This window comes from Pseudomonas sp. NPDC096917 (assembly GCF_044762555.1).
In the GTDB taxonomy this organism is placed as follows: Bacteria; Pseudomonadota; Gammaproteobacteria; order Pseudomonadales; family Pseudomonadaceae; genus Aquipseudomonas.
In genome coordinates this window covers 58,031-115,701 of the sequence record NZ_JBIWEO010000005.1, presented here as the reverse complement: position 1 = coordinate 115,701, position 57,671 = coordinate 58,031, and the positions used below count along the sequence as shown (strand labels likewise).

Here is a 57,671-nt window from a genome sequence, read left to right as displayed (position 1 = left end):
GTTTTGTTCGGCGACGGTGACAAAGCCGCGAATAAATTTGGCTTCGTTGACCCGGCTCGGCAGGGCAGTTTCGCGCTGACGGCCTTCGCTTGGCCAGCCGGTTTCACCAATCAGAATGTCTTTGGGGGCGAATTTATTGCCAAACACTTGGCGAATTTCAGCCACATGGTTGATGGCTTGCTCGATACCTGCAGGGTCATCCTCCCAATAAGGCAGCAGGTGAATGGTCAGGAAGTCCACTGCCGGGGCAATTTGCGGGTGCTCTAACCAGAATTCCCACACATCGGCGTAGGTGACGGGCTGTTTGACCTGGCTTTTAACCTGCTCGATCAGCGTGACCAATTGCGCAGCGGTAATTTCTTGGCGCAGCAAGGTTTCGTTACCGACGATTACGGCGCTGATGACGTCCGGGTTGGCGTTGGCGGATGCGATCAGGGCGCTGATTTCTTTTTGGGTGTCGGTCTCATTTCCGTTAACCCAGATGCCGCTCATGATTTTCAGGCCATGTTTACGTGCGAGCTCAGGCAAGGCTTCGAGGCCAGTTTGCGAATACGTGCGAATGCACTGGAAGCGTGTCGCCAGCAGTGCCAGATCTGCATCCATGCGTTCAATGCGCGGCACGAAAGGCTGGTCGAACGGGGACTGGTCCTTGTCGAACGGTGTGTAGGACGCGCATTGCAGTTTATGCGTGGGTGTCGCGGCATCGGGCAGCGTCACGGGCTGACCCAAGGCGTACCAAAAACCGGCAATGGCGAACACACCCAACAAACAGGCGAAGAGATAAGGCAGCACGGGGGATCGGGCAGTCGCGGACATGGTCAGACCGTATAAGAACAAAGCCGCGCATCTTACCTGTAATCAGCGAGGGGTAGCGGCTCCGTATAATTTTGACATGCAAAGTTCGAGCGGTTGTGTGAGCTGCGTGTGTGCAGTTGCTGGTGATGTCGCTCGTGGTTGCCTGAGCGTCGTCGTCAGAGCAGGACGGTAGACCCGCGAGGTTGATGATCAGGGTGCATGTTATGTCGGGGTGTCGATTAAACCCTGAACACCTGATGGGGTCCGGCACTCGTCGGGCCCGGCACTGTGGGGAATCATAGATGAAGATGCGACGACTCTTGAGCGCGGGCGCTGCCTTGGTGCTGGCGATGAGTGCAGGTTTTGCAAGTGCCCAGAGCAAGCCGACCCTCAACATAGGTTATGTGGATGGCTGGTCTGACAGTGTGGCCACCACTTTTGTGGCAGCAGAGGTTATTAAGCAGAAGTTGGGTTATGAGGTGAAACTGATGCCAGTCGCCACCGGGATCATGTGGCAGGGCGTTGCTACCGGCAAGCTCGATGCAATGTTGTCGGCCTGGCTGCCAGTGACTCACGGTGAATACTGGGCCAAGAACAAAGACAAGGTGGTTGATTACGGGCCCAACTTTAAAGACGCAAAAATTGGGTTGATCGTGCCGGAGTATGTGGAGGCAAAGTCGATTGCCGATTTGAAAGGCGATAAAGGCTTTAAAAATAAAATAGTCGGGATTGATGCGGGTTCAGGCGTGATGTTGAAAGCTGACGAGGCTATTAAGGACTATGGCCTGGATTACAAGTTGCAGGCGAGTTCCGGGGCAGCAATGACCTCTGAGCTTGGGCGTGCTTATGCTAAAAACGAGCCTGTTGTTGTCACCGGGTGGGTGCCGCACTGGATGTTTGCCAAGTGGAAGTTGCGCTTTCTGGATGACCCCAAAGGGGTATTTGGTGCCGCAGAAACGGTTAATAGCATCGCCAGTGAAGGGTTGAATAAGAAAGCACCTGAAGTGGCGGCTTTCTTGAAACATTTTTCCTGGAACTCAAAAGACGAAATTGGTGAAGTCATGCTGGCCATTCAAGAGGGCGCTAAGCCCGACGCTGCCGCCAAGGACTGGGTTGCCAAACACCCTGAGCGTGTCGCCGAGTGGACCGCTAACTAATCGCGACGTGTCTAGCTCGCAGCACACAGAACCGCCTGGTTTTTTTAACAGGCGGTTTTTCTGTCCGTGACACTAGCGTAATGATGTCATCGTCCACGCAGACTAGAGAATACAAGGGCTGCAGAGGGTTTGGGGTTCTACTACTAAAGTCGTCTGGCTTAGATTTTCAAGCCCCCTAATAGTGAAACCGTTCCATCTCATCTGTGCTGCGAGGACAAAAATAATGAACGACAGCATCTACCTCTCGATTCAAAACAGCCCGCGTTTTAAGGAGCTGGTCAAAAAAAGAGAACGATTTGCCTGGATTCTCTCGGCAATCATGCTCGGGTTATATGCCGCCTTTATTCTGTTAATTGCTTATGGGTCGCACATCATGGGGGCTAAGTTGAGCCCGACTTCGTCTATTACCTGGGGGATTCCGATTGGTGTGGGGCTGATTCTTTCGGCCTTTATCCTGACCGGTATCTATGTCCGTCGGGCCAATGGCGAATTTGATGAGCTGAACAATGCGATTCTCAAGGAGGCGGGGCAATGATCGGGCGTCTATTGGCAACACTGGGCATTGCTGCCTTTGCACCGGCGGTTTGGGCGGCGGATGCCCTGACCGGTGACGTGCAAAAACAACCGCTTAACGTCTCGGCCATCATCATGTTCGTCGTGTTTGTTGGTGCGACCCTCTGCATCACCTACTGGGCATCAAAGCGTAATAAGTCGGCCGCGGACTACTATGCAGCGGGCGGCAAGATCACCGGTTTTCAGAATGGCCTGGCAATTGCCGGCGACTATATGTCTGCCGCGTCCTTCTTGGGTATTTCCGCGCTGGTTTACACCTCTGGCTACGATGGCCTGATCTATTCGATCGGCTTTCTGGTCGGCTGGCCGATCATCTTGTTCCTGATCGCAGAGCGTTTGCGTAATTTGGGCAAGTACACCTTTGCTGACGTTGCTTCGTACCGATTGGGTCAAACCCAGATCCGCTCGCTGTCTGCCTGCGGTTCGCTGGTGGTAGTGGCGTTTTACCTGATCGCGCAAATGGTCGGCGCGGGCAAACTCATTCAATTGCTGTTCGGCCTGGATTATCACGTTGCGGTGATTCTGGTGGGCATCCTGATGTGCCTGTATGTGTTGTTCGGCGGCATGCTGGCAACCACGTGGGTGCAGATCATCAAGGCGGTGTTGTTATTGTCCGGTGCGACGTTCATGGCTGTGATGGTCATGAAACACGTCAACTTTGACTTCAACTCGCTGTTTGCCGAAGCGGTAAAAATTCATCCTAAAGGTGAAGCGATCATGAGCCCTGGCGGTTTGGTGAAGGATCCGATTTCGGCATTCTCCCTCGGCTTGGCGCTGATGTTTGGTACTGCTGGCCTGCCGCACATTCTGATGCGCTTCTTCACCGTGAGTGATGCGAAAGAAGCCCGTAAGAGCGTGTTCTATGCCACCGGCTTTATTGGCTACTTCTACATCCTGACGTTCATCATCGGTTTCGGCGCGATCATTCTGGTGAGCACCAACCCGGACTTCAAAGACGCTGCAGGCGCTTTGCTGGGTGGTAATAACATGGCGGCCGTGCATTTGGCGGACGCGGTGGGCGGCAGTATCTTCCTGGGCTTTATCTCGGCGGTCGCCTTCGCCACGATTCTGGCGGTGGTTGCGGGTCTGACACTGGCCGGTGCATCGGCTGTATCCCACGACCTGTATGCCAGCGTGATCAAGAAGGGCAAGGCCAACGACAAAGATGAAATTCGCGTCTCCAAAATCACCACCATTGCGCTTGGGGTGCTGGCGATTGGCTTGGGCATTCTGTTTGAAAGCCAAAACATCGCGTTTATGGTGGGCCTGGCGTTCTCCATTGCGGCGAGCTGTAACTTCCCGGTACTGCTGCTTTCCATGTACTGGAAAAACCTGACCACACGCGGCGCCATGATTGGTGGCTGGTTGGGTCTGATCAGCGCTGTTGGCTTGATGATCCTGGGTCCAACCATCTGGGTGCAGATCCTGCATCATGAAAAGGCGATCTTCCCTTACGAATACCCAGCACTGTTCTCGATGATCATTGCGTTTGTGGGCATCTGGTTCTTCTCTATCACTGACAAATCCAAGTCAGCCGAGAAAGAGCGTGCGCTGTTCTTCCCGCAGTTTGTGCGTTCGCAGACAGGTCTTGGGGCGAGCGGGGCGGTGGATCATTAAGGCAGCGGTAAGTTTTTAGCTGCAAGCTACAAGTTAGAAGCGGTCTGTGTGATCAAATCCCCCTGTCGTGAGGCAGGGGGATTTTTTTTTGGGGGCGTGACTTGTAGCCGCTGTCGAGGCGCGAAGGCTGCGATGGGGTCCGAAGGCCCTGGGGTCGTTATCGCAGCTATCATGCCTCGGTAGCCGCTACGGTTTTCATAGGCGCAAAAAAATACGGCCTCTATCAAATAGAGGCCGTATTCGGTGCAGCTAAGACGCTATCGTGGAATGACTGGTCTTACTTGCGGTCTTCAAGCTTGGTGATGTCACGCGACTCGTAGCCGGTGTACAGCTGGCGCGGGCGGCCGATCTTGTACGGGCTGGAGAGCATTTCTTTCCAGTGCGAGATCCAGCCGACAGTCCGCGCCAGGGCGAAGATTACGGTGAACATGCTGGTTGGAATGCCGATCGCCTTGAGGATGATCCCCGAGTAGAAGTCGACGTTCGGGTAGAGCGAGCGCTCGATGAAGTACGGATCGGTCAGAGCGATCTCTTCCAGGCGCATGGCCAGTTCGAGTTGCGGGTCGTTTTTGATCCCCAGCTCTTTAAGCACTTCGTCGCAGGTCTTCTTCATCACTGTGGCGCGTGGGTCGCGGTTTTTATAAACGCGGTGACCAAAGCCCATCAGTTTGAATGGATCGTTCTTGTCCTTGGCCTTGGCGATGAACGTGTCGATGTTTGATACATCGCCAATTTCGTCGAGCATGGTCAGAACAGCTTCGTTGGCGCCGCCGTGAGCGGGGCCCCACAGTGCAGCGATGCCTGCAGCGATACAGGCGAACGGGTTGGCACCCGAAGAGCCTGCCAGACGTACGGTGGACGTGGAAGCGTTCTGTTCGTGGTCGGCGTGCAGGATAAAGATCTTATCCATGGCCTTGGCCAGCACCGGGCTGATCGGTTTGATCTCGCACGGTGTGTTGAACATCATGTGCAGGAAGTTTTCGGCGTAGCTCAGGTCGTTACGCGGGTACATCATGGGTTGACCCATGGAGTACTTGTAAACCATTGCCGCCAGGGTTGGCATCTTGGCAACCAGACGGATCGCGGAAATTTCACGATGCTGCGGGTTATTGATGTCCAGGGAGTCGTGGTAGAAAGCCGAGAGTGCGCCAACTACGCCGCACATGACCGCCATCGGGTGGGCGTCACGACGGAAGCCGTTGAAGAAGGTCTTCAACTGCTCGTGAACCATGGTGTGGTTCTTCACGGTGCTGACAAACTGAGCCTTCTGCTCTACGGTCGGCAGTTCGCCGTTCAGTAGCAGGTAGGCAGTTTCAAGGTAGTCAGAGTGTTCAGCCAGTTGTTCGATCGGGTAGCCGCGGTGCAGCAGGATACCGTTGTCACCATCAATATAGGTGATCTTCGACTCGCAGGACGCGGTCGACATGAAACCAGGGTCAAATGTGAACCGGCCCGTGGCCGTCAGGCCTCGCACATCGATTACATCGGGACCAACGGTGCCAGTTAAAATGGGCAGCTCGACGGGGGCTGCGCCCTCGATGATCAACTGCGCTTTTTTGTCAGCCATGTGGCCTCCTATTTATGCTTGAAATCATCAGACAGACCCCCCACGCAGGGCCCGCACCACTATAGTGAGATAAATTTGAATGTCAATTTGCCTAAAGTCTTGCTGTACAAGGCTTTGGGGAGTCATTTTTCGCGATTATCCCTGCCGTTTACGCCTTTTATAGCGCAAGCGCAATGAGCGATTAGGGGGGAGGTGATTGCGTTGTCATTAGCGACCTAACTGTCTATACTCGGCAGCCGACCGCCAGAGGCTTTTGGGCCTGTTTAGATGGGCGTCGTCACTCCCGGGTGGTGGGTACCTGACCAGTGCGCATCCCAACAAACTTGCCCTGATTGTTAGGGGCTCTTCAGTGTGAAAAAAGCCGTGAATAGCCAACGACCTGTAAACCTAGACCTAAGGACCATCAAACTCCCCATCACCGGCGTTACGTCGTTTCTGCACCGCGTATCGGGCATCATTCTTTTTCTCGGCCTGGGCTTCATGCTTTATGCATTGAGCAAATCCCTGGGTTCAGAAGAAGGTTTTGCTGAGGTGAAGGCATGCTTGACCAGCCCGCTGGCCAAATTCATTGCATGGGGCCTGCTATCTGCCTTGCTGTATCACTTGGTTGCCGGTGTGCGCCACTTGATCATGGACATGGGCATCGGTGAGACGCTGGAAGGCGGCAAGCTGGGCTCGAAAATCGTAATCGTCATTTCTGTGGTGATGATTGTTTTGGCGGGAGTTTGGATATGGTAACCAGCGTTACGAACCTGTCGCGTTCAGGCCTCTATGACTGGATGGCACAACGTGTGTCTGCGGTCGTTCTAGCGGCTTACTTCATTTTCCTGATCGGATACCTCGTTGCGAACCCTGGCATTGGCTACGCCCAATGGCACGACCTGTTCGCAAGCAACTGGATGCGTATCTTCAGTCTGCTGGCCCTGGTTGCTCTGGGCGCTCACGCCTGGGTAGGCATGTGGACCATCGCGACTGACTACCTGACGCCAATGGCGCTGGGCAAGTCCGCGACAGCAGTACGTTTCCTGTTCCAGGCAGTCTGCGGCGTTGCAATGTTCGCTTACTTTGTCTGGGGTGTGCAGATTCTTTGGGGTATCTGATTCATGGCTAACACAGTTAATACACTTTCGTTCGACGCCATCATCATTGGTGGCGGCGGTGCTGGCATGCGCGCTGCTCTGCAGCTGGCTCAGGGCGGTCACAAGACTGCCGTAATCACCAAGGTTTTCCCGACTCGTTCCCACACCGTATCGGCTCAGGGTGGTATCACCTGCGCGATCGCGTCTGCGGATCCAAACGATGACTGGCGCTGGCACATGTACGATACCGTCAAGGGTTCCGATTACATCGGTGACCAGGACGCTATCGAATACATGTGTTCCGTGGGTCCGGAGGCTGTGTTTGAGCTGGAGCACATGGGTCTGCCGTTCTCCCGTACCGAGCAAGGCCGCATCTATCAGCGTCCTTTCGGCGGTCAGTCCAAGGACTTTGGTAAAGGTGGCCAGGCTGCGCGTACTTGCGCTGCTGCCGACCGTACCGGTCACGCACTGCTGCACACCCTGTACCAAGCCAACCTCAAGGCCGGCACTGTATTCCTCAACGAATACTACGGTGTCGATCTGGTGAAGAACGAAGCTGGCGATTTTGTCGGCATGATCGTTATCTGCATCGAAACTGGCGAAACTTCTTACGTTCGCGCTAACGCCACCGTATTGGCCACTGGCGGTGCAGGTCGTATCTACTCCTCGACGACCAACGCCCTGATCAACACCGGTGACGGCATTGGCATGGCCCTGCGTGCAGGCGTGCCGGTACAAGACATCGAAATGTGGCAGTTCCACCCAACCGGTATTGCCGGCGCCGGTGTACTGGTGACAGAAGGTTGCCGTGGTGAAGGTGGATACCTGATCAACAAGCACGGCGAGCGTTTCATGGAGCGTTATGCGCCGAACGCCAAAGACCTTGCTGGTCGTGACGTGGTTGCGCGCTCGATGGTTAAAGAAATCATCGCGGGCAACGGTTGCGGTCCAGATGGCGACCACGTAATGCTGAAACTTGATCACCTGGGTGAAGAAGTTCTGCACAGCCGTCTGCCAGGCATCATGGAGCTGTCCAAGACTTTCGCTCACGTCGATCCAGCCTTGGCACCCATCCCGGTTGTTCCGACTTGCCACTACATGATGGGCGGCGTTGCCACCAACATTCATGGCCAGGCAATCACTCAGGACGCCGACGGCAACGACCAGATCATCCCTGGTCTGTTCGCAGTGGGTGAAGTGGCATGCGTATCGGTTCACGGTGCTAACCGTCTGGGCGGCAACTCGTTGCTCGACCTGGTGGTATTCGGTCGTGCAGCCGGGCTGTTCCTTGAGCAAACCCTCAAAGAAGGTGTTGATTACGCTCGTCCACGTCAATCCGACATCGACGCTGCCCTGGCACGTCTGGATGGCCTGAACTCGCGTACTGATGGCGAAGACGTAGCGACCCTGCGTAAAGAGCTGCAAAGCTGCATGCAGAACTACTTCGGTGTATTCCGTACGGGCGAATACATGCAGAAGGGCATTGCTCAGCTGGCTGATCTGCGCAAGCGTATCGCCAACGTGAAAATCAACGATAAGAGCCAGGCGTTCAACACGGCACGTATCGAAGCCCTTGAGCTGCAAAACCTGCTCGAAGTGGCTGAAGCGACTGCAATCGCTGCTGAAGTTCGTAAAGAATCGCGCGGTGCTCACGCCCGTGAAGACTTCGAAGATCGTGACGACGTCAACTGGCTGTGCCACACCCTATACTTCCCGGGTGAAAAGCGCGTAGCCAAGCGTGCGGTGAACTTCTCGCCGAAAACCGTTCCGACCTTTGAACCTATGGTTCGGACTTACTAAGGGTGGTCGATATGTTGAAAGTCAGTGTTTATCGCTATAACCCGGATCAAGACGCCGCACCGTTCATGCAAGAGTTTCAGGTCAATACCAACGGTAAAGACCTGATGGTGCTGGATGTGCTGGCCCTGATCAAAGAGCAGGACGAAGGCTTCTCCTATCGTCGCTCTTGCCGTGAGGGCGTTTGCGGCTCTGACGGCATGAACATCAGCGGTAAAAACGGCCTGGCGTGCGTAACGCCGCTGTCCTCCGTTGTTAAAGGTAACAAGCTGGTCATTCGTCCTCTGCCAGGTTTGCCGGTTATCCGTGACTTGGTCGTCGATATGAGCATCTTCTACAAGCAATACGAGAAGGTGAAGCCGTTCCTGCAGAACGACACTCCGGCCCCGGCCATTGAGCGTCTGCAATCGCCAGAAGAGCGTGAAAAGCTCGACGGTCTGTACGAGTGCATCCTGTGCGCTTGCTGCTCGACTTCGTGCCCATCCTTCTGGTGGAACCCGGACAAGTTCCTGGGCCCTGCTGCACTGCTGCAAGCCTACCGCTTCCTGGCTGACAGCCGTGACACCAAGACCAGCGAGCGTCTGGCTTCACTGGATGACCCGTTCAGCGTATTCCGCTGCCGCGGGATCATGAACTGCGTCAACGTGTGTCCGAAGGGCCTGAACCCGACTAAGGCCATCGGTCACGTGCGTAGCATGCTGCTGCAAAGCGGCGTGTGATCCAAAGCTGTAACGCAACACCGCTATACCCGTAGATGCTACGGCGCAGGCTTCAACCGGCGCCGTAGTTATAACCTGAGCAGCAGCTCACAAAGTTGCGGCTCTTATTTTGAAGAAATGAGACCAGCAGGGGCATCCGGGCTGGTACCCGGACTATCAGCGTGATCCTAAGTGGCTTGTTTTAGTCGCTGTATTCGGACTTTCTCAAGTGTGCTGTGGTGTTTTCGCCGATGGTGTCCCCTAACCGAGGGTGACCAAGCATGCAAGAAAGCGTGATGCAGCGCATGTGGAACAGCGGCTATCTTTCAGGTGGTAACGCTGCCTATGTGGAAGAGCTCTATGAGCTCTACCTGCACGACCCTAACGCTGTGCCAGAAGAATGGCGCACCAAATTTCAGACGTTGCCTACTGACGGCAACTCTGCCAACGATGTTTCGCACTCCACAATCCGCGACCATTTCGTGCTGCTGGCAAAGAACCAGCGCCGCGCTCAACCGGTATCTGCCGGGAGCGTGAGCAGTGAGCATGAGAAGAAGCAGGTTGAAGTGCTGCGATTGATCCAGGCCTATCGGATGCGCGGCCACCAGGCAGCCCAGCTTGATCCGCTGGGGCTGTGGCAGCGTCCTGCACCTGCAGACCTGTCGATCAATCATTACGGCTTGACCAATGCCGATCTTGATACGACCTTCCGTGCCGGCGACCTGTATATCGGCAAAGAGGAAGCGAGCCTACGCGAAATTCTCGAAGCGTTGCAGCAGACATATTGCCGCACCATTGGCGCCGAGTTCACGCACATCGTCGATTCCGAGCAACGCCACTGGTTTGAACAGCGTCTCGAAAGCGTACGCGGCCGTCCGACCTACTCAGCTGAAATCAAAAGCCATCTGCTTGAGCGCGTTACTGCGGCTGAAGGTCTGGAAAAGTACCTGGGCACCAAGTACCCGGGCACCAAGCGTTTCGGCCTGGAAGGGGGCGAGAGCCTGATTCCTTTGCTCGACGAGCTGATCCAGCGTTCGGGCAACTACGGCACCAAAGAAATCGTTATCGGCATGGCCCACCGTGGTCGTCTGAACGTACTGGTCAACACCTTCGGTAAAAACCCGCGCGACCTGTTCGACGAGTTCGAAGGCAAGAAGAAGATCGAGCTGGGTTCCGGTGACGTTAAATACCACCAGGGCTTCTCCTCCAACGTCATGACCTCGGGTGGCGAAGTTCACCTGGCGATGGCGTTTAACCCTTCCCACCTGGAAATCGTTTCTCCAGTGGTTGAAGGTTCGGTACGTGCACGCCAGGACCGTCGTAACGACACTACTGGCGATAAAGTACTGCCTATTTCCATCCACGGTGACGCTGCATTCGCAGGTCAGGGCGTGGTCATGGAAACCTTCCAGATGTCGCAAACACGCGGCTTCAAGACTGGCGGTACGGTTCACCTGGTGATCAACAACCAGGTTGGCTTCACCATCAGCAACCCGGAAGATTCCCGTTCTACCGAGTACTGCACCGACGTCGCGAAAATGATCCAGGCGCCGATCCTCCATGTAAATGGTGATGATCCGGAAGCTGTGTTGTTCGTGACCCAGTTGGCCATCGACTACCGCATGCAGTTCAAGCGTGATGTCGTAATCGACATGTTCTGCTACCGCCGTCGCGGTCACAACGAGGCCGACGAGCCAAACGGTACTCAGCCGTTGATGTATCAGCAAATCGCCAAACAGCGCACCACCCGTGAGCTGTATGCCGAGCGTCTGACACAAGAAAACGTGGTTGACGCAGATCGCGTTCAGGCCAAGATCGACGAATACCGCAACGCGCTGGACAACGGTCTGCATGTGGTGAAAAGTCTGGTCAAAGAGCCGAACAAAGAACTGTTCGTTGACTGGCGTCCGTACCTGGGCCACGCCTGGACTGCGCGCCACGACACGCGTTTCGATCTGAAAACCCTGCAAGAACTGTCAGCCAAGCTACTGGAAATCCCAGAAGGCTTCGTCATGCAGCGCCAGGTGTCGAAGATCTACGAAGACCGTCAAAAAATGCAAGCCGGCGGCCTGCCGATCAACTGGGGTTATGCCGAAACCATGGCATACGCGACCCTGGCGTTCGAAGGTCACCCGATTCGCATGACCGGTCAAGACATCGGCCGCGGTACGTTCTCGCACCGTCACGCCGTGTTGCACAACCAGAAAGATGCCAGCACCTACATTCCGCTGCAGCACCTGTACGAAGGCCAGCCTCGCTTTGACCTGTACGACTCGCTGCTGTCCGAAGAAGCGGTATTGGCGTTCGAATACGGCTACTCGACAACCACGCCAAACGCGCTGGTTATCTGGGAAGCCCAGTTCGGCGACTTCGCCAACGGTGCTCAGGTTGTTATCGACCAGTTCATCACCAGCGGTGAGCACAAGTGGGGCCGTCTGTGCGGTCTGACCATGCTGTTGCCACACGGCTACGAAGGTCAGGGCCCGGAGCACTCCTCTGCACGTCTTGAGCGTTACCTGCAACTGTGTGCCGAGCACAACATCCAGGTGTGCGTACCAACCACTCCAGCGCAGATCTACCACCTGCTGCGCCGTCAGGTCATCCGCCCGCTGCGCAAGCCGCTGGTAGTCCTGACACCGAAGTCGTTGCTGCGTCACAAATTGGCAGTCTCGACACTGGAAGATCTGGCCGAAGGTTCGTTCCAGACCGTTATTCCAGAAATCGATGCACAAGATCCGGCCAACGTCGGTCGTATCGTGCTGTGTAGCGGCAAGGTCTACTACGACCTGTTGGAAAAACGCCGTGCCGAAGGTCGTGATGACATCGCCATCGTGCGTCTTGAGCAGCTGTACCCATTCCCTGAGGACGACTTGATTGAAGTCCTGGCTCCGTACAAAAACGCCAAACACATTGTCTGGTGTCAGGAAGAGCCGATGAACCAGGGTGCCTGGTACTGCAGCCAGCATCACATGCGCCGCATCATTGGCGGTCACGATAAATCTCTCGTACTCGAGTACGCGGGCCGTGATGCTTCTGCTGCACCTGCTTGTGGTTACGCATCGATGCACGCTGAGCAACAGGCCAAACTGTTGCAAGACGCGTTCACTGTTTAACGCCTTCGCGCACTGAAACCGAATTTAAGGAACCAAAGAACATGGCTATCGAGATCAAAGCCCCAACATTTCCGGAGTCGGTTGCCGATGGCACCGTTGCCACCTGGCACAAGCAACCAGGCGACGCCGTAAAGCGTGACGACCTGATCGTTGACATCGAAACCGACAAAGTAGTGCTGGAAGTTCTGGCAACTGCTGACGGCGTACTCGGCGCTATCGTCAAGAACGAAGGCGACACCGTTCTGTCCGACGAAGTCCTGGGTTCCATCGTTGAAGGCGGCGCTGCTGCCGCTCCGGCTGCCGCTGCTGCACCGGCTGCTCCTGCTGCTCAATCGGCCGCTCCTGCTGCTGACGGCGAAGACGATCCAGTGGCGGCGCCTGCTGCTCGCAAGATCGCTGAAGAAAACGGCATCAACATCGCTTCCGTTGCCGGCACTGGCAAAGGCGGTCGTGTGACCAAAGAAGACGTGGTAGCGGCTGTTGCTGCCAAGAAAGCCGCTCCGGCTGCTGCACCTGCCAAGCCTGCCGCTCCTGCCGCAGCTGCACCGGTGTTCGCTGCTGGCGACCGTGTTGAAAAACGCGTTCCGATGACCCGCGTTCGCGCTACCGTGGCCAAGCGCCTGGTAGAAGCTCAGTCGAACATGGCGATGCTGACCACCTTCAACGAAGTCGACATGACAGAAATCATGGCACTGCGTTCGAAGTACAAGGATCAGTTCGAGAAGTCCCACAACGGCGTACGCCTGGGCTTCATGTCGTTCTTCGTCAAAGCCGCTACCGAATCGCTGAAGCGCTTCCCGGCTGTGAACGCGTCGATCGACGGCACCGACATCGTTTACCACGGTTACGCCGACATTGGTGTTGCAGTGTCCAGCGACCGTGGTCTGGTGGTTCCAGTGCTGCGTAACGCAGAACTGATGAGCCTGGCTGAAATCGAAGGCGGCATTGCTGCCTACGGCAAGAAAGCCCGTGACGGCAAACTGTCCATCGACGAAATGACCGGCGGCACTTTCACCATCACCAACGGTGGTACTTTCGGTTCGATGATGTCGACCCCGATCGTTAACCCGCCGCAAGCCGCGATCCTGGGCATGCACAACATCCTTCAGCGTCCAATGGCAGTCAACGGTCAGGTAGTCATTCGTCCGATGATGTATTTGGCTCTGTCTTACGATCACCGCTTGATCGACGGCAAAGAAGCTGTAAGTTTCCTGGTAGCCATCAAAAACCTGCTGGAAGACCCAGCACGCTTGCTTCTGGATATCTAAGAGAAGCAGCTGCGAGTTTCAAGCCACACGCTGCAGTTTAGAGTGGCTTGGCTTGAGACTCACTTCATAGGAAACAGCGGCAAGCTGTGAGTTGAAGACTGCCATTGATATGGTTTTGCTTTTAACTTGCAGCTTGCAGCTCAAAGCTTGTAGCTAAAGAGGATTCTTTCCCCATGTCTCAGAAATTTGACGTTGTAGTGATTGGTGCCGGCCCTGGCGGCTACGTTGCCGCCATCAAGGCCGCGCAACTGGGTCTTTCCACTGCTTGCATCGAAAAATACACCGACAAGGAAGGCAAACTGGCACTGGGCGGTACTTGCCTGAACGTTGGTTGCATTCCATCCAAGGCGCTGCTGGACAGCTCCTGGAAGTATCACGAAGCGAAGGATGCATTCGCTATCCACGGCATCACCACCGGTGAAGTGAACATGGACGTGCCAGCGATGGTTGGCCGTAAAGCCAACATCGTCAAAGGCCTGACCTCCGGCGTTGCTACCCTGTTCAAGGCCAACGGCGTTACTTCCCTGCAAGGCCACGGCAAACTGCTGGCCGGCAAGCGTGTTGAACTGACCAAGCCAGACGGCAGCGTTGAAATCATCGAAGCCGAGAACGTGATCCTGGCTTCCGGTTCGCGTCCAATCGACATTCCGCCGGCACCCGTTGATAACAACGTGATCGTTGATTCGACCGGCGCACTGGAATTCCAATCCGTACCTAAGCGTCTGGGCGTTATCGGCGCTGGCGTTATTGGTCTGGAACTGGGTTCTGTATGGTCCCGTCTGGGCGCTCAGGTAACGGTTCTGGAAGCGCTGGACACGTTCCTGATGGCTGCTGACGCTGCTGTGTCCAAGGAAGCCTACAAAACCCTGACCAAACAAGGTCTGGACATCAAGCTGGGCGCTCGTGTTACCGGTTCCAAGGTTAATGGCGAAGAAGTCGTTGTGACCTACACCGACTCCAACGGCGAACAGACCATTACTTTCGACAAGCTGATCGTTGCGGTCGGTCGTCGTCCAGTGACCACCGAACTGCTGGCAGCTGACAGCGGCGTGACCATCGACGAGCGCGGTTTCGTGTTTGTAGACGATCATTGCGCTACCAGCGTACCGGGCGTTTACGCGATCGGTGACGTGGTACGTGGCATGATGCTGGCACACAAAGCTTCCGAAGAAGGCATCATGGTTGTTGAACGCATCAAAGGTCACAAGACCGAGATGAACTACGACCTGATTCCATCGGTTATTTACACTCACCCGGAGATCGCGTGGGTCGGTAAAACCGAACAGGCCTTGAAAGCTGAAGGCGTTGAAGTTAACGTCGGCACCTTCCCGTTCGCAGCCAGTGGCCGTGCCATGGCAGCAAACGACACCGGTGGCTTTGTAAAAGTCATTGCTGATGCCAAAACTGACCGCGTACTGGGCGTCCACGTGATTGGCCCGAGCGCAGCAGAGCTGGTGCAGCAAGGCGCAATTGGTATGGAATTCGGCACCAGTGCCGAGGATCTGGGCATGATGGTTTTCTCCCATCCAACCCTGTCCGAAGCGTTGCACGAAGCAGCGCTGGCAGTGAATGGCGGCGCCATTCACATCGCCAACCGTAAGAAACGTTAAGACCAGACAATAAGAAACCACGGCGGTTTGCCCGTCGTGAGCCTTGCTAGCAAGCCTCACCGCGGAACTTCCGCCGGACGCAGTCTTGTCTTGTTTGAACCATGCCCGATTCACGCTGTGCGCGAATCGGGTTTGTTAAAGCAGCACAAGCAGCAGTCACAGGTGGTGCGGCACTAATAAAAGTGCAGCGCCGAATGCGCAGTACCTAACGAAGACGGTAAAAAGCATGAATCTTCACGAGTATCAGGGTAAGCAGCTGTTCGCTGAGTACGGCCTGCCAGTTTCCAAGGGTTATGCAGTCGATACCCCGGAAGCGGCGGCAGAAGCTTGCGACAAAATCGGCGGGACCGAATGGGTTGTAAAAGCCCAGGTTCACGCAGGCGGTCGCGGTAAAGCGGGCGGCGTTAAGCTGGTTCGCAGCAAAGAAGACGCTAAAGCATTTGCACAACAGTGGTTGGGCAAGCGTCTGGTGACTTACCAGACTGATGCCAATGGTCAGCCGGTCACCAAGATCCTGGTTGAATCGTGCACTGATATCGCTAAAGAGCTGTACCTGGGCGCTGTCGTTGACCGTTCCAGCCGTCGTATCGTGTTCATGGCTTCCACCGAAGGTGGCGTGGACATCGAGAAGATCGCACACGACACGCCAGAAAAAATTCTGAAAGCAACGATCGATCCACTGGTTGGCGCTCAGCCATTCCAGGGTCGCGAGTTGGCTTTCCAGTTGGGTCTGGAAGGCAAGCAAGTTTCCCAGTTCGCCAAGATCTTCGTAGGTCTGGCCAAACTGTTCCAGGACCACGATTTGGCCCTGCTGGAAGTAAACCCGCTGGTTATCAAGACTGACGGCGATCTGCACTGCCTCGATGCGAAAATCAACATCGACGCAAACGCCATGTACCGTCAGCCTAAGCTGAAAACTTTCCACGATCCGTCGCAAGACGATCCGCGCGAAGCGCACGCTGCAAGTTCGAACTGAACTACGTAGCCCTGGAAGGTAACATCGGCTGCATGGTGAACGGCGCTGGTCTGGCCATGGGCACCATGGACATCGTTAACCTGCATGGCGGCAAGCCAGCCAACTTCCTCGACGTTGGCGGCGGTGCTACCAAAGAACGCGTTACCGAAGCGTTCAAGATCATCCTGTCCGACAGCAATGTCGCTGCAGTATTGGTCAACATCTTCGGCGGCATCGTTCGTTGCGACATGATTGCCGAAGGCATCATCGGTGCAGTGAAAGAAGTCGGCGTTAAAATCCCGGTGGTTGTGCGCCTTGAAGGCAACAACGCTGAACTGGGCGCTAAAGTACTGGCAGAAAGCGGCTTGAACATCATCGCTGCTACCAGCTTGACCGACGCTGCTCAACAAGTAGTTAAAGCTGCGGAGGGCAAGTAATGAGCGTCCTGATCAATAAAGACACCAAAGTTATCTGCCAAGGCATCACTGGATCGCAGGGCAGCTTCCACACCCAGCAAGCCATTGAATACGGCACCAAGATGGTCGGTGGCGTTACTCCGGGCAAAGGCGGCACCACTCACTTGGACCTGCCTGTTTTCAACACCGTGAAAGAAGCCGTAGCTGCCACTGGCGCAACTGCCAGCGTTATCTACGTACCGGCTCCTTTCTGCAAGGACTCCATCCTTGAAGCAGCGTTCGGCGGCATCAAGCTGATCGTCTGCATCACTGAAGGCATTCCGACCCTGGACATGCTGGACGCTAAAGTTAAATGCGACGAGCTGGGTGTTACCCTGATCGGTCCTAACTGCCCAGGCGTTATCACTCCAGGCGAATGCAAGATCGGCATCATGCCAGGTCACATTCACTTGCCAGGCAAAGTAGGCATCGTGTCGCGTTCCGGCACCCTGACTTACGAAGCTGTTAAGCAGACTACTGACGCTGGTTTCGGTCAGTCGACTTGCGTAGGCATCGGTGGTGACCCGATTCCGGGTTCTAACTTCATCGACATCCTGAAGTTGTTCCAGGAAGATCCGAAGACCGAAGCGATCGTAATGATCGGTGAGATCGGCGGTTCGGCTGAAGAAGAAGCGGCTGCCTACATCAAGGCAAACGTGACTAAGCCAGTTGTTTCCTACATCGCTGGTGTGACTGCCCCTGCTGGCAAGCGCATGGGCCATGCTGGCGCAATCATCTCTGGCGGCAAGGGCACTGCAGACGAGAAGTTTGCTGCTCTGGAAGACGCAGGCGTTAAAACCGTGCGTTCGCTGGCAGACATCGGCAAGGCTCTGTCCGAGCTGACTGGCTGGGCAATCAAATAAGCCTCGCGCTTAACTGATCGCTACACCAGGCAAAGGCCACCTTAGGGTGGCCTTTGTGCATTCTGCGATACATAAAGCCGACTGGAGGGGTGAGCTCGCGATCTTTTGATCTTTAAAGTCAAACGCTCGTAGCCTGCGGCCGCTCCCCCGGGGTCTATTTCTTGTAGGAAATTACGAACTACAAGCTAGGAAAATCACACCAAGCCGATTTTCGATGTCATCCATGCGACAACTGCGTTCGTTCATCGGACAGGCCGCCCTGTAACAGTGCGTTGTAGGTAAAAAATCGGTACTCTGGCGGCCAATTCTGCGTAGGCATCCCACAAGGAAGCCACGCGCTAGACGGGTCGGACTTATACAGACCGACAGCATTTCCCACATCCGCACGGGAAATTCCCCCTCTAAATTCCGATTCAGTAGTGTGGTATTTCCGTAATGAAAGTATTGAAAGGCCAGGACATCCTGGCACTTGGGTTTATGACTTTTGCCCTGTTTGTTGGGGCTGGCAACATCATTTTCCCGCCAATCGTTGGCTTGCAGTCTGGACCGAACGTCTGGATAGCCGCATTGGGCTTCTTGATCACTGCTGTAGGTCTACCGGTTGTCACTGTTGTTGCTCTGGCGAAAGTCGGCGGCGGTATGGATGCACTGAGCAGTCCGATTGGTAAAGTCGCAGGTGGCTTGTTGGCGGCTGTGGCTTACCTGGCTGTTGGCCCTCTGTTCGCCACCCCGCGTACAGCGACCGTGTCGTTTGAAGTGGGCCTGGCCCCGCTGACCGGAGAAAGCCCACTGGCGCTGTTCTTGTACAGCTCGGTGTACTTTCTGATCGTGTTCTTTGTTTCGCTGTACCCGGGCCGTTTGCTGGACACAGTCGGACGTTTCCTGGCACCGCTGAAGATCATCGCACTGGCGATTCTGGGTATCGCTGCATTCGCCTTGCCTGCCGGTGATATCGGCGTAGCAACCCCTGAATACGTGACATCGCCGTTCTCGCACGGGTTTATCAATGGTTACCTGACCATGGACACCTTGGGCGCGCTGGTGTTTGGCATCGTGATCGTGAACGCGATCCGCTCCCGTGGCGTCGAGTCACCGAAGCTGATCACCCGTTACGCGATCATTGCCGGCCTGATCGCCGGTGTGGGCCTGGCACTGGTGTATGTCAGCCTGTTCCGCCTGGGTTCGGGCAGCCATGAAGTGGCCGCCGGTGCAACCAACGGCGCGGCCGTGTTGCACGCCTATGTTCAGCACACCTTTGGCGCGCTCGGCAGTGGTTTTCTGGCCGTGCTGATTGCCTTGGCTTGCCTGGTAACGGCTGTCGGCCTGACCTGTGCGTGCGCCGAATACTTCAGCAAAGTTTTGCCGCTGTCCTACAAGACGCTGGTGATTATCCTTGCCGTGTTCTCGCTGGTGGTGTCGAACCTTGGCTTGACCAAGCTGATCGCATTCTCCATTCCGCTGCTGACCGCCATCTATCCGCCGTGCATCGTGCTGGTGGCATTGAGCTTCTGCAAAGGCTGGTGGAATGAACAGGCGCGTATTGTAGGCCCGGTGATGCTGGTGTCGTTGGTCTTCGGTACGGTGGATGCCCTTAAAGGTGCGGGCCTTGCCGACAGCCTGCCGAACTGGCTGACTCACATGCCGTTCAGCGAGCAAGGCCTGGCCTGGTTGGTGCCGTCGCTTGTTGTACTGGTCGCTGCTTTCCTCTGCGACCTCATGCTGGGTAAGCGTCAAGAAGCAATCGCATAAAGACAGTGCTCGCCAAAAGCGTGCATTAAGTCCATAAAAAATGCCCTGGCTCGATGAGAGACAGGGCATTTTTTATGGGCGAATGTTTTGCATGGCGCCCTCTAGAGCCCTGTCGGAGCAGGCGTACCTCGCGATCATTTGATGTGTACAGGATCACGCCGCACGCTGTTCGCCCCAGAAACAACAAAGCCCGCATTTAGCGGGCTTTGTGTCACACCACAGAACTGTAAATTACTTGTTCTCAGGCGTTGGCTCAGTGGCTGCAGGGGCAGCTTGACCGGCTTCTTTGGCAGCCGCTTCATTCGATTCAGCCTGAGCTTTGGCCGCTTCGGCGTTCTCTTTGGCTGCATCGTTTACTTTGTCTTGAGCTTCAGACATTTTTTGTTGAGATTGCTCAGCGTGCTCATTGGCTTCTTGAGCTTTGTCTTCGGATTTTTTATCGCAAGCAGCAAGGCCCAGAGTGGCGGCAAGCATCAAGGCAACAGCAAAAGTATTACGCATCGGGTATTTCTCCTTATGAGTGTATCTACGGGGCGTTTGAGCATGCCCTCGGTGCTTAAGTTCCTTGGCAATGCATATATATAAGTACCGTTACGGACAAAGAATCTGTTGCTAAAAAGTGGACGCAGAATCGTCAGGCCTTGAAATCTCAAGTTGAGGCCCCACTTTCATCACATCCCGCCGCCAACCCTCTTGGGCGTGGCTCATGCCATCTAATCGGAGTTTGATAACAATGAGCGTGGAAACTCAAAAGGAAACCCTGGGCTTCCAGACCGAGGTCAAGCAACTGCTGCACCTCATGATCCACTCGCTGTACTCCAACAAGGAAATCTTCCTTCGTGAGTTGATCTCGAACGCCTCTGATGCTGTCGATAAATTACGTTTTGAGGCGCTGTCCAAACCAGAACTTCTGGAAGGCGGCGACGAACTTAAAATCCGTGTCAGCTTTGATAAGGACGCCAAGACCGTCACCCTCGAAGACAACGGTATCGGCATGAACCGTGACGACGTGATCACCCACCTGGGGACGATTGCCAAATCCGGCACTGCCGACTTCATGAAAAACCTATCGGGCGATCAGAAGAAAGATTCGAACCTGATCGGCCAGTTCGGCGTGGGCTTCTACTCGGCCTTCATCGTGGCAGACAAAGTTGACGTCTACAGCCGTCGTGCCGGTACGCCAGCGAGCGAAGGCGTGCACTGGTCTTCCAAAGGCGAAGGCGAATTTGAAGTTGAGAACGTCGAAAAAGCCACTCGCGGTACCAAAATTGTTCTGCACCTCAAGTCTGGCGATGAAGAGTTCGCTGACGGCTGGCGCCTGCGCAACATCATCAAAAAGTACTCCGACCACATCGCTTTGCCGATCGAGTTGCCTAAAGAACAGGCCGTTGCCGAGGGCGAAGAAGCACCTGCGCAGGAATGGGAAACCGTTAACCGCGCCAGCGCCCTGTGGACCCGCCCTCGCACTGAAATAAAGGACGAGGAATACCAGGAGTTCTACAAGCACATCGCCCACGACTATGAAAACCCGCTGGCCTGGAGCCACAACAAGGTTGAAGGCAAGCTCGAATACAGCTCGCTGCTCTATGTTCCGGCACGTGCACCGTTCGACTTGTACCAGCGTGAAGCGCCAAAAGGCCTGAAACTGTACGTACAGCGCGTGTTTGTGATGGATCAGGCTGAGTCGTTCCTGCCGTTGTACCTGCGCTTCATCAAAGGTGTGGTCGACTCCAACGACCTGTCGCTGAACGTGTCGCGTGAAATTCTGCAAAAAGATCCGATCATCGATTCCATGAAGTCGGCGCTGACCAAGCGCGTACTCGACATGCTGGAAAAACTGGCGAAGAACGAGCCTGAGAAATACCAGGGCTTCTGGAAAAACTTCGGTCAGGTGATGAAAGAAGGCCCGGCTGAAGATTTCGCCAACAAAGAAAAAATCGCCGGTCTGCTGCGTTTTGCATCGACCCACGGCACTGACGGCGAGCAAAACGTTTCGCTGACCGAGTACCTGGCTCGTGCGAAGGAAGGTCAGGACAAGATCTACTACCTGACCGGTGAAACTTACGCACAGGTCAAAAACAGCCCGCACCTGGAAGTCTTCCGCAAGAAAGGCATCGAAGTGCTGCTGCTGACCGACCGCATCGACGAGTGGCTGATGAGCTACCTCAGCGACTTCGACGGCAAGAGCTTTGTTGACGTGGCGCGCGGTGACCTCGATCTGGGCAATCTGGACTCCGAAGAGGACAAGAAAGCCGCAGAAGAAGTGGCCAAGGCCAAAGAAGGTCTGGTTGAGCGCATCAAAGCCGCTTTGGGCGAAAGCGTCAGTGAAGTGCGCGTGTCGCACCGCCTGACCGACTCGCCGGCCATTTTGGCCATCGGTGAACAAGACCTGGGTCTGCAGATGCGTCAGATCCTGGAAGCCAGCGGCCAGAAAGTACCGGATTCCAAGCCAATCTTCGAGTTCAACCCGGCACACCCGCTGATCGAAAAGCTGGATGCGGAGCAGAGCGAAGAGCGTTTTGGCGACCTGTCGCACATCCTCTTCGACCAAGCAGCCCTGGCAGCCGGTGACAGCTTGAAAGACCCGGCGGCGTATGTCCGTCGGCTAAATAAGTTGTTAGTTGAGTTGTCTGTGTAACACGTCTATAAAAACCCGCTTCGGCGGGTTTTTTTTGTTTTGAATTCAGGAGTTTTTGATGAAATCAATTACGGTCAGTTCTGTGGCTTATCAAATCGATGGCCAAACTTACGAAGGCCGCCTTGCCTACGACCCGAGCCGCGAAGATCCGCTGCCGGGTTTGTTGATGGCACCGAACTGGATGGGCATCAGCGCAGGTGCCGAAGAAATCGCCAAATCCGTGGCCGAGCAGGGCTATGTGGTGCTGATCGCGGATTTGTACGGCCAAGGCGTTCGCCCAACCAATGGTGATGAAGCCGCAGCGGCCATGATGCCGATCAAAAATGACCGTGCCTTGCTGCGCAAGCGTATGTGGGCAGGGTATGACACGCTGCGCAACCAGAGCCTGGCCGTGGTCGACAGCCATAAGCTGGCAACCTTTGGTTTCTGCTTTGGCGGTTGCTGCTCGCTCGAACTGGCCCGCAGCGGTGCGCCGTTGAAGGCGACCGTGTCTTTTCATGGCTCGCTTGACACGCCTAACCCTGTCGATGCGCAAAGCATCAAGGGGTCAGTACTGGTGCTGCATGGCGCTTCTGACCCATTGGTCGACAAAGAGCAACTGCCAGCGTTTGAAGATGAAATGAATGCAGCGGGCGTTGACTGGCAACTGACCAGCTACGGCGGCGCAGTGCATTCTTTCACCGACCCGCACGCCAACGTGCCGGGCAAAATGATGTACGACGCCAAGACTGCGCACCGTGCCTTTACCGCCATGCACAACCTGCTGGATGAAGTGTTTCGCGATTGATTGGCCGCTGAACGGTAGCTGCTGACGAGGTATGAGGCTGCGATGGGTTGCGTAGCGAGCCTGTTTGAAGACCCTACGGTGCTTATCGCAGCCTGCGGCAGCGGCTACAGGCGCTCAAGGGTTTCGCTGACCGTCAAATCACGCATCAGCAGCGCATAGCTCAAATCCACCTGTTCGGGTATCGGCAGGTACACCGTGTGCCCATCACCCGGCGCCACTTGAATCGGCAACCCGGTGCTGTTGTGCAGTTGGTCCAGATCAAAGTGGTAGTTGCCACGCGGGGTCATCAATTCCAGATGATCGCCCAGCGCAAAACGGTTTTTGACTTTCACCTCGGCCAGCCCCTTGCGCCGCTCCCCGGTCAGTTCTCCGACAAACTGTTGGCGATGCGATAACGAGCTGCCATGCAAGTAGTTCTGATACTCGTCATGCACATGCCGACGCAGAAAGCCTTCGGTGTAACCTCTTTGCGCCAGGGATTCCAGATCGGTCATCAAGCTGCGGTCGAACTCACGACCGGCCACGGCGTCATCAATTGCCTTTCGATACACCTGCGTCGCCCGCGCGCAGTAAAAGTGCGACTTGGTCCGGCCTTCGATTTTCAGCGAGTGCACGCCCATTTCAGTCAGCCGTGCCACATGCTGAACGGCGCGCAGGTCTTTGGAGTTCATGATGTAGGTGCCGTGCTCGTCCTCGAACGCCGACATCGGTTCGTCCGGACGGTTGGCTTCGTGCAGTACGAACACCTCGTTGGTCGGCGCGCCCAGGCCGAGCGTGGGCTCAACCCCCTTCACCACATTGCCGAGTTCGTTCTCGGTGCCAGGTTTGGCTTCATACTTCCAGCGACACGCATTGGTGCAACTGCCTTGGTTGGCATCGCGCTTGTTCATATAGCCGGATAACAGGCAACGACCGGAGTAGGCCATGCACAGCGCGCCATGCACGAAAATTTCCAGTTCCATGTTCGGTACTTGCTGACGGATTTCTTCGATCTCTTCCAGCGACAGCTCTCGAGACAAGATGATCCGACTCAAGCCTTGTTGACGCCAGAACTCGACACTGGCCCAGTTCACGGTATTGGCTTGAACCGACAAGTGAATCGGCATCTGCGCGAAGTGCTGGCGAACAAGCATGATCAACCCCGGATCGGACATGATCAGCGCATCCGGGCCCATGGCAATCACCGGTGCCAGGTCTTTGAGAAAGGTGCGCAGCTTGGCGTTGTGCGGGGCAATGTTGACCACCACATAAAAGCGTTTGCCCTGGGCCTGAGCCTCAGCGATGCCGATGGCCAGGTTGTCGTGGTCAAACTCGTTGTTGCGTACCCGCAGGCTGTAGCGCGGTTGTCCTGCGTAGACGGCATCCGCGCCATAGGCAAAGGCGTAGCGCATGTTTTTCAGGGTGCCGGCAGGGGCGAGGAGTTCGGGGGGGACGAGGGGCATGGTCGGGTCATTCGCAAAAGGGCGCATGGTAGTGGAGCCCATCTGCACACTTATTGATCTGGATCTACAAACTCGCGTTTGTTACAGAGGCCGATACTGCATGTGCAAGCCCAGTCTCGCAGACTGCCCCTTGTGTAAGAGCTGCAAGCCCGGGTGCCCAGGCAGGTGATGCGCATTGACCGGGTGGCTCACGGGTTCGAAGCAGAAAAAATCTTCATCGGGTGGGCAATACACCAGGCAGTATGGGCTGTTGCTAGCCCGACATTCCAATGCATAACCCAAGTCCGGCTGGCTGATCAGTGCACGGCCGTCCCAGTCGGTGAAGCAGTTGTCGAGCCGTCTGTGGGGCAAGGCAATGAGTTGATTAAAGTCCCAGTCAACCGGCAGCCGTACACGTTCCGTGGGTAAACCCAGCCCATCGCAAAGCCACACGTGTGAGGTCTTGGCCTGCAAATGTGTGTGGGCGGTGCGCGGCAAATAGGGATGCAACCCCAAGCCGTGCCAGGCGGCGTGCTCGTCCTGATGCGTCACGCACAGCTCAATACTTAACTGGCCACCCTGCAAGGTGTAACGCAGTTGGGCGTGGTAGGCGAAGGGCAGACGGCTGTCGAGTTGCAGGCAGGCGTATTGCGCTGTGTGTTCAACCACATCCCAGGCTTGCTGCCAGGCACTGCCATGGATTGGCAGGGCCACGGCGGGGTTGTTGGGCTCCAGTGCAAACCAGTGGTCTGGGCCGTCAAAGCCGCCCCCGCCAATCCGGTTCGACCATGGCACCAGCGGGTAGCAGGCCAGTTGATTGGCCAAACCGCTGCTCAGTGCCTGAGCAGTGCTGGCCCGAAGCAAGGGTTGGTCACTGGCAATCACCTGCCAACTGGCGATGCTGCCCCCGATGTGCGGAGCGAGGGTCAGGCGGGTCAGGCCGTCTTCGAGGGTCAGCAGGTTTACCGACATCTATGTCTACCCCAGGTCAATGAACCATCAGTCCGCAGCACGGCGCCACGTCAGCATCACAATACCTGCCACCACTATCAGCCCTCCGATGACCTGCCCGCGGCTGAGCACTTGATCGAGGATCAGCCAGCCGAACAGCAGGCTCGCCACCGGCTCAACGTTCATCACTGGCGCGTTTTTGGCCATGTTCAAGCGCGTCATGCAGATGAACAGCAGGCAGAATCCTAGTCCATAAAGCACCACTAGGCAGGCCAAGGCGGTCCAGCCGGTGGATGAACTGGGCAGCGACACGCCGCCGGGCAATACGCCACTGACCCCGGCCAACGTGGCAGCGCTGAACACAATCAGCATCGTCAGCATGCTGCGCACGGTGCCACGCAGGCTCGACAATTTGTGATCGGTGATCCACAGCGCACAGGCAAACACTGAGGCGGCGGCAAAACCGAACACAATGCCCTCCAGCCATTGCGCTTCGGTTGCGTGCTGATTAGACAGGCGTTCAGGCACGTCCAGGGCAAACACCAGGCCGCACATGATCAGGCCCATCAGCATGGCTGCGCGTCGGGAAGGTGGCGATCCGCCCAATGCCCAGGTCAGCAACACCAACAGAATCGGTGCCACGTTACCGATCAGCAGTGCCAGCGCCACGGGGATGCGTGCCACGGCTGAATAAATAAAGAAACTCTGCGCGGCGATCAACAGCCCCAGCAGCAATTGCCAGCGCCAGTTAGCCGGAGTTAGCCGAGGGCGTTCGCGTTGCCACAGCACCAGAGCGGTCAGCACCAGCAGCGTCACCCCGGCGCGGCACAAAATGGCCAGCAACAGGCCGGTGTCGTGATCGAAGGCAATGCGCGCGGCGATATGATTACCGGCGAAGGCACAGGCCAGCAATACCAGAATCAATACTGCGATATGGCGGGGAAATAGAGCGGGAGCAGACATAAGCAACCAGCCTCCTTGGCTGGATAAACCAACTCTAGTCGCTGCCCCAGGCTGCGAAGGGGGGGCGTAGCACCCGGTTTCTCAAGGACTACGCCAGTTTCTTTCGCAGCCTTCGGCAGCGGCTACAGGTTTCGGGTGGGGGGTTACAACACCATGCTTGGCAGCCACAGCGAGATGGCAGGCACGTAGGTCACCAGCAACAAGACCGCGAATAGCGCCAGGTAGAACGGCAGCAAGGCTTTAACGGTGTTTTCGATCGTGACTTTACCCACCGCAGCGCCCACGAACAGCACCGCCCCCACCGGAGGCGTTATAAGCCCGATCCCCAGGTTCACCAGCATGATCATGCCGAAGTGCACCGGGTCGACGCCGATGCCAATAATCACTGGCAGCAGAATCGGGGTCAGGATCAAGATCAGCGGTGCCATGTCCATCACTGTGCCCAACAGCAGCAACATCACATTGATGCACATCAGGATCACGTAGCGGTTATCTGACAGTGTCAGAAACGCGGTAGTGATTTTCATCGGGATTTCCATCAGCGTCAGGATGTAACCGAAGCTGGCGGCAAAACCGATCAGGATCATCACGATGGAAATAGTGCGCACCGCCCGGTGCATCAGCTTGGGCAAATCGCGCCATTTGTAGTCGCGGTAGATAAACATGGTGACGAAGAACGCCCACAGCACAGCAATCGCGGCCGATTCGGTGGCGGTGAAAATACCCGTCAGAATACCGCCGAGGATGATGACCATGGCCATCATGCCCCAGAGCGCTTCACCGGCGATTTTTAGTGCTTTTTTCAGCGGGATCACTTCGCCCTTGGGGTAGTTGCGTTTGCGCGCGAAGATCATGCAAAGGCCCATCATAACGGCGCTGAGCAACAGCCCCGGCATGATCCCGGCCATAAACAGCGAGGCGATCGACACTGTGCCGCCTGCGGCCAGTGAGTACAGCACCGAGTTGTGGCTTGGCGGGGTGAGCAGCGCTTGTACCGAGCCGCTGACAGTCACGGCCGTGGAGAATTCGCGAGGGTAGCCAGCACGTTCCATCTCGGGAATCAGTACCGAACCCACCGATGCCGTATCTGCTACGGATGAGCCGGAGATCGCGCCGAAGAAGGTCGAGGCCACGATGTTGACGAGCGACAGGCCGCCGCGCACGAAGCCCACCAGTACCCCGGCAAACGCCACCAGCCTGCGCGACATGCCGCCCTCGGCCATGATTGCACCCGCGAGGACGAAGAAGGGGATCGCCAGCAAGGAGAACTTGTTCACGCCCCCGGCTACTTGAATCATCAGGGCGTCAAACGGAATATCAATCCACCAGGCGCCGATCAAGGCCGATAGTCCGAGCGCGTAGGCGACCGGCATGCCAATGAGGATCAGGGCAATAAAGCTGCCCAGCAATACGAAAGCATCCATTTATACGGCCTCCTCGCTGGCTTCTACGATGTCGAACCGCACGGCTCGGCGGTGGCTTTGGTCACCCAGAAAGAGTTTTTCCAGGACGAAGATCAGGGTGATGAGGCCGCCGACAGGGATCGGCAAATACGAGATGCCGACCCGCATCCCAGGTATTTCGCCAAGAAATTGATTCCACGTGGTTGCGCAGAGCTTGAAACCCTTGACCGTCATAAACAGACAGACAATGACCATCAGGATTTGCACCAGTATCGCGGCCTGTTTGCGCACTATCGCCGGCATGCGTTCAACCGCCATCGCCACAGCCATGTGCGCGCCGGCCCGATAACTGGCGGCAGCGCCGAAAAAGGTAAAGACCACCATCAGCAAAATAGAGGTGGGTTCTGGCCAACTGGAGCCCGAGCCCAAGACGTAACGGGCAAAGATGCCCCAGGGAATGATCAGGCTCATGGTCAGCACCGACAACCCGGCGATCCCGATACAGACCCTGTACAGCAAGTCGTTGAAACGCAGTACGGTATTTTTCATGGGGCTCACCACTGCGGCGGCAAACGGGCTCGCACCCGCCACCGCGGCGTTATCGGACAGGCTTATTGAACGGCTTCGATACGCGAGATCAGCTCTTTGTAGTCCGCGCCGTATTTGTCACGCACTGGCTGAGTGGCCTCGTAGAACGCTTTTTTCTGTTCCGGGGTGAGGGTGATGAACTCAACCCCATCTTTCGTGAGCTTGGCGACGCTTTCGTCCGATTTTTTGTCCCAGATCACGCGCTCTTCCATCTGCGCTTCACGCGCCAGTTTTTGCACCAGTGCCTGTTGCTCCGGGCTGAGCTTGTTCCAGGTGGTTTTGGCGATCACGATCGGTTCCGGCAGGATCAGGTGATCGGTCCAGGTGAAGTATTTGGCGTTCTGGTAGTGGTTATGTTCAAGGAAGGTCGGCGGGTTGTTTTCGGCGCCGTCAATCACACCGGTTTGCAGGGCACTGAAAATCTCGCCCGTGGCCATGGCAATCCCGTTGCCACCCATGTCATTGATGGTGTCGATAAACACCGGGTTGCCTTGTACGCGGATTTTCATGCCTTTGAGGTCGGCAAGCTGGCGCACTGGTTTTTTGGTATAGAGGTTGCGGGTGCCGCCATCCATCCAGGCCAGGGCGACCATGTTGAAGTCGGAGTTGGTGATCTTGTCGAGCATCTCCTGGCCGATTTCGCCGTCGATGATTTTGCGCATGTGCGCCTGATCGCGGAACACGAATGGCAGATTAAACGCGTTGGTTTCCGGCACCACAGGGCCGAGGATGCCGAGGCTGACGCGGGTCATCTGCACGGCGCCCGACTGCAACTGCTCGACCACTTCTTTCTCGGAACCCAACACGCCACCGGCAAACATCTTGAAGGAAATATCACCGTTGCTTTGAGCCTGGAGCTTTTTGCCCATCTCTTGTTCAGCCACCACAGGCGGATAACCAGCGGGGTGAACTTCGGCGAATTTGATTTTGATTTCTGCCTGGGCGACGCCTGAGAGGCAAAAAGCCAGCGGCAATGCGGCGATGAGTAAGGTGCGTTTGAAATCCATGGGTCACTCCACATATTGTTTTTTTTATTTAAAGGTCTTGGATCAGCAGGGGTAAAACGCTCAGCTTTTCAACGTGGGCTCCGTCAGCCCTTTAACGCCGGGGTTCAGGGCAAACACGCCGCCCGCCAAAGGTTGGTCGCTGATGTCGCCCGCTGGGCGAATCGAGGTCACAAACAGCGTGTCCAGATCTGGCCCGCCAAAGGCGCACATCGCCGGTTTTTTGACCGGCACGGCCAGCGAGCGGTCGAGTTTGCCATCGGGGGTAAACCGATGGATCTGGCCTGCATCGTTGCCGCAAATCCAGTAGCAACCCTCTGCGTCGACGGCGGCGCCATCCGGCCGGCCGGGGTGTTGCGTCATGTCGACAAACAGACGACGGTTGTGCGGGGTGGCTGTATCGATGTCGTAATCGAAAGCCCAGATTTTTTGCACGTCGGGGTGCGAGTCCGACAGGTACATCGTCCGCCCGTCCGGGCTGAACGCCAGGCCGTTAGGCACGATAAATCCGTTGATCTGCGGGTTGAGGGTGGCATCCTGGCTGGCGCTGTAGCGGTACATCGCGCCCACCGGCGCACCTGCCGACATGTCCAGAAGCATGGTCCCGGCCCAGAAACGACCCTGACGATCACAGCGGCCATCATTGAAACGCATACCGGGTTGTGCGTGCGCCACGCTGCTCAGCAGCCTAGTGGTCAAGCGGCCATCGGCTTGGGGGGTGAGGGCGAACACGCCGCTTTCCATGCCGCCAATCCAGTTGCCATCGCTGCTGCGAGCAATGCACGCGAGCATCTGCGGGGCTTCCCAGCTTTGGCTGTGGCCATCAGCCAAATTCCAGCGATGCAGGCGCTTTGCCGGGATATCAACCCAGTACAGCGCTTGCTCTGCGGCACTCCAGACCGGGCTCTCGCCGGTGGCATTGCGTGCATCGAGAATCAGTTCGGCAGTCATGCGGCTTGATCTCTGTGGCGGTTGTTCTTATTGGATGCACAGCCCGTTTATTCGTCGTCAAACGGACCCGCTGCTACAAACGCACCGCCTTGGTAAACCATTGCTGGATCATTGGCGGCGGGTCTGGGCTGGGCTTCAATCTTGTCGCGGAACACTTCGGAGGTGTCTTTGGGGGCGAAACCTAAATGGGCTGCAAAGCGGTTGTCCCACCACACGTTCAAATTGTTTGAAGCACCGTAGACCACCGTATGGCCCACATTCGGCGTGTACAGCGAGCGCTCGAGCAATTGTGTGAGGTCGGCGAAGCTCAGCCAGGTGCTCATCATTCGGCGGTTTTGCGGTTCCGGGAATGAAGAACCGATGCGGATGCTGACGGTTTCGATGCCATAACGGTCGAAGTAGAAGGTCGCCATGTCTTCGCCGTAAGACTTCGACAGCCCGTAGTAGCCATCAGGGCGGCGCAGGGAGTGGGCATCAAGCTTCTGATCTTGTTTATAAAAGCCGATCACATGATTGGAGCTGGCGAAAATGACGCGCTTCACGCCATGGCGGCGTGCGGCTTCGTAGATGTGGAATATGCCGCTGATGTTCGGGCCGAGGATTTCTTCAAAGGGACGCTCTACCGAAACACCGCCTAAATGCACAATGGCGTCTACGCCTTCGACCAGTTGGTGCACGGCGTGTTTGTCGGCGAGGTCGCATGTCTGGACTTCTTCGCTGCTGTCGACAGCAGGCGCCATTGGCGCGATATCAGAGAGGCGCAGAACCTTGGCATAAGGCTTGAGGCTTTCGCGCAGCACCTTCCCCAAACCACCCGCGGCCCCGGTAAGAAGAAGGCGATTGAAGGGGGTTTGGACAGTAGGAGTGTGTGTCATCAAGAGTCCCTGCATTTCTTATTTATGTCATCTGTTGTCGTATGACTTGGTTCGGATTATTCACAGGCATGCTCAGTGTTGTCAATGCACGATTCGGCAAACTTTAGCGATGTGCCATCATTTCTTTAAGTGAGCACTGAGTCGATTGTGGGAGCTGGCTTGCCTGCGATGGTATCTGCGCGGTCTGCGAGCAAGACCGCATGGTTTGCATCGCTGGCAAGCCAGCTCCCTCAGGGGTGGTCGGTGTTACAACAACGACAGCGGGTAGGTGATGAAAATACGGTTTTCGTCAAACTCGTTGGCACTGTAGTCGCGGCGAATGGACGCGTTGCGCCAGCGCACAGTCAGATCCTTGAGCGTGCCGCTTTGCACGGTGTAGGCCAGTTCAGATTCGCGGCCCCATTCCTTGCCGTTGTTGACGGTGGCGGTATGGATGTTATCGCCGCTGATGTAGCGGTTCATCATGGTCAGGCCGGGCACGCCAAGTACCGCGAAATCCAGGTCGTGACGCAGTTGCCAGGAGCGTTCTTTGGCCAGGTCATAGCTGGAGTTGTAGCTGTCGTTGGCCAGGGTCCCGCCACTGGTGCCGTTGACGCGGAACCAGCCATCGTCGCCGCTGACTTTTTGCAGGCCAACATATAAGGTGTTGCCTTTGTACTTGGCGGAGAACAGTGCAGAAGCGGTTTTGTTGTCCAGATCGCCGGCTCGTTTACTGCCGTCTTCCTTGCCCCAGAAATAACCCAGGTTCGCACCCAGCGTGACATCGCCTATCGGCTGGCTGTGAATCACGTTAACGAATTGTTGCTGGTAGATATTTTCCAGCTCTGCGTACCACAGGCCCACTTGGGTGCGTTTTTCATTGAAGGTGTAATCACCACCGGCAAAGTTGAAACGGTCAGAGGTAAACGCGCCTTTACCGTTGAGCGACATGTCTTCCATGCTCGCATCGTTACGCGGGCTGTTGGCGCGGAACTGGCCGCCGTAAAGATTAAGGCCCGCGATTTCCTTGGAGGTGATCTGGGCGCCACGGAAAGTTTGTGGCAGGGAGCGGCCATCGTCCGACCGTAAGATCGGCAGCACAGGCATCCATTCGCCCACTTTTAATTCAGTGTTAGAAAATTTGGCTTTGGCTGCGACGCCCAGGCGCCCGAAGTTGTCAGCCGGTTCACCGTCGCTGTGGGTGGGCAGCAGTTGAGTGCCTGCGGTGCCTTTGCCGCCATCAAGCTTTTGTGAGTACATGCCCAGCACATCGACGCCGAAACCGACGGTGCCTTGGGTAAAACCGGATTTGACGTCGAGAATGAAGTTCTGCGTCCATTCCTCAGCCTTGCTTTGGGGGGCACGGCTGTTGGGGTAGTCCGGGTTGGTAAAATTGCGATTGATGTAAGCGTTGCGCAGCATGAGGGTGGCTTTGGTGTCATCGATAAACCCTTCAGCCATGCCCGTCAACGGCAGCGACAGACTCATGCTGCCAAGGCCCATAAGAATCAATGAACGGGTGTTTTGAGATCTCATTATTGTTGTGCTCCCATTTTTGACAAATCCGTCCTCCCATGACCGACATAAGCGGCCAGCAAATGGAAGGCGGTGTGTGGTGCCCTGATGTCAGGGCGCAGGCTCAAGCCGCTGAGGCGAGTGAGCCATTTGCTGCGTAAAGTGGTTCAGCAAATGAGGCAGGCGATCGACCCTTGGGGGATCGGGCTCGACAGGCGTGTTCGGGGGGCGTGACAGAAGAGGAGGCGCAGATGAATGCGGTCATACGGAAGCTCCCTGGTTATTATTGTTTTGTTATCCGTTGTCGTACAACTTTGGCGGATTATTTACACCTTCCCAAGGCTTTGTCAATCCAGGGCCAAGCAAACAATTCAGGGTTTCGTCAGGGGGAAGGGAGGATGATCGCAGGGTCGATTAGTGATCGTACAACCAGCATGAGCTATCATGCGGGGATTAGCAGTCCGCGCCCTTGAACCTGAGATCAATGTTTACCATGGAAAAACCGACCGACGTTCCCCGCCTTCCTCGCAAACGCCGTAGCCTCGCGCAGGAGTTGGTGACGGTGTTGTCCGAGCAGATTCGCGACGGTTTGCTCAAGCGCGGCGACAAACTGCCCACCGAGTCCGCGATCATGGAAGCACATGGCGTAAGCCGCACCGTGGTGCGTGAAGCCATATCCCGTTTGCAGGCGGCGGGGCAGGTCGAGACCCGGCACGGCATCGGCACCTTTGTGCTGGACACCCCGAGCCCCAGCGGTTTTCGCATCGACCCGGCAACAGTGGTCACGTTGCGTGACGTGCTGGCGATTTTGGAATTGCGCATCAGCCTGGAAGTCGAGTCGGCCGGTCTGGCTGCGCAACGCCGCAGTTGCGAGCAATTGGCCGCGATGCGCGCTGCTCTGGATGCCCTGAACGAAAACACCGCGCGTAACGGTGATGCAGTGGCGTCTGACTTCCAGTTTCACTTGCAGATCGCGCTGTCGACGGGCAACCGCTACTTCACTGACATCATGAATCACCTGGGCACCAGCATTATTCCGCGCACCCGGCTGAACTCCGCGAGTCTTGCCCATGACGACCAGCAGCACTACATGAGCCGTCTGAGCCGCGAACACGAAGAGATCTATGCTGCCATTGCCCGGCAGGACTCGGATGCCGCCCGCGCAGCCATGCGCCTGCATCTGACCAACAGCCGCGAACGCCTGCGCCATGCCCATGAAGAGGCAGAGGCTCAGGGCTGAAGAACTGCACCTGTAGTCGCTGCCGAAGGCTGCGATGGGCTGCGGCGGCTCACACCTTTGAAGTCAACAGCGAAGGTCCTGCGGCCCTTATCGCAGCCTTCGGCAGCGACTACAGGTCTACTTAAGACATGGAAGGCCTATGAACGAAACAAGCTTGCAACGCAAAACCCTGATTTTACTGCTGGCCTTCGTGACGATTTCCTTTATCTGGATCTTGCTACCGTTTTACGGGGCGATTTTTTGGGCGGTGGCGCTGGGCATTCTGTTTGCGCCCCTGCAGCGCAAACTGGTGCTGAAATTCAAAGGCCGACGTAACCTGGCCACCTTCACAACCTTGACCACGTGCACCCTGATCGCGATATTGCCCGTGATTTTCACCACGATCTTGCTGGTGCAAGAAGTGGCGACACTCTACAGCGATGTGCAAAGCGGCAAGATCAACGTCGCCAATTACGTGACGCAACTTGAAAGTATTATGCCGCGACAACTCCAGCAGTGGCTTGACCAGTTGGGGCTCAGCAGTATCGACGGCGTCAGCGACAAAATTGCCAAGGGCGCCCTTGAAGGCAGTCAGTTCTTTGCCACACAAGTGTTCAACTTCGGCCAAAGCACCTTTGAGCTGGTGGTGAGCTTTTTCATCATGCTCTACCTGTTGTACTTCTTTATCCGTGACGGACAGTTCATGGTGCGCATGATCCGTAACGCCGTGCCCATGGCAGAACAGCATAAGCGCTTGCTGCAAATTAAACTGCGCCGCGTGGTCAGGGCTTCCGTCAAAGGCAATCTGGCGGTCGCAGTCGTACAAGGTGCGCTGGGCGGGTTGATTTTCTGGATACTCGGCATCCAGAGCTCGCTGTTCTGGGCGGTGCTAATGATGTTCCTGTCGTTGTTGCCCGCTGTGGGGGCTGGCATTGTCTGGGCACCGGTAGCGGTTTACTTCCTGGCCACCGGCATGGTCTGGCAGGGTGTGGTGCTGGCGCTGTACGGCGTGTTTGTCATCGGTATGGTCGACAACGTACTGCGCCCGATTCTGGTGGGCAAAGACACCAAAATGCCGGACTTCCTGATCCTCATCTCGACCCTGGGCGGTATGGCCATCTTTGGCCTCAATGGCTTTGTGATCGGCCCCTTGATTGCCGCCCTGTTCCTGTCGAGTTGGGGGCTGTTCGGCGGCACTCGACGTAAAGTGCGGCTACCGGCCGATTTCCCGCAAACCGATTAACGCAAGCTATACGAAACCCCGACGTAGGCACCCATGCCTTCGCCGGGGGTGGAGCGTGCGGCATCCAGCCCTTTGTCGTCGTAGCCCGGTGTAATAGTGGCAGCGTAGCGTTCACCGGTCAGGTTGCGCAGGTCAAGCCAGGTCTGCCAGTCTTGTTTAGGCGAGGCATAACCCACTGTTGCGCCCCAGAGCATGTAGGACGACGAGTAATACGAGTTGGCGTAATCCACTGCCATGCGTGAGGCCACTTGGGTGTTGACCCCGGCATAGAACCCTTGTGGGTGGTCGTAACGGATTTGCGCCTGATAGTAATGCTGTGGAATACCCGGCAAGCGGTTGTCGCCAAAACGCGAGTCATCGCGGTAATGGAAGTCGCTGAAGGTGTAGGCCTGACGCAACGACACTGTCCCCACGCCGTCGCGCTCCCATAACCGACTGTTGAGTCCTGCCTCGATGCCTTGGTGCACGGTGGGGCTGGCGTTGGACTCGCCAACTATCGGTGCCAGATCGGCGGTCGCGGCTTGCAGTTCAACGGTGAGCAATTCATGGCGCACCGCCGAGTAGTACCAGGCCAGGTCCCACTGGCCTAGCCATGAATCACCGCGTGTGCCCAGCTCAAGGGTGGTAGCGGTTTGGTTCTTCATCGCAATCGGTGTGCTTTGACGCCCGGTGGCCGGGCCGCTGCCGACCGGGAACACGTACGGCGAGCTCCAGATCATCGACCAAGGGTGTGGCGGTTCGACCGAGCGACTGAGGTTGCCGTACACCTGCAGGTGCGGGTTGAACTCATAGCGCAAGCCGACACGTGGTGCGTAGTCCCAATCATGCTGGCTGACTTTTGCGCCGCTCTCGGGGTAGCTCACCTCGCTTTCGCGGCGGGTATAGATCAGCGCCATGCCGGTGGTCAGCCACAGGTCAGGGATCAATTCCAGATCATTGCTGGCGTGCAGCGCGGTGTCTGAACCCTGATAGCTGAAATCGCGCATTTTGGTGCCCGGCGCATACGTGGCGGTGTTGCCACGCGGGATGCGCACGTACTCCGAAGCGCCGCTGTTGGGCAGGTGTTTGGTGGTACGCAAGCCCAGGGTGGTTTTGCTTTGCAGGCCAAACAGAGTGTCGCGACGTGTGTAGTTCAGGGTGCCGCTGACGTCGGTGTAGGCGACTTTCAGCCGATTGGGCCCCTCGCGCAGGTCCATTGGGTAGTCGTGGTACACCAGTCCGACTTCCACTTGGGAGTCGTCGTCCAGGTACAGGGTGGTTTTGTTGCCCAGCCACGTGCTGCCGGGTTGCGGGCGGGTATAGTCGCCGCTTACATACGCCGGGTTGGCGGAGCGTGGGTGATGTTTGATCTGCTCTTGGGTGACTCGGCCAGCGAGTTCGTTATCGGTCTCGCGGTAGCGCAGGTAAAAGCGTGTTTCCAGTTGCGGGCTGAAGCGGTAACCGACATTGGCCGCGATGCCTTTGCTGTTGCCTGAAGTGTGATCCTGATAACCGTTGGTTTCGGCATCGGTCAGCGACACATAGTAATCAAGGTCGCCCACGACTTGCCCTGAACTGATCTGACGCTTTTGGTAGCCATAGCTGCCAGCCTCGTAGCGCACTTGCAGCGGTGCGGCGTCGTAACCGGTATGGGTCACGTAATTGATCGAGCCGCCCAAGGCCAGCGCACCGGTCTCAAAACCATTGGCACCGCGCAACACCTCGGCGCGGCTCAGCCACAGCGGCTCAAACAACTCGTAAGGCGTGCCGCCGGGACCGGTCAGCGGCAGGCCGTCGAACATCACGTACAGGCCTGAGCCGTGAGCGCCGGGAGCGCGATTGATACCCGAGCCGCGCACCGACACTTTGGTCCCCTCATTACCACCCGACTGTGCATACACACCGGGCTGATAGGCCAGCACATCGCTGTTGCTCGCCACGCGGCCATGCTCGACCGTGTTCATGTCGATCAGATTGCTGGCGCCTGGCACCTGATTCAATGCGGCCTGAACGACTTCCAGCTCGCTGCTTTCCTCGCTGCGCACCTGAACCTCACCCAGCTCCAGCGGGCCAGCAGAGGCGGGGACAGCGCAGACAAGCGCCAAGGGCAGCAACGAAGACAGGGCAGATCGCATGAACAGGCATTCCAGGTCGGTGGGCGGGCGGCGCGCCAGCCTATACAAGCCCGGAATCACTCGCAACTGTCAGACAATCACAGATCCACCTAAACCGAAGGAGCGAGCTTGCTCCTGCAGGGGGGGCAGGGTTCAAATCCAACCCAAAAAAATACCCCGTGAAGGTCAGGCCTTCACGGGGCATCAGGTACAGCTGTTTATCGCTTAGCCATTCAGGTACAGCGTTGCGTGTTGCACCAGTTCCAGCATCGGTTGTGGGTACACACCCAGTACGAACACCAGAATCGAAACCGCCAGCAGCATCACGCCGCCTGCCTTCTGCTCCCAGTTCAGCGGTGCGTCGTGGCGATGCAGTTTTGGCTCTACCAGATACAGGGTCACCATCACGCGCAGGTAGTAGAACACGCCAATGGCGCTACCCAGGATCAGGGAACCGACCAGCCACCATTGGTGTGCCTCAACGCCGGTGGCGATGATGTAGAACTTGCCGATGAAGCCTGCGGTCAGCGGAATACCGGCCAGGGACAGCATCATCACGGTCAGTACGGCGGTCATGTACGGACGGCGCCAGAACAGGCCGCGGTACTCGTACAGTGCGTCTGCGTCACGGCCTTTGTACGGCGACGACATCAGGGTAATGACGCCGAACGCACCGAGGCTGGTGAGCACGTAAGTGATCAGGTACACGCCAATCGCTTCAACGGCCATGCCTTTGCTCGCAATCAGGGCGATCAGCAGGTAGCCAAAGTGGGCGATGGACGAGAAACCCAGCAGACGCTTGAGGTTGTTTTGGGTCAGGGCCAGCAGGTTACCGAACAGGATCGAAGCAATCGCGATCACGGTCAGTACGTCGCTCATCACACCGGTAGTCGCCGCCGGGGAGATCTGGAACAAACGCACGATGACGGCAAACACAGCCACTTTCGAAGCGGTGGCCAAGAAAGCCGCCACAGGCGCCGGAGCACCTTCGTACACGTCTGGAGTCCAGAGGTGGAACGGTACCAGCGACAGTTTAAAGGCCAGACCCACCAGCATCATGCCCAGACCCAGCTGTGCGATGGCGCTTGGAGCGCCAGTCGACGCCAGGGCGTGGCCGATACCGCTGAAGCTCAGGCTACCGGCTTCGGCGTACAGCAGGGCCATACCGAACAGCAGGAACGCAGAACCGGCAGCCGACAGCACCATGTACTTGATGCCGGCTTCCAGCGAACGCTTGTTGAAGAAGGCGTAAGCCACCAGGCCGTAAACCGGAACCGAGAGCAACTCCAGGCCGATGAACAAGCCCGCCAGGTGTTGCGCGCTCACCAGCACGATACCGCCAGCCGCCGCCAGCAGGATCAGCAGGTAAAGCTCTTCGCGGTTGCCCGGGTAGCCGGTGCCGCCTTCGCCCAGGTAAGCATGGGCGAGGGTGACGCAGGCCAGTGTCGAGACCAGGATCAGACCGGTGTACAGATAGGCAAAGTTGTCCATCATCAACAGCGGGGTGACAGCCAGTGGAGCAACTTTCAACGCCGGGAAAATCGACAGCAATGCCAGGTTAAGACCCGCCACCGAAAGCAAGAAGGTCTGTGAGTGGTTGCGGCGCCACGCGATTGCCAGCATCACCACCACAACGGTGAGGCTGGTAATCAGCAGTGGAGCAAGCGCGATAAAGTGTTGGATCGTAAATTCCATAGCGCTCTTACCGGGCCGAAGCGAGTTGAGTGAAGGCGGTGCCGAGCCATTGCTGCACGCCATGCATGGTCGCAGCAGAGGTATCGAGGAACGGTTGTGGGTACACGCCGATAAACACCAGCAGTACCGCCAGACCGAGCACCATGATCAGTTCACGAGCATCCATGCCGGCCAGAACAGCGTCCGACTTGGAAGGGCCGAAGTAGGCGCGGTGAATCATGATCAGCGAGTAGACCGAACCAAACACCAGACCGGTTGTGGCGATCGCCGTGACCCAAGGGAAGCTGGCGAACGAGCCCATCAGGATCAGGAATTCACCTACGAAGTTACCGGTACCTGGCAAGCCCAGCGACGCGGCCGCGAAGAACAGGCTGATGGCCGGCAGGTACGCGATCTTGGACCATAAGCCGCCCATTTCACGCATGTCACGGGTGTGCAGACGCTCGTACAACTGGCCGCTAAGGATAAACAGCGCGGCTGCCGAAACACCGTGTGCCAGCATCTGGATCACCGCGCCTTGCAACGCCAGCAAGCTGCCAGAGTAGATGCCGATCAGCACAAAGCCCATGTGCGAAACGCTGGAGAAGGCGATCAGACGCTTGATGTCTGTCTGTGCGAACGCCAGGAACGCGCCGTAGAAAATTCCGATCAGACCCAGGGTCATGGCAATCGGCGCAAACTCGGCCGAAGCGTTCGGGAACAGCGGCAAGGCAAAACGCAGCAGACCATACGCAGCGGTCTTCAACAGGATACCGGCCAAGTCGACCGAACCTGCGGTCGGTGCCTGGGCGTGAGCGTCAGGCAACCAGGAGTGGAACGGTACAACCGGCAGCTTCACGGCAAACGCAATGAAGAAGCCAAGCATCAGGATGTACTCAGTGGTGAGCGACATCTTGGTTTTCAGCAACTCGGCATAGCTGAAGGTCAGCACACCGGTTTCATTGAAGTTGACCAGCACCAGACCCAGGATCGCCACCAGCATGATCAGGCCGGAAGCCTGAGTGAAGATGAAGAACTTGGTCGCGGCGTAGATACGGGTTTTCTTGCCGTCGGATGAGCTGTGACCCCAGAGCGCGATGAGGAAGTACATCGGCACCAGCATCATTTCCCAGAAGAAGAAGAACATGAACAGGTCGATGGCGAGGAACACGCCAACCACGCCGCCCAGGATCCACATCAGGTTCAGGTGGAAGAAGCCCACGTGGCGCTGAATTTCTTTCCAGGAACACAGAACCGAGAGCACACCGAGCAGGCCGGTCAGCAGGATCATCAGCAGCGACAAACCGTCGAGTGCCAGATGGACGCTGATGCCGAAACGCTCGATCCAGACGTGCTTGAATTCAAGCGCCCACGTTGGGTCGGCGCCAGGGTTCGGTGCCAGGTGGTAGTCGCCGTGAGCCCACAGCCAAAGGCCGAGTGCAAGCTCAAGTGACATGGTCAGCAACGCAATCCAGCGTGGCAGGGTAGGGCCGAAGCGCTCACCCAGCCAGCACAGCAGGCCGCCGATAAAGGGGATCAGGATTAGCCAAGGCAGAATCATGACGGGCTCAATTCCTTTCGCAATGTCGAAGGTTCATATCAGACCGCTACCAGTACGATGGCGCCCATGACCAGTACAGCACCGGCGGCCATGGAAGCAGCGTACCAACGCAGTTGACCGGTTTCGCTGCGGCTCAGGGCGTTATGCCCGGCCTTGGCCATCTGCGGGATCAAACCAATGGTCTGGTCCAGCGGATCTTTGCGCAGCAAGCGGCAGATCAACAGGTACGGTTTGACGAACAGTTTGTCGTACAACCAATCGAAGCCCCAGGCAGCGAACCACCAGGCCGAGAGGAAGCGGCCAATGCCGCTGTTGGCGACTGCGGTTACAACGCGACGCTTGCCCAGGTACAGCAGAGCCGCGAGCAGGATACCGGCCAGGGCGATGGCACCCGAGGCGATTTCCAGGCTGTGTTTGGCTTCGCCGCCGGCATGGCCAACGCTTTGTGGCAGTACACCCGCCAGGGGTGGAGTGATCATGGCGCCGATGAAGGTCGACAATACGATCAGCACGCTCAGTGGCAGCCAGTAGGTAACGCCGTGACCCGCGTGGGCTTCAGTCTTGGCTTCACCATGGAAGGTGATGAAGATCAGGCGGAAGGTGTACAGCGAGGTCATGAACGCACCGACCAGACCGGCGTACAGCAAGCCGCTGTTACCGCTGGCAAAGGCTTCCCACAGAATTTCGTCCTTGGAGTAGAAACCGGCTGTCAGCAATGGCAGGGCCGACAAGGCGGCACCCCCGACGATGAAGCTGGCGTAGGCCAATGGCAGTTTTTTCCACAGGCCGCCCATCTTGAAGATGTTCTGCTCGTGGTGGCAGGCAACAATCACCGCACCGGAAGCAAGGAACAGCAGGGCCTTGAAGAAGGCGTGGGTCATCAGGTGGAAGATTGCGCCGTCCCATGCACCCACACCCAGCGCCAGGAACATGTAGCCGATCTGGCTCATGGTCGAGTAGGCGAGGATGCGTTTGATGTCGGTTTGTACCAGTGCCGCGAAGCCCGCCAGTACCAGGGTCACACCGCCGACGATGCCGACCAGGTGCAGCACTTCAGGTGCCAGGGTGAACAGACCGTGGGTCCGTGCAATCAGGTAAACACCGGCGGTTACCATCGTTGCGGCGTGGATCAGTGCCGAAACAGGTGTCGGGCCGGCCATCGCGTCTGCCAACCAGGTTTGCAAAGGCAGTTGCGCCGATTTACCGACTGCGCCGCCCAACAGCATCAGGGTTGCCAGAACAATCCAGAAGTCACCGGCCTGGAATTTCTGAGGCGCCAGAACCAGCAGCTCTTGGATGTTCAGCGTGCCCAACTGTTGGAACAGGATGAACAGGCCGATGGCCAGGAACACGTCGCCGATGCGGGTCACGATGAAGGCTTTAAGTGCTGCGTTACCGTTGTTGCGGTTGCTGTAGTAGAAACCGATCAACAGGTAGGAGCACAGGCCTACGCCTTCCCAGCCGAAATACACGAACAACAGGTTATCGGCCAGGATCAGGAACAGCATGCTGGCGATAAACAGGTTGGTGTAGGCGAAGAAGCGTGAGTAGCCGTCTTCACCGCGCATGTACCAAGAGGCAAACACGTGGATCAGGAAGCCCACCCCGACGACAACGCCGAGCATGGTCACGGACAGGCCGTCCAGGTGCAGGGCGAAGTTGGGTTTGAAATCACCCACCGACATCCACTGCCACAGCACTTGCGTGAATTGACCGCCTTCAGGCGGTGCCACATTGAATTGCCAGATCACAAACGCGGCCACGATGGCCGACAGGCCAATGGAGCCGACGCCGATCACGGCCGAGAGGTTTTCGCTGAAGCGTCCACGGGAGAACGACAGCAGCAAAAAGCCGATCAGGGGGAATACGAAAGTCAGAAAGAGAAGGTTCATCCGCGCATCTCACTGGCAGCATCGATATCAAGCGTGTGGAAGCGGCGATACAGCTGCAGCAGGATCGCCAGGCCAATACTGGCCTCAGCGGCTGCCAGGGTGATCACCAGAATGAACATGACCTGTCCATCCGGCTGCGCCCAGCGTGCACCGGCAACGATGAACGCCAGTGCAGCGGCGTTCATCATGATTTCCAGACTCATCAATACGAAGAGAATGTTGCGACGTACCATCAGGCCAACGAGACCGAGGCAGAACAGGACGCCCGCAACCGCGAGACCATGTTCGAGAGGTATTCCTGGCATGTTATTGCTCCTTCGCCTCGTTGCGGCCCAAGTGGAACGCCGTCACAGCTGCAGCAAGCAACAGCATCGAGGCGAGTTCGACCACCAGCAGATACGGGCCGAACAGGCTGATGCCCACGGCCTTTGCATCAATGGTGGTTTGACCGATGGCTGCACCGCTTGGGTGAGCGAACAGCACATACAGCAGTTCGGCTAGCAGGATCGCGGACAGAATGCTGGGTCCGATCCAGATGCCGGGCTTGAGCCAATGGCGTTCTTGCGTTACCGAGGCCGGGCCCTGGTTGAGCATCATGACCACGAACACGAACAGCACCATGATGGCACCGGCGTAGGCGATCACTTCGAGCACACCAGCAAACGGTGCACCCAGGCTAAAGAACGTCATCGCCACGGCAATCAGCGAAATAATCAGGTAGAGCAGGGCGTGCACAGGGTTGGTGTTGGTGATCACGCGTAGCGTGGACACGACAGCGACACCCGATGCGAAATAGAAAGCGAATTCCATCGTTCTTCCTTAAGGCAGCAAGCTCTTCACGTTGATCGGCTCGGCTTCGTTCTGAGCGGCACCTTTCGGCTTGCCCTCAACGGCCATACCCGCAACACGATAGAAGTTGTAATCAGGGTTCTTGCCGGGACCGGAGATCAGCAGATCTTCCTTCTCGTAGACCAGATCCTGACGTTTGAACTCGGCCATTTCGAAATCCGGTGTCAGCTGGATCGCGGTGGTCGGGCAGGCTTCCTCACACAGACCGCAGAAAATGCAGCGTGAGAAGTTGATGCGGAAGAACTCCGGGTACCAGCGGCCATCCTCGGTTTCGGCTTTTTGCAGCGAGATGCAGCCCACCGGGCACGCTACGGCGCACAGGTTACAGGCTACACAACGCTCTTCGCCGTCCGGGTCGCGGGTCAGGACAATTCGGCCACGGTAACGCGGTGGCAGATAGACCGGTTCTTCCGGGTATTGCAGCGTGTCACGCTTGCGGAAGGCATGGCCAAACACCATCACCAAGCTGCGAAGCTGGGTGTAGGTGCCATGCACGATGTCAAACAGGTACTTGAACATGGGTCTCTATCCTCACTGAACCGCGACTGCAGGCGTGTTCATCAACACGATTGCAGCGGTTACCAGCAAATTGATCAGGGTCAGCGGCAGGCAGAACTTCCAGCTGAAGTCCATCACTTGGTCATACCGTGGACGCGGAATAGAAGCGCGCAGCAGGATGAAGATCATGATGAAAAACGCGGTCTTCAGGGCGAACCAGATGAACGGAATCTGCGGCAGTATGCCGAAAGGCCCGTGCCAGCCACCGAAGAACAAAGTCACCAGCAACGCCGAGATCAACACGATCCCGATGTATTCACCCACGAAGAACATGCCCCATTTCATGCCGGCGTATTCGATGTGGTAACCATCGGCCAGTTCCTGTTCTGCTTCTGGCTGGTCGAAAGGGTGACGGTGAGTCACGGCGACGCCGGCGATGAAGAAGGTCAGGAAGCCGAAGATCTGCGGAATGATGAACCACAGGTTCTGCGCTTGGTATTCGACGATGTCGCGCATGTTGAACGAGCCAACCTGCACCACGATGCCCATCAGCGACAGGCCCATGAACACTTCGTACGACACAGTCTGGGCCGAGGCCCGCAAGCTGCCGAGCAAGGCGAACTTGTTGTTACTGGACCAGCCAGCGAACAACACCGCGTAAACCGACAGGCCGGCCATGGCGAAGAAGAACAGGATACCGACGTTCAGATCCGCCACGCCCCAGGTCGGGGTGATCGGGATAATCGCGAAGGCGATCAGCAAGGCGCTCATGGCCACAACCGGTGCCAGGGTGAAGATCACCTTGTCGGCAAACGGTGGCGTCCAGTCTTCCTTGAAGAACATTTTGATCATGTCGGCGGCAATCTGAAACGCGCCGAACGGGCCAACGCGGTTCGGACCGTAACGGTCTTGCCACAGGGCGAGCAAACGACGCTCGACCCAGCTCAACAGCGCACCGCACACCACCACGGCGAGCAGGATCACGATGGCTTGCACCACCGAGATGATCACGTCGATCACTTCAGGCGTAAACCAGGTCATTGGGCTGCCTCCTGCAAACCGTCAACGGTAAGGCCAAAGATCGCTGGCGGAATACCTGGCAAGCCGGCCGGCAATGCCACCAGACCTGCGCCCAGCTCTTCGTTGACACGCAGTGGCAGACGCAGGGTCAGGCCAGCCACGTTCAAGCTCAGCAGTGCCCCATCATTGACGCCCAGACGGTCGGCTTCGGACTTGGCCAGTGCGATGTAAGCGGCAGGAATACGCTCTTGTACCGGCGCGGCTTTCGAAGAGTTCTCTTCGCTGCCCAGCAGGTGATAGAACGGCACGACTTGCCAGGTGCCACGTGCCGGGTTGAATGCACCCGGAATGTTGGCGAACCAGTTCAGCGCGTCACCTTGGCTTTCGATCAGGCGGATGCCAGGGTCGCCAGCGCGGATGTGTCCACCGACTTCGTCCTGGAACTTGTTCCACGCTTGGGGCGAGTTCCAGCCCGGCGACCAGGCGAACGGCACTTGTTGGCGCGGCTCTACGGAGCCCGAGTAACCTTCCATCGAGAACGCGAACGCGGTGTCCGGGTCTTGTGGGGTGCGCGGCTCGTGCACGCTGATGTTGGCGCGCATCGCAGTGCGACCGCTGTAACGCAGGGGTTCGCGCGCCAGCTTCAAGCCTTTGATGCGGAACGCCGCAGACGGCGCAGCTGCAACAATATTGGCCAGTGCCGCCGTGCTGGCCGCAGTGGCCTGGGTCACGTGGTCGAGCAGGGTCCAGTCGATCGGCTTGTTCAGCAGGGTGCTGCGCAAGGCGTGAAACCAGCGCCAGCCTTCATGGATCAAAATGCTCGAATCCAGATAGCGCGGTTCAAACACCTGGAAGAAGCGCTGGGCGCGGCCTTCCTGGCTGACCAAGGTACCGTCGCCTTCTGCAAAGCTGGCGGCCGGCAGTACCAGGTCGGCACGGTCAGTGGTCGCCGTTTTTTGATGATCAGCAACGATGACCACTTTGGCTGCGTCCAGTGCCGCGTTGACCTTGACTGCATCGACACGGGTGAACAGATCGTTTTCGAGCACCACGATCGCGTCGGCTTTGCCGTCGATGACCGCTTGCAGCGCTGCGTCGACCGATTCGCCGCCGAGCATGGCCAGGCCAAGGCTGTTGGCTTCCGGCACAACCAGGCTGATGGAGCCGGCTTTTTCGCGCAGGTGCAGGGCTTTGGCGATGTTGCCAGCGGCTTCGATCAAGGCTTTTGAGCCCAGCGAAGTACCCGCAATGATCAGTGGGCGCTTGGCCGCGAGCAGGGCGTCAGCAATGCGCTTAGCCAATTCAAGGGCTTCAGCGTCCAGACCGGTCACCGCCGGTGCGCTGGCGTCCAGGGCGTGAGCCACGGCGAAACCGATGCGTGCCAGATCGTCTGGCGCCGCGTGTACGCATTCTTCAGCCACATCATCGAGCTTGGTTTGCGCCAGGCTGGCGATAAACAGGGGGTTCAGCGCGTGCTGGCCAATGTTCTTCACCGCAGCATCGAGCCACGGTTGAACGCGCATGGCGTCGGCCATGTCTTCGGCCTTGCCTTTAACCGATTGACGCAGCGACAGCGCCATACGGGCGGCGGTCTGGGTCAGGTCTTCGCCGAGGACGAAAATGGCGTCGTGATCTTCGATCTCGCGCATGTTCGGCACAGGCAGCGGGCTGTCCTTGAGCACTTGCAGCACCAGGCGGATGCGCTCCAGCTCACCGGCTTCGATGCCTGAGTAGAAGTGCTCGGCGCCCACCAGCTCACGCAACGCGTAGTTGCTTTCGAGGCTGGCACGTGGTGAACCGATGCCGACGATGTTGCGACCGCGCAGCAGGTCAGCAGCCTTGTCCAGCGCCGCGTCCAGGCCCAGTTTGGTGCCGTCGGCCAGCAGCGGCTGGCGTGGACGGTCGGTGCGGTTGACGTAGCCATAGCCGAAACGGCCACGGTCACACAGGAAGTACTGGTTCACCGAACCGTTGAAGCGGTTTTCGATGCGACGCAGCTCGCCGTAACGTTCGCCCGGGCTGATGTTGCAGCCGCTGGAGCAACCGTGGCAGATGCTTGGCGAAAACTGCATGTCCCATTTGCGGTTGTAGCGCTCGGAGTGAGTCTTGTCGGTGAACACACCGGTCGGGCAGACCTCGGTGAGGTTGCCGGAGAACTCGCTTTCCAGCACGCCGTCTTCAACGCGACCAAAGTACACGTTGTCGTGGGCGCCGAACACACCGAGGTCGGTGCCGCCAGCGTAGTCTTTATAGAAGCGCACACAGCGATAGCAGGCGATGCAGCGGTTCATTTCGTGAGAGATGAACGGGCCCAGCTCCTGGTTTTGGTGGGTACGCTTGGTGAAGCGATAACGGCGCTCGTTGTGGCCGGTCATCACCGTCATGTCTTGCAGGTGGCAGTGACCGCCTTCCTCGCAGACCGGGCAGTCGTGCGGGTGGTTGGTCATCAGCCATTCGACGACGCTGGCGCGAAACACTTTCGCTTCTTCGTCTTCGATGGAAATCCAGCTTCCGTCAGTGGCTGGCGTCATGCAGGACATGACGATACGACCACGGGTGTCGTTTTCGTCGGTGTACTGCTTGACCGCGCACTGGCGACAGGCACCAACGCTGCCGAGGGCAGGGTGCCAGCAGAAATACGGAATATCGAGTCCCAGCGACAAACAAGCCTGTAACAGGTTGTCTGCCCCATCGACTTCGAGCTCTTTGCCGTCTACGTGGATAGTGGCCATGGTTCAAAGTTCTTCGTTGGCCCGGTGTCAGCGGGCGTGGCTAATGGAATCTTGTTATGCGTTCGAATCAATACAGCCTTTAGGGCGTCATCGAACGATCAGAGGGCGGCACGGACCACCCTCATTCAGAACGTTACGCGCCGATTACAATCGGGCGTGCCAGCGGAACGGTGCCAGGTTTTGCTTGCGCAATACCGGCTTCGAACTCTGGACGGAAGTATTTGATCGCGCTGCCCAATGGCTCCACGGCGCCCGGCGCGTGAGCACAGAACGTCTTGCCTGGGCCGAGGAAGCCGACCAGACCCAGCAGGGTCTCGATATCGCCGGGCTGACCTTCACCGTTCTCGATGGCCATCAGGAGCTTGACGCTCCATGGCAAGCCATCACGGCAAGGGGTGCAGAAACCGCACGATTCGCGTGCAAAGAACTGTTCCATGTTGCGCAGCAAGGACACCATGTTGACGCTGTCGTCGACCGCCATCGCCAGGCCTGTACCCATACGGGTGCCTACTTTGGCGATGCCACCGGCGTACATTTGTGCGTCCAGGTGTTCTGGCAGCAGGAAGCCCGTACCGGCGCCGCCTGGCTGCCAGCACTTGAGCTTGAAGCCGTCGCGCATGCCGCCCGCGTAGTCTTCGAACAGCTCGCGAGCGGTCACGCCGAACGGCAGTTCCCACAGGCCAGGGTTCTTCACTTTGCCGGAGAAGCCCATCAGCTTGGTGCCGTGGTCTTCGCTGCCTTCGCGGGCGAGGGATTTGTACCAGTCAACGCCGTTGCCGATGATGGCTGGCACGTTGCACAGGGTTTCAACGTTGTTCACGCAGGTCGGCTTGCCCCACACGCCCACAGCAGCCGGGAATGGAGGCTTGGAGCGCGGGTTGGCGCGACGGCCTTCGAGGGAGTTGATCAGTGCGGTTTCTTCACCGCAGATGTAACGCCCGGCGCCAGTATGCACGAACAGTTCGAAGTCAAAGCCTGAACCCAGAATGTTCTTGCCCAGCAGGCCTGCTGCCTTGGCTTCTTCTACCGCACGACGCAGGTGCACGGCCGCGGTGGTGTATTCGCCCCGCAGGAAGATATAGCCGCGGTAGGTTTTCAGCGCACGGGCACTGATCAGCATGCCTTCGATCAGCAGATGGGGCAGTTGCTCCATCAGCATGCGGTCCTTCCAGGTGTTGGGTTCCATTTCATCGGCGTTACACAGCAGGTAACGGATGTTCATGGATTCGTCTTTTGGCATCAGCCCCCACTTCACGCCCGTGGGGAAGCCAGCACCGCCGCGACCCTTGAGGCCAGCGTCCTTGACGGTCTGGACAATGTCGTCCTGAGCCATGTCAGCGAACGCCTTGCGGGCTGCTGCGTAACCGTCTTTGGCCTGGTACTCGTCGAGCCATACTGGCTCGGCGTCGTCACGCAGACGCCAGGTCAAGGGGTGGGTCTCTGCCGAACGCGCGATGCGGTTGGCAGGGCCGAATGAAGTCAGGGTCATGGGTAGCCCTCCAACAACGTGGCGACGCCAGCAGGCTGCACGTCACCGAATGTGTCGTCGTCGATCATCAACGCCGGCGCCTTGTCGCAGTTGCCCAGGCAGCACACCGGCAGCAGCGTGAAGCGGCCGTCTGCAGTGGTCTGGCCGAGGCCGATGCCCAGTTTGCTCTGAATTTCGCTGACCACGGATTCGTGACCACCGATATAGCAGACCATGCTGTCGCACACGCGAATGATGTGACGGCCAACGGGCTGACGGAAGATCTGGCTATAGAACGTCGCCACCCCTTCAACGTCGCTGGCCGGAATGCCGAGCAGTTCGCCGATGGCGTATACCGCGCCATCCGGCACCCAGCCGCGTTCCTTCTGAACGATCTTCAGGGCTTCGATCGACGCGGCGCGTGGATCTTCGTAGTGATGCATCTCGTGCTCGATGGCCGAGCGCTCGGTTTCGCTCAGGGCGAAACGGTCTGTCTGGATAAGCGTGCTGTTCATGCTTAGCGGTCCACGTCGGCCATAACGAAATCGATACTCCCCAGGTACGCAATCAAGTCCGCGACCATTTCGCCTTTGATCACCGAAGGGATCTGTTGCAGGTGCGGGAAGCTTGGGGTGCGAATCCGGGTGCGGTAGCTCATGGTGCCGCCATCGCTCGTCAGGTAGTAACTGTTGATGCCCTTGGTCGCCTCAATCATCTGGAAGGATTCGTTGGCCGGCATCACCGGGCCCCACGAAACTTGCAGGAAGTGCGTGATCAGGGTCTCGATGTGCTGCAGCGTGCGCTCTTTAGGCGGCGGCGTGGTCAGCGGATGATCCGCCTTGTACGGGCCGGCCGGCATGTTGCGCATGCATTGCTCGATGATTTTCAGGCTCTGACGCATTTCTTCGACACGCACGATGCAACGATCGTAGGCATCGCCATTGGCTGCCAGCGGGACTTCAAATTCGAAGTTCTCGTAGCCGGAGTACGGGCGCGCTTTACGCAGGTCAAAGTCGCAACCGGTTGAACGCAGGCCAGCACCGGTGACGCCCCATTCCAGGGCCTCCTTGGTGTTGTACTGAGCGACGCCGATGGTACGACCGCGCAGGATGCTGTTGTCCAAAGCGGCTTTCTGGTACTCGTCCAGACGCTTGGGCATCCAGTCGATGAATTCCTTGACCAGGCGTTCCCAACCATTCGGCAGGTCGTGGGCAACGCCACCAATGCGGTACCAGGCCGGGTGCAGGCGGAAGCCGGTGATGGCTTCGATCACTTTGTAAGCGCGCTGACGGTCGGTGAAGGTGAAGAACACCGGGGTCATGGCGCCCACGTCCTGGATGTAAGTCCCCAGGAACAGCAGGTGGCTGGTGATACGGAAGAACTCGGCCATCATGATGCGGATGGTGTCGACCCGATCCGGCACCTTGATGCCTGCGAGTTTCTCGACCGAAAGCACGTACGGCAGGTTGTTCATCACGCCGCCGAGGTAGTCGATACGGTCGGTGTACGGGATGAAGCTGTGCCAGGACTGACGCTCAGCCATTTTCTCGGCACCACGGTGGTGGTAGCCGATGTCTGGCACGCAGTCGACAATTTCTTCGCCGTCCAGTTGCAGGATGATGCGGAAGGCGCCGTGAGCCGAAGGGTGGTTCGGGCCCAGGTTGAGGAACATGTAGTCCTCGTTTTCGCCAGAGCGCTTCATGCCCCAGTCTTCAGGCCGGAAACGCGCGGCTTCTTCTTCCAGCTGCACTTTGGCGAGGGTCAGGCTGTAAGGGTCGAACTCAGTGGCGCGAGCCGGGAAGTCCTTGCGCAGCGGGTGACCTTCCCATGTAGGCGGCATCATGATGCGTGAAAGGTGCGGGTGACCTTTGAAGTCGATCCCGAACATGTCCCAGACTTCACGCTCGTACCAGTTGGCGTTCGGCCAGATACCGGTGACGGTCGGAAGGCTCAGGTCGCTTTCGGACAGGGCCACTTTGATCATGACGTCGCTGTTACGCTCAAGCGACATCAGGTGATAGAAAACGGTGAAATCTGCACCCGACGGCAGGCCCTGACGCTTGGTACGCAGACGTTCGTCCACGCCGTGCAAGTCATAAAGCATGACGTAAGGTTTTGGCAGGTTGCGCAGGCAGGTCAGGACTTCAACCAGTTTTGCGCGGTTAACCCAAAGCACCGGCATGCCGGTGCGCGTGGCCTGGGCGGTGAACGCCTCAGGGCCAAAACGGGTATTGAGTTCGACAACCACATCTTGGTCGTCAGCCTTATAAGGCGGGATGTACAGAGCGGAGCCTGTAGTCATGGTTATTTATCGCTTTCGGTCAACGTAAAGAATGAGGCCAGTGTTTCGTTCTATTTAAAGAAGCGGCGCTGGATCAGACTTCGTCGGGGCTGCGCAGGTTAGTGACCTGAATACGCTGTTCGCGGCGCTGTTCCTTTTGGGATGGCATCTCGGCGCGATAAACGCCTTGCTCGCCGACAACCCAGGAAAGTGGGCGACGCTCCTGGCCAATCGACTCTTGCAAGAGCATCAAGCCTTGCAGGAAAGCCTCTGGGCGGGGTGGGCAGCCTGGCACGTAAACGTCCACGGGCAGGAACTTGTCGACCCCTTGAACCACGGAGTAGATGTCATACATGCCACCGGAGTTGGCGCAAGAACCCATGGAAATAACCCATTTAGGCTCAAGCATTTGCTCATAGAGACGCTGAATGATCGGCGCCATCTTGATAAAGCAGGTACCGGCAATAACCATGAAATCCGCCTGGCGCGGCGATGCCCGGATAACTTCGGCGCCAAAGCGCGCGATGTCGTGGGGCGCCGTGAAGGCGGTGGTCATTTCCACGTAGCAGCACGACAGGCCGAAGTTGTACGGCCACAGGGAGTTTTTACGCCCCCAGTTGACCGTGCCGTTCAGCACGTCTTCAAGCTTGCCCATGAAAATGTTTTTGTGGACTTGATCTTCTAACGGATCGGAAACGGTTTCCCGTTTGCCGATCGGGTACTGCTCGTTAGGAGCATCCGGGTCGATCCTGGTGAGTTCGTATTGCATCGCCAAAGCCTCATTGTTTCAGCTTGGCCTGCCGCTTACGACGAGCTTCCGGTGCCCAATCAAGAGCACCCACTCGAAATAGGTAGACAAGGCCTGCCAACAGAATTGCTATGAAAACGAGAGCTTCGACGAATCCGGTCCAGCCGCTTTCGCGAACAGACACAGACCATGCAAAGAGAAAGAGGGCTTCGATATCGAAGATCACGAACAGCATCGCGACCAGATAGAATTTTGCTGAGAGCCGCAAGCGGGCGCCACCTGTAGGTAGCATGCCGGACTCGAACGGTTCGTTTTTGCTGCGCCCCCAGGCTTTTGACCCGAGAAGGCTGGAGACGCCGAGCATGAAGGCACAAAGGCCGACAACGCCGAGAAGGAAAATGGCAAAGCCCCAGTTGTGGGCTATGAGTCCTGTCGCTTCGGGCATGCTGGAAATCCTTAACAGAGACCAAACGTCTCTGAGCTTAAAAAGGTAATAAAGCAGTGACGAAATGTCGCAGCGCTATTGGTGGCCGGGATTTTATGGCTAAACACCCAGCAAGTAAATTTTCTAAGATGAATTAATTCAATCCTTTAGTGGTAGATCACTCCTGAAAGTCTACGTAAGCCATGTGATGCGGGCGTTGCAGCGTATTTCGTTGGATCTGTTTTACTGGTGCGGTAATCAACAAAAGCGCTCTTAAATGATAATTAATATCGTTTGAGTGCCCGGTTGCTGCGGGGGTGTACCGCTAGCGTGTTGAAGTTGGCTTATATAAGCCGGGTTAGCAAGTTTTGAACTTGGTTTTTTAACCTGGTTTGGGTTTCGGTTTATGGATCTGGGTCAGGGTTTCTGTAGAGAGCCGATATTCAGTATAGGTGCTGGCGAAGGCTGCGATCTTTCGTGTCGCTACGTTCAAGGTATTGAATTCTTGCGTCACAGGCTAAGGGGGCACATTGCCAGCGCTACCAGAGGGCATGGTGAGGTCATGGGAACAAGCCGGGCAGGCAACACCCGCAAAATCCAATGGGCGGTCGACGCCTATGGCCGGCCTATTGAAGTTGAAATCACAGGGGGGGCAGATCAATGACTGCCCCCAAGCCCCCAGTCTGATTGCCAAACTTGACACGGCTGAAACGATTATCGCGGGTAAGGGTAATGACAGCCAAAAAACGTACTCGGATTGAGTAGCAAACCGTCAAGGTCGTGATCCCGAGAAAGCGTAATTCGGTGAAAGGCGATAGGGGGGCTGGATCGAGGTTTTTATCGACATCGACAGGTGATCGAGAACGCTTTTGCCCGGTTGAAGCACTACTTGGCGGTGGGAGCTCGATGTGACCCGTTCAAGAGAAACTATGAGAGCGGGGTAGCGATGGCATGCGCTTTCCTTTGGCTGCCATGTGAAATGGCAACAGTTGCTAAGCCAGAGACTGATAAATACCGTTGAGAACCCTCATTCCCTGTAAGAGCGCCATGCTCTTCACTTAAGAAAAAACGCCCCGAACCGGTCGGGGCGCTACGTTCAAGGCATTGCGTTTTTGCTTTACAGGCTGGGCAATGGCCGTGGTTCCACTATCAGTGGAACTGTTCTTCTTCAGTCGAGCCGGTCAGGGCGGTTACCGAAGACGAGCCACCCTGGATCACAGTGGTCATGTCGTCGAAGTAGCCAGTGCCCACTTCCTGCTGGTGCGCCACAAAGGTGTAGCCTTTGGCGGCGTCAGCGAACTCTTGCTCTTGCAGTTTCACGTAGGCGGTCATGTCGTTGCGGGCGTAGTCGTGCGCCAGGTTGAACATGCTGTGCCACATGTTGTGGATGCCCGCCAGGGTGATGAACTGGTGCTTGTAGCCCATTGCCGACAGTTCGCGCTGGAACTTGGCGATGGTCGCGTCGTCCAGGTTTTTCTTCCAGTTGAAGGAAGGCGAGCAGTTGTACGACAGCAGCTGGTCCGGGTATTCCTTTTTGATCGCTTCAGCAAAGCGACGGGCTTCTTCCAGATCCGGTTTAGCGGTTTCACACCAGATCAGGTCGGCGTACGGTGCGTAAGCCAAGCCGCGAGCGATAGCCTGGTCCAGGCCTGCACGTACTTTATAGAAGCCTTCTTTGGTGCGCTCGCCAGTCACAAACGGCTGGTCGTACGGGTCGCAATCTGATGTCAGCAGGTCCGCGGCGTTAGCGTCGGTACGCGCCAGGATGATGGTCGGCGTACCCGCAACGTCAGCAGCCAGGCGAGCAGCGGTCAGCTTCTGTACGGCTTCTTGGGTCGGAACCAGAACCTTGCCGCCCATGTGGCCGCATTTTTTAACCGATGCCAGTTGATCTTCGAAGTGAACGCCAGCGGCGCCTGCTTCGATCATGCTCTTCATGAGTTCGTAAGCGTTCAGGACGCCACCGAAACCGGCTTCTGCGTCGGCAACGATGGGTGCGAAGTAGTCGATGTAACCCTGGTCGCCCGGGTTTTTGCCGGCTTTCCACTGAATCTGGTCGGCACGACGGAACGAATTGTTGATGCGCTTGACCACGGTCGGCACGGAGTCCACCGGGTACAGCGACTGATCGGGGTACATGGATTCAGCAGAGTTATTGTCTGCTGCCACTTGCCAACCCGACAGGTAGATAGCCTGGATGCCGGCTTTAACCTGTTGAACTGCTTGGCCCCCGGTCAGGGCGCCCATGCAGTTGACGAAATCTTTCTCTGGACGGAAGGACGGGTGTGCGCCCTGTGTCACCAGTTTCCACAGCTTGTCAGCGCCCATTTTTGCAAAGGTGTGCTCAGGTTGAACCGAGCCGCGCAGGCGAACCACGTCAGCAGCGCAATAATCGCGAGTCACGCCTTTCCAGCGTGGATTTTCGGCCCAGTCTTTTTCAAGGGCTGCAATTTGCTGTTCGCGTGTCAGTGCCATGGAGATAAACCTCGTCGCATAGGTCTGGGTTGAAAAATTTTTGCTCCACCACCACGCCACAATGTTGTTTTAGTCAGTGCGTGAATGGCTGCTCGCTATAAGGCATACAGACCCCTTTGCAGGGGCTCTGATTAGCGGGAGCGGGGCCATCATGCCTTCGCATTTTTAAGCCGTCAAACGTTTTGTAGTGCTTTTTTCGCAACACTACATATTTGATCCAATACGACCCGTCGGTCAGTTTTGGGCCTTTTAGTCGAGCGTGTCGACTTTGACTCGCACCGTCATGTCATTACGGCCTTGAGTAGAGTAAGTAAGGGTTTTGGCGCTTTTGGCGGGTAAATTCTGGTTGCTGGCACCCGCGACGGTAATCCATTGGCCGAGGGGGCCGGTGATCTGTGTGTTGGTATTTTGCATGTTCACTACATCTGCACGTTCCTGGCTCATGGTGTCCAGATGCGTGCTGATCGCGAGGTGTACCGTTTCACCTGTGACGTTGGCTGTGACGTAAAAACCCCGAGTGACATCGCGGTAATCGGTCTGTGCCAACACCCGTCCATAGGCATCCGTCTGGGTGCTGGTGAGGGGCACGCTTTGGCCGATCTGGACCTGCGCGGGCACGCCTTCAATGGCTTGAATCTGTTGAATGCCACCTTCACGGCTGGCGGTGCTGATCACGCGGGTCGTGCTGTTCGTGTCGGCAAGGGCGTTATCGTGGGTGTCGACAGTGATTAATAAACGTTTTGAGGGTTTGTCGAGCTGTGCCAGCAAGTCTTCGAGGTTTTGAATTTTTGAGGCGGATGCTTCCACAATCAGCTGATTGCCGTAAGCGCTGACTTTGCCGTTTTTACCGATAAAATTCTGTGCAATCGGCAACAGATCGGCGCTGGTACGGTTTTGAAGGGTAATGACCTGAGTATCGGCGAGCGCGTTGACGCTGAAGATCAATAGCAGGCTGGCGATGATGGCCCGTAGGGACATGTTCTTAATCTCCGTATTGCTTGAAGGGGTATAGCTGGAGTGTGGCAGATAGCAAAACGCCCTGCGATCCGAAGAGGGCAGGGCGTTTCGAGACGAGCTTTTGTCACTGCAGCTGCAGAGGCTTTAAGGTCTAGCTCGTGCGCTCCATATCAACGTGTGGAATGCCTGCTTCCAGGAATTCTTCGCTAACAATTTTGAAGCCCAGGCGCTCATAGAACGGCGAAGCGTGTACTTGCGCGCTGAGCTTTTGTTCTTTGAGGCCGCGTTTCTCAGCTTCGTTGATAATTGCCAGCATCAAGGCGTCGCCGACTTTCAGGCCGCGCCAGTCTTTGAGCACGGAAACCCGGCCGATATGACCGTCCGCCAGCAATCGGGCGGTGCCAATCGGAAAGTCGCCTTCATACGCCAGAAAATGTATGGCATCAGCATCGTCTGCGTCCCACTCAAGCTCAGGCGGGACATGTTGTTCGGTAATAAACACCGCTTCACGAATGCGTCGAAGTTCGGCGTTGTCCTTATGCCAGTCGGCGACACGTACGCGAATGCTATTCATCGGCAAACCCCAGGCTTCCTTGTTTAACCAGCTCACAGAGCAGGTTGCGTCCATCTTCATCGGCCAGCCATGGGCCGAGGTTTTCGCTGTGCAGCGCATCGGCGGCACAAATCATTTTCAACAGTTCGCGCAGTTTGCCTGGCAGCAGACGGCTTTGGCCGCTGGCGAACAACAACAAGTCTTCGTCGACTTCGGACCAAGCCAGCCGTGCGCTTGGATTGCGGATCAGGATGGCACCCTGTTCCAGGCTGTCCATCAAGTCTTCTTCTTCGAGTTCCGGGCCGACCACAAGTTCTGGGTAGCGGGGCTCGGTCATGAACTGGCCGAACCAGGTCAGCAGCATGCGCTCGTCGCTCATGTGCTCGGTCAACAGGCTTTTGAGGCGGCCCAGCGCGTCGTGCTGGATCTGGTGTGGATCGCTCACCGGTTGTGCGTCGGCATCGGTGTAGCGCTCTTCATCTGACAAGTATTGGCTCAGGAAGTCAGTAAAGTGGGTCAGCACTTCTGCTGCGCTCGGGGCACGGAAGCCCACCGAGTAGGTCAGGCAGTCATCGACGGCAACGCCGCAGTGAGCCAGACGTGGCGGCAGATACAGCATGTCGCCCGGTTCCAGTGTCCACTCATCGGTAGCTTGGAAGTCGGCCAGAATACGCAGGTCGGCATGTTCCAGTAGCTTGCTGTCGGAGTCGCACATTTGGCCGATCTGCCAGTGGCGCTTGCCATGACCTTGCAGCAAGAACACGTCGTAGTTGTCGAAGTGCGGGCCTACGCTGCCGCCGGGGGCTGCGTAGCTGATCATCACATCGTCGATGCGCCAGCTTGGCAGGAAGCGGAAGTTTTCCAGCAGTTCGCTGACTTCAGGCACGAACTGATCGACCGCTTGCACCAGCAGGGTCCACTCGCGCTCTGGCAATTTGCCGAATTCGTCTTCAGCGAACGGGCCGCGGCGCAATTCCCATGGGCGCTCGCCGTGCTCGATGATCAGACGCGATTCGACTTCTTCTTCGAGCGCCAGACCGGCCAGTTCGTCGGCGTCGATCGGGCTTTCGAAGTCAGGAATGGCCTGGCGGATCAGTAGCGGTTTTTTCTGCCAGTAGTCGCGCAGGAATTCGCGTGCCGTGATGCCGCCCAGAAGTTGAAGAGGAGTATCAGGATTCATGTGTAACCTATTGAAAAGATGCGCTTTGTAATCGGGAATAAAAACGCCCGGCACGGCCGGGCGTTAATAGGTCGTTGCAGCGATCAGATGCGCTTGGCTTGCTCGACCGCGTTGCCAATGTAATTGGCAGGTGTCAGCAGCTTCAGCTCGGCTTTGGCCGCTTCCGGCATTTCAAGGCCGTCGATGAAAGTTTGCAGTGCTTCAGGGCTGATGCCCTTGCCGCGAGTCAGCTCTTTGAGCTTCTCGTACGGGTTCTCAATGTTGTAGCGGCGCATCACGGTCTGGATGGGCTCAGCCAATACTTCCCAGCATGCGTCCAGGTCAGCAGCGATCTTCTGAGCGTTAAGCTCCAGTTTGCTGATCCCTTTGAGGCTGGCTTCGTACGCGATCACGCTATGGGCAAAGCCTACACCGAGGTTGCGCAGTACGGTGG

General features: G+C 57.1%; 47 protein-coding genes and 2 pseudogenes (2 of these 49 running past the window's edge). 18 read left to right on the top strand and 31 right to left on the bottom strand.

The genetic code is table 11. The features are described 5' to 3' along the window. A protein-coding gene (locus ACIQYF_RS07755) for a beta (1-6) glucans synthase (protein ID WP_402859032.1) crosses the window boundary here: on the bottom strand, positions 1-816 show its 5' portion. The gene continues 741 nt to the left of window position 1, outside the view; only the first 816 of its 1,557 coding nucleotides appear in the window; the start codon lies at positions 814-816; its stop codon lies beyond the left edge, outside the window. 281 nt (positions 817-1,097) lie between these two features. On the opposite strand from ACIQYF_RS07755, the gene ACIQYF_RS07750 reads away from it, so the two are divergent. From ACIQYF_RS07750 to ACIQYF_RS07740, 3 genes are all read left to right on the top strand, one after another. Beyond that, positions 1,098-1,952 carry a glycine betaine ABC transporter substrate-binding protein gene (locus tag ACIQYF_RS07750; protein ID WP_402859025.1) on the top strand — a complete coding sequence of 285 codons (855 nt, stop codon included), beginning with the start codon at positions 1,098-1,100 and terminating at the stop codon, positions 1,950-1,952. A 223-nt stretch (positions 1,953-2,175) separates the two neighbouring features. Next, positions 2,176-2,487, top strand: coding sequence for a DUF485 domain-containing protein (locus tag ACIQYF_RS07745; RefSeq protein WP_402859022.1), 312 nt, complete (start codon positions 2,176-2,178; stop codon positions 2,485-2,487). Continuing rightward, a complete protein-coding gene (locus ACIQYF_RS07740; protein WP_402859019.1) occupies positions 2,484-4,142 on the top strand; it encodes a cation acetate symporter in 1,659 nt (552 codons plus the stop codon). The genes ACIQYF_RS07745 and ACIQYF_RS07740 overlap by 4 nt, the downstream gene beginning before the upstream one ends. A gap of 277 nt (positions 4,143-4,419) precedes the next feature. Here ACIQYF_RS07740 and gltA read toward each other — a convergent pair whose 3' ends face one another. Beyond that, complete coding sequence (gene gltA, locus ACIQYF_RS07735) at positions 4,420-5,709, bottom strand: citrate synthase (protein ID WP_019408940.1); 1,290 nt, start codon at positions 5,707-5,709, stop codon at positions 4,420-4,422. A 351-nt stretch (positions 5,710-6,060) separates the two neighbouring features. Between gltA and sdhC the strand changes: the two genes are divergently transcribed. The 10 genes and pseudogenes from sdhC to brnQ all read left to right on the top strand — a co-directional run bounded on the left by sdhC (position 6,061) and on the right by brnQ (position 19,296). After that, positions 6,061-6,447, top strand: a complete 387-nt coding sequence (gene sdhC, locus ACIQYF_RS07730; protein ID WP_019408939.1) for a succinate dehydrogenase, cytochrome b556 subunit — start codon at positions 6,061-6,063, stop codon at positions 6,445-6,447. Continuing rightward, positions 6,441-6,809 carry a succinate dehydrogenase, hydrophobic membrane anchor protein gene (gene sdhD / locus ACIQYF_RS07725; protein WP_153377267.1) on the top strand — a complete coding sequence of 123 codons (369 nt, stop codon included), beginning with the start codon at positions 6,441-6,443 and terminating at the stop codon, positions 6,807-6,809. Before sdhC ends, sdhD begins: the two co-directional genes overlap by 7 nt. 3 nt (positions 6,810-6,812) lie before the next feature. After that, on the top strand, positions 6,813-8,588 hold the full coding sequence (gene sdhA / locus ACIQYF_RS07720) for a succinate dehydrogenase flavoprotein subunit (protein ID WP_402859012.1): 1,776 nt from the start codon (positions 6,813-6,815) through the stop codon (positions 8,586-8,588). An 11-nt stretch (positions 8,589-8,599) separates the two neighbouring features. Then, positions 8,600-9,304 (top strand): succinate dehydrogenase iron-sulfur subunit, encoded by a 705-nt coding sequence (locus ACIQYF_RS07715; RefSeq protein WP_402859009.1) that lies wholly within the window; start codon positions 8,600-8,602, stop codon positions 9,302-9,304. Between the two features lie 260 nt (positions 9,305-9,564). Beyond that, positions 9,565-12,396: a 2-oxoglutarate dehydrogenase E1 component gene (locus tag ACIQYF_RS07710; RefSeq protein ID WP_402859006.1), complete on the top strand. Its 2,832-nt coding sequence runs from the start codon at positions 9,565-9,567 to the stop codon at positions 12,394-12,396. A gap of 41 nt (positions 12,397-12,437) precedes the next feature. Beyond that, a complete protein-coding gene (odhB, locus tag ACIQYF_RS07705; protein WP_402859003.1) occupies positions 12,438-13,664 on the top strand; it encodes a 2-oxoglutarate dehydrogenase complex dihydrolipoyllysine-residue succinyltransferase in 1,227 nt (408 codons plus the stop codon). Positions 13,665-13,837: 173 nt separating this feature from the next. Next, complete coding sequence (gene lpdA, locus ACIQYF_RS07700; RefSeq protein WP_402859000.1) at positions 13,838-15,274, top strand: dihydrolipoyl dehydrogenase; 1,437 nt, start codon at positions 13,838-13,840, stop codon at positions 15,272-15,274. Between the two features lie 226 nt (positions 15,275-15,500). Continuing rightward, a pseudogene (sucC, locus tag ACIQYF_RS07695) lies at positions 15,501-16,666 on the top strand (ADP-forming succinate--CoA ligase subunit beta). Then, on the top strand, positions 16,666-17,547 hold the full coding sequence (gene sucD, locus ACIQYF_RS07690; RefSeq protein WP_016780174.1) for a succinate--CoA ligase subunit alpha: 882 nt from the start codon (positions 16,666-16,668) through the stop codon (positions 17,545-17,547). The pseudogene sucC and the gene sucD overlap by 1 nt, the downstream one beginning before the upstream one ends. 435 nt (positions 17,548-17,982) lie before the next feature. Beyond that, positions 17,983-19,296 (top strand): branched-chain amino acid transport system II carrier protein, encoded by a 1,314-nt coding sequence (brnQ, locus tag ACIQYF_RS07685; protein WP_402858995.1) that lies wholly within the window; start codon positions 17,983-17,985, stop codon positions 19,294-19,296. Positions 19,297-19,527: 231 nt separating this feature from the next. On the opposite strand, the gene ACIQYF_RS07680 is transcribed toward brnQ, so the two are convergent. Next, positions 19,528-19,797, bottom strand: coding sequence for a hypothetical protein (locus ACIQYF_RS07680; RefSeq protein WP_402858992.1), 270 nt, complete (start codon positions 19,795-19,797; stop codon positions 19,528-19,530). Between the two features lie 232 nt (positions 19,798-20,029). On the opposite strand from ACIQYF_RS07680, the gene htpG reads away from it, so the two are divergent. Next, entirely contained in the window at positions 20,030-21,934 is a 1,905-nt protein-coding gene (gene htpG / locus ACIQYF_RS07675; RefSeq protein ID WP_402858989.1) for a molecular chaperone HtpG, read from the top strand. Between the two features lie 58 nt (positions 21,935-21,992). Then, on the top strand, positions 21,993-22,721 hold the full coding sequence (locus tag ACIQYF_RS07670; RefSeq protein WP_402858986.1) for a dienelactone hydrolase family protein: 729 nt from the start codon (positions 21,993-21,995) through the stop codon (positions 22,719-22,721). Between the two features lie 104 nt (positions 22,722-22,825). Here the strand turns inward: ACIQYF_RS07670 and yegQ are convergent, their stop codons facing one another. The 9 genes from yegQ to ACIQYF_RS07625 all read right to left on the bottom strand — a co-directional run bounded on the left by yegQ (position 22,826) and on the right by ACIQYF_RS07625 (position 32,392). Continuing rightward, a complete protein-coding gene (gene yegQ / locus ACIQYF_RS07665; RefSeq protein WP_402858983.1) occupies positions 22,826-24,163 on the bottom strand; it encodes a tRNA 5-hydroxyuridine modification protein YegQ in 1,338 nt (445 codons plus the stop codon). Positions 24,164-24,244: 81 nt separating this feature from the next. Next, positions 24,245-25,114 carry an aldose 1-epimerase gene (locus tag ACIQYF_RS07660; protein ID WP_402858980.1) on the bottom strand — a complete coding sequence of 290 codons (870 nt, stop codon included), beginning with the start codon at positions 25,112-25,114 and terminating at the stop codon, positions 24,245-24,247. 27 nt (positions 25,115-25,141) lie between these two features. Beyond that, positions 25,142-26,056 carry an EamA family transporter gene (locus tag ACIQYF_RS07655; protein WP_402858977.1) on the bottom strand — a complete coding sequence of 305 codons (915 nt, stop codon included), beginning with the start codon at positions 26,054-26,056 and terminating at the stop codon, positions 25,142-25,144. Between the two features lie 143 nt (positions 26,057-26,199). Continuing rightward, positions 26,200-27,480, bottom strand: coding sequence for a TRAP transporter large permease (locus ACIQYF_RS07650; protein WP_402858974.1), 1,281 nt, complete (start codon positions 27,478-27,480; stop codon positions 26,200-26,202). Next, the gene (locus ACIQYF_RS07645; RefSeq protein ID WP_402858971.1) at positions 27,481-28,008 is read right to left on the bottom strand and encodes a TRAP transporter small permease; all 528 of its coding nucleotides are present in this window, start codon (positions 28,006-28,008) and stop codon (positions 27,481-27,483) included. It abuts the gene before it with no gap. A gap of 62 nt (positions 28,009-28,070) precedes the next feature. Next, complete coding sequence (locus ACIQYF_RS07640; RefSeq protein ID WP_402858968.1) at positions 28,071-29,054, bottom strand: TRAP transporter substrate-binding protein; 984 nt, start codon at positions 29,052-29,054, stop codon at positions 28,071-28,073. A gap of 60 nt (positions 29,055-29,114) precedes the next feature. Then, complete coding sequence (locus tag ACIQYF_RS07635; RefSeq protein ID WP_402858965.1) at positions 29,115-30,002, bottom strand: SMP-30/gluconolactonase/LRE family protein; 888 nt, start codon at positions 30,000-30,002, stop codon at positions 29,115-29,117. Positions 30,003-30,049: 47 nt separating this feature from the next. Next, positions 30,050-30,877 (bottom strand): NAD-dependent epimerase/dehydratase family protein, encoded by an 828-nt coding sequence (locus ACIQYF_RS07630; protein WP_402858962.1) that lies wholly within the window; start codon positions 30,875-30,877, stop codon positions 30,050-30,052. A gap of 246 nt (positions 30,878-31,123) precedes the next feature. Next, the gene (locus tag ACIQYF_RS07625) at positions 31,124-32,392 is read right to left on the bottom strand and encodes an OprD family porin (protein WP_402858959.1); all 1,269 of its coding nucleotides are present in this window, start codon (positions 32,390-32,392) and stop codon (positions 31,124-31,126) included. 472 nt (positions 32,393-32,864) lie between these two features. On the opposite strand from ACIQYF_RS07625, the gene ACIQYF_RS07620 reads away from it, so the two are divergent. Further along, positions 32,865-33,611: a FadR/GntR family transcriptional regulator gene (locus ACIQYF_RS07620; RefSeq protein ID WP_402858956.1), complete on the top strand. Its 747-nt coding sequence runs from the start codon at positions 32,865-32,867 to the stop codon at positions 33,609-33,611. Positions 33,612-33,750: 139 nt separating this feature from the next. Next, the gene (locus ACIQYF_RS07615) at positions 33,751-34,833 is read left to right on the top strand and encodes an AI-2E family transporter (protein ID WP_402858953.1); all 1,083 of its coding nucleotides are present in this window, start codon (positions 33,751-33,753) and stop codon (positions 34,831-34,833) included. Here ACIQYF_RS07615 and ACIQYF_RS07610 read toward each other — a convergent pair. From ACIQYF_RS07610 to ACIQYF_RS07545, 14 genes are all read right to left on the bottom strand, one after another. Next, the gene (locus ACIQYF_RS07610; RefSeq protein ID WP_402858950.1) at positions 34,830-36,947 is read right to left on the bottom strand and encodes a TonB-dependent receptor family protein; all 2,118 of its coding nucleotides are present in this window, start codon (positions 36,945-36,947) and stop codon (positions 34,830-34,832) included. The two genes, ACIQYF_RS07615 and ACIQYF_RS07610, sit on opposite strands and share 4 nt — an antisense overlap. A 204-nt stretch (positions 36,948-37,151) precedes the next feature. Further along, positions 37,152-38,621, bottom strand: a complete 1,470-nt coding sequence (gene nuoN, locus ACIQYF_RS07605; protein WP_402858947.1) for an NADH-quinone oxidoreductase subunit NuoN — start codon at positions 38,619-38,621, stop codon at positions 37,152-37,154. Between the two features lie 7 nt (positions 38,622-38,628). Next, positions 38,629-40,161, bottom strand: a complete 1,533-nt coding sequence (gene nuoM, locus ACIQYF_RS07600; RefSeq protein WP_402858944.1) for an NADH-quinone oxidoreductase subunit M — start codon at positions 40,159-40,161, stop codon at positions 38,629-38,631. Positions 40,162-40,199: 38 nt separating this feature from the next. Next, entirely contained in the window at positions 40,200-42,053 is a 1,854-nt protein-coding gene (gene nuoL / locus ACIQYF_RS07595; protein WP_402858941.1) for an NADH-quinone oxidoreductase subunit L, read from the bottom strand. Beyond that, positions 42,050-42,358 carry an NADH-quinone oxidoreductase subunit NuoK gene (nuoK, locus tag ACIQYF_RS07590; RefSeq protein WP_003446970.1) on the bottom strand — a complete coding sequence of 103 codons (309 nt, stop codon included), beginning with the start codon at positions 42,356-42,358 and terminating at the stop codon, positions 42,050-42,052. The genes nuoL and nuoK overlap by 4 nt, the downstream gene beginning before the upstream one ends. Before the next feature lies 1 nt (position 42,359). Next, positions 42,360-42,863, bottom strand: coding sequence for an NADH-quinone oxidoreductase subunit J (gene nuoJ / locus ACIQYF_RS07585; protein ID WP_402858936.1), 504 nt, complete (start codon positions 42,861-42,863; stop codon positions 42,360-42,362). Positions 42,864-42,872: 9 nt separating this feature from the next. After that, positions 42,873-43,421: an NADH-quinone oxidoreductase subunit NuoI gene (gene nuoI / locus ACIQYF_RS07580; protein WP_016780194.1), complete on the bottom strand. Its 549-nt coding sequence runs from the start codon at positions 43,419-43,421 to the stop codon at positions 42,873-42,875. Between the two features lie 12 nt (positions 43,422-43,433). Then, positions 43,434-44,441 carry an NADH-quinone oxidoreductase subunit NuoH gene (gene nuoH, locus ACIQYF_RS07575; protein WP_402858932.1) on the bottom strand — a complete coding sequence of 336 codons (1,008 nt, stop codon included), beginning with the start codon at positions 44,439-44,441 and terminating at the stop codon, positions 43,434-43,436. Further along, on the bottom strand, positions 44,438-47,152 hold the full coding sequence (gene nuoG, locus ACIQYF_RS07570; RefSeq protein ID WP_402858929.1) for an NADH-quinone oxidoreductase subunit NuoG: 2,715 nt from the start codon (positions 47,150-47,152) through the stop codon (positions 44,438-44,440). Before nuoG ends, nuoH begins: the two co-directional genes overlap by 4 nt. Before the next feature lie 133 nt (positions 47,153-47,285). After that, positions 47,286-48,641, bottom strand: coding sequence for an NADH-quinone oxidoreductase subunit NuoF (gene nuoF, locus ACIQYF_RS07565; protein ID WP_402858926.1), 1,356 nt, complete (start codon positions 48,639-48,641; stop codon positions 47,286-47,288). Then, a complete protein-coding gene (gene nuoE / locus ACIQYF_RS07560) occupies positions 48,638-49,135 on the bottom strand; it encodes an NADH-quinone oxidoreductase subunit NuoE (protein WP_055104976.1) in 498 nt (165 codons plus the stop codon). Before nuoE ends, nuoF begins: the two co-directional genes overlap by 4 nt. A 2-nt stretch (positions 49,136-49,137) precedes the next feature. Then, on the bottom strand, positions 49,138-50,922 hold the full coding sequence (nuoC, locus tag ACIQYF_RS07555; protein ID WP_402858922.1) for an NADH-quinone oxidoreductase subunit C/D: 1,785 nt from the start codon (positions 50,920-50,922) through the stop codon (positions 49,138-49,140). A 73-nt stretch (positions 50,923-50,995) separates the two neighbouring features. Beyond that, entirely contained in the window at positions 50,996-51,670 is a 675-nt protein-coding gene (locus tag ACIQYF_RS07550) for an NADH-quinone oxidoreductase subunit B family protein (RefSeq protein ID WP_019412096.1), read from the bottom strand. 10 nt (positions 51,671-51,680) lie between these two features. Next, positions 51,681-52,094, bottom strand: a complete 414-nt coding sequence (locus ACIQYF_RS07545; protein WP_003446990.1) for an NADH-quinone oxidoreductase subunit A — start codon at positions 52,092-52,094, stop codon at positions 51,681-51,683. A gap of 541 nt (positions 52,095-52,635) precedes the next feature. Between ACIQYF_RS07545 and ACIQYF_RS07540 the strand changes: the two are divergent. Continuing rightward, positions 52,636-53,094, top strand: a pseudogene (locus ACIQYF_RS07540) (transposase); the annotation flags it as partial. Positions 53,095-53,222: 128 nt separating this feature from the next. On the opposite strand, the gene aceA reads toward ACIQYF_RS07540, so the two are convergent. The 5 genes from aceA to purB all read right to left on the bottom strand — a co-directional run. After that, positions 53,223-54,548 carry an isocitrate lyase gene (gene aceA / locus ACIQYF_RS07535; RefSeq protein ID WP_402858918.1) on the bottom strand — a complete coding sequence of 442 codons (1,326 nt, stop codon included), beginning with the start codon at positions 54,546-54,548 and terminating at the stop codon, positions 53,223-53,225. A gap of 249 nt (positions 54,549-54,797) precedes the next feature. Then, entirely contained in the window at positions 54,798-55,526 is a 729-nt protein-coding gene (locus ACIQYF_RS07530; protein WP_402858916.1) for a secretin N-terminal domain-containing protein, read from the bottom strand. A 130-nt stretch (positions 55,527-55,656) separates the two neighbouring features. Continuing rightward, the gene (locus ACIQYF_RS07525) at positions 55,657-56,079 is read right to left on the bottom strand and encodes a GNAT family N-acetyltransferase (RefSeq protein ID WP_402858913.1); all 423 of its coding nucleotides are present in this window, start codon (positions 56,077-56,079) and stop codon (positions 55,657-55,659) included. After that, entirely contained in the window at positions 56,072-57,238 is a 1,167-nt protein-coding gene (locus tag ACIQYF_RS07520; protein WP_402858910.1) for a JmjC domain-containing protein, read from the bottom strand. Before ACIQYF_RS07520 ends, ACIQYF_RS07525 begins: the two co-directional genes overlap by 8 nt. Before the next feature lie 83 nt (positions 57,239-57,321). After that, positions 57,322-57,671, bottom strand: the 3' portion of a protein-coding gene (gene purB / locus ACIQYF_RS07515) for an adenylosuccinate lyase (protein ID WP_402858907.1). The gene runs 1,021 nt beyond the window's last position; 350 of the gene's 1,371 nt are visible here — the last part of the coding sequence; the start codon falls outside the window, past its right edge — the gene reads right to left on this strand; the stop codon is at positions 57,322-57,324.

Excerpts from the sequence above, each read along its gene's own strand:
- ACIQYF_RS07750 (WP_402859025.1), top strand. The coding sequence starts at position 1,098 with ATGAAGATGCGACGACTCTTGAGCGCGGGCGCTGCCTTGGTGCTGGCG.
- ACIQYF_RS07745 (WP_402859022.1), top strand. The coding sequence starts at position 2,176 with ATGAACGACAGCATCTACCTCTCGATTCAAAACAGCCCGCGTTTTAAG.
- ACIQYF_RS07740 (WP_402859019.1), top strand. The coding sequence starts at position 2,484 with ATGATCGGGCGTCTATTGGCAACACTGGGCATTGCTGCCTTTGCACCG.
- gltA (WP_019408940.1), bottom strand. The coding sequence starts at position 5,709 with ATGGCTGACAAAAAAGCGCAGTTGATCATCGAGGGCGCAGCCCCCGTC.
- sdhD (WP_153377267.1), top strand. The coding sequence starts at position 6,441 with ATGGTAACCAGCGTTACGAACCTGTCGCGTTCAGGCCTCTATGACTGG.
- sdhA (WP_402859012.1), top strand. The coding sequence starts at position 6,813 with ATGGCTAACACAGTTAATACACTTTCGTTCGACGCCATCATCATTGGT.
- ACIQYF_RS07715 (WP_402859009.1), top strand. The coding sequence starts at position 8,600 with ATGTTGAAAGTCAGTGTTTATCGCTATAACCCGGATCAAGACGCCGCA.
- ACIQYF_RS07710 (WP_402859006.1), top strand. The coding sequence starts at position 9,565 with ATGCAAGAAAGCGTGATGCAGCGCATGTGGAACAGCGGCTATCTTTCA.
- odhB (WP_402859003.1), top strand. The coding sequence starts at position 12,438 with ATGGCTATCGAGATCAAAGCCCCAACATTTCCGGAGTCGGTTGCCGAT.
- lpdA (WP_402859000.1), top strand. The coding sequence starts at position 13,838 with ATGTCTCAGAAATTTGACGTTGTAGTGATTGGTGCCGGCCCTGGCGGC.
- sucD (WP_016780174.1), top strand. The coding sequence starts at position 16,666 with ATGAGCGTCCTGATCAATAAAGACACCAAAGTTATCTGCCAAGGCATC.
- brnQ (WP_402858995.1), top strand. The coding sequence starts at position 17,983 with ATGAAAGTATTGAAAGGCCAGGACATCCTGGCACTTGGGTTTATGACT.
- ACIQYF_RS07680 (WP_402858992.1), bottom strand. The coding sequence starts at position 19,797 with ATGCGTAATACTTTTGCTGTTGCCTTGATGCTTGCCGCCACTCTGGGC.
- htpG (WP_402858989.1), top strand. The coding sequence starts at position 20,030 with ATGAGCGTGGAAACTCAAAAGGAAACCCTGGGCTTCCAGACCGAGGTC.
- ACIQYF_RS07670 (WP_402858986.1), top strand. The coding sequence starts at position 21,993 with ATGAAATCAATTACGGTCAGTTCTGTGGCTTATCAAATCGATGGCCAA.
- yegQ (WP_402858983.1), bottom strand. The coding sequence starts at position 24,163 with ATGCCCCTCGTCCCCCCCGAACTCCTCGCCCCTGCCGGCACCCTGAAA.
- ACIQYF_RS07660 (WP_402858980.1), bottom strand. The coding sequence starts at position 25,114 with ATGTCGGTAAACCTGCTGACCCTCGAAGACGGCCTGACCCGCCTGACC.
- ACIQYF_RS07655 (WP_402858977.1), bottom strand. The coding sequence starts at position 26,056 with ATGTCTGCTCCCGCTCTATTTCCCCGCCATATCGCAGTATTGATTCTG.
- ACIQYF_RS07650 (WP_402858974.1), bottom strand. The coding sequence starts at position 27,480 with ATGGATGCTTTCGTATTGCTGGGCAGCTTTATTGCCCTGATCCTCATT.
- ACIQYF_RS07645 (WP_402858971.1), bottom strand. The coding sequence starts at position 28,008 with ATGAAAAATACCGTACTGCGTTTCAACGACTTGCTGTACAGGGTCTGT.
- ACIQYF_RS07640 (WP_402858968.1), bottom strand. The coding sequence starts at position 29,054 with ATGGATTTCAAACGCACCTTACTCATCGCCGCATTGCCGCTGGCTTTT.
- ACIQYF_RS07635 (WP_402858965.1), bottom strand. The coding sequence starts at position 30,002 with ATGACTGCCGAACTGATTCTCGATGCACGCAATGCCACCGGCGAGAGC.
- ACIQYF_RS07630 (WP_402858962.1), bottom strand. The coding sequence starts at position 30,877 with ATGACACACACTCCTACTGTCCAAACCCCCTTCAATCGCCTTCTTCTT.
- ACIQYF_RS07625 (WP_402858959.1), bottom strand. The coding sequence starts at position 32,392 with ATGAGATCTCAAAACACCCGTTCATTGATTCTTATGGGCCTTGGCAGC.
- ACIQYF_RS07620 (WP_402858956.1), top strand. The coding sequence starts at position 32,865 with ATGGAAAAACCGACCGACGTTCCCCGCCTTCCTCGCAAACGCCGTAGC.
- ACIQYF_RS07615 (WP_402858953.1), top strand. The coding sequence starts at position 33,751 with ATGAACGAAACAAGCTTGCAACGCAAAACCCTGATTTTACTGCTGGCC.
- ACIQYF_RS07610 (WP_402858950.1), bottom strand. The coding sequence starts at position 36,947 with ATGCGATCTGCCCTGTCTTCGTTGCTGCCCTTGGCGCTTGTCTGCGCT.
- nuoN (WP_402858947.1), bottom strand. The coding sequence starts at position 38,621 with ATGGAATTTACGATCCAACACTTTATCGCGCTTGCTCCACTGCTGATT.
- nuoM (WP_402858944.1), bottom strand. The coding sequence starts at position 40,161 with ATGATTCTGCCTTGGCTAATCCTGATCCCCTTTATCGGCGGCCTGCTG.
- nuoL (WP_402858941.1), bottom strand. The coding sequence starts at position 42,053 with ATGAACCTTCTCTTTCTGACTTTCGTATTCCCCCTGATCGGCTTTTTG.
- nuoK (WP_003446970.1), bottom strand. The coding sequence starts at position 42,358 with ATGCCAGGAATACCTCTCGAACATGGTCTCGCGGTTGCGGGCGTCCTG.
- nuoJ (WP_402858936.1), bottom strand. The coding sequence starts at position 42,863 with ATGGAATTCGCTTTCTATTTCGCATCGGGTGTCGCTGTCGTGTCCACG.
- nuoI (WP_016780194.1), bottom strand. The coding sequence starts at position 43,421 with ATGTTCAAGTACCTGTTTGACATCGTGCATGGCACCTACACCCAGCTT.
- nuoH (WP_402858932.1), bottom strand. The coding sequence starts at position 44,441 with ATGACCTGGTTTACGCCTGAAGTGATCGACGTGATCATCTCGGTGGTG.
- nuoG (WP_402858929.1), bottom strand. The coding sequence starts at position 47,152 with ATGGCCACTATCCACGTAGACGGCAAAGAGCTCGAAGTCGATGGGGCA.
- nuoF (WP_402858926.1), bottom strand. The coding sequence starts at position 48,641 with ATGACCCTGACTTCATTCGGCCCTGCCAACCGCATCGCGCGTTCGGCA.
- nuoE (WP_055104976.1), bottom strand. The coding sequence starts at position 49,135 with ATGAACAGCACGCTTATCCAGACAGACCGTTTCGCCCTGAGCGAAACC.
- nuoC (WP_402858922.1), bottom strand. The coding sequence starts at position 50,922 with ATGACTACAGGCTCCGCTCTGTACATCCCGCCTTATAAGGCTGACGAC.
- ACIQYF_RS07550 (WP_019412096.1), bottom strand. The coding sequence starts at position 51,670 with ATGCAATACGAACTCACCAGGATCGACCCGGATGCTCCTAACGAGCAG.
- ACIQYF_RS07545 (WP_003446990.1), bottom strand. The coding sequence starts at position 52,094 with ATGCCCGAAGCGACAGGACTCATAGCCCACAACTGGGGCTTTGCCATT.
- aceA (WP_402858918.1), bottom strand. The coding sequence starts at position 54,548 with ATGGCACTGACACGCGAACAGCAAATTGCAGCCCTTGAAAAAGACTGG.
- ACIQYF_RS07530 (WP_402858916.1), bottom strand. The coding sequence starts at position 55,526 with ATGTCCCTACGGGCCATCATCGCCAGCCTGCTATTGATCTTCAGCGTC.
- ACIQYF_RS07525 (WP_402858913.1), bottom strand. The coding sequence starts at position 56,079 with ATGAATAGCATTCGCGTACGTGTCGCCGACTGGCATAAGGACAACGCC.
- ACIQYF_RS07520 (WP_402858910.1), bottom strand. The coding sequence starts at position 57,238 with ATGAATCCTGATACTCCTCTTCAACTTCTGGGCGGCATCACGGCACGC.